At 54.8% G+C, this 55,778-nt stretch carries 58 protein-coding genes and 5 pseudogenes (1 of these 63 running past the window's edge); 24 read left to right on the top strand and 39 right to left on the bottom strand.

The features are described 5' to 3' along the window. Positions 1-441 precede the first annotated feature (441 nt). Entirely contained in the window at positions 442-570 is a 129-nt protein-coding gene (locus tag LIX00_RS26005; protein ID WP_255679358.1) for a hypothetical protein, read from the bottom strand. A gap of 197 nt (positions 571-767) precedes the next feature. On the opposite strand from LIX00_RS26005, the gene LIX00_RS17920 reads away from it, so the two are divergent. Then, positions 768-1,193 carry a hypothetical protein gene (locus LIX00_RS17920; RefSeq protein ID WP_227355901.1) on the top strand — a complete coding sequence of 142 codons (426 nt, stop codon included), beginning with the start codon at positions 768-770 and terminating at the stop codon, positions 1,191-1,193. Between the two features lie 461 nt (positions 1,194-1,654). After that, a complete protein-coding gene (locus LIX00_RS17915; protein ID WP_227356175.1) occupies positions 1,655-2,899 on the top strand; it encodes an inorganic phosphate transporter in 1,245 nt (414 codons plus the stop codon). 221 nt (positions 2,900-3,120) lie between these two features. Here LIX00_RS17915 and LIX00_RS17910 read toward each other — a convergent pair. Together LIX00_RS17910 and LIX00_RS17905 are read right to left on the bottom strand one after the other, a co-directional pair. Further along, positions 3,121-3,522 (bottom strand): annotated as a pseudogene (locus tag LIX00_RS17910) (RNA-guided endonuclease InsQ/TnpB family protein); the annotation flags it as partial. A gap of 49 nt (positions 3,523-3,571) precedes the next feature. Then, positions 3,572-4,819: a magnesium transporter gene (locus LIX00_RS17905; protein ID WP_227355900.1), complete on the bottom strand. Its 1,248-nt coding sequence runs from the start codon at positions 4,817-4,819 to the stop codon at positions 3,572-3,574. A gap of 316 nt (positions 4,820-5,135) precedes the next feature. Here LIX00_RS17905 and LIX00_RS17900 point away from each other — a divergent pair, with 316 nt between their 5' ends. After that, the gene (locus LIX00_RS17900) at positions 5,136-5,525 is read left to right on the top strand and encodes an SWIM zinc finger family protein (protein WP_227355899.1); all 390 of its coding nucleotides are present in this window, start codon (positions 5,136-5,138) and stop codon (positions 5,523-5,525) included. Between the two features lie 539 nt (positions 5,526-6,064). Here the strand turns inward: LIX00_RS17900 and LIX00_RS17895 are convergent. From LIX00_RS17895 to LIX00_RS17880, 4 genes are all read right to left on the bottom strand, one after another. Beyond that, the gene (locus tag LIX00_RS17895; RefSeq protein WP_227355898.1) at positions 6,065-6,769 is read right to left on the bottom strand and encodes a helix-turn-helix domain-containing protein; all 705 of its coding nucleotides are present in this window, start codon (positions 6,767-6,769) and stop codon (positions 6,065-6,067) included. Then, positions 6,766-7,089, bottom strand: a complete 324-nt coding sequence (locus tag LIX00_RS17890; RefSeq protein ID WP_227355897.1) for a DUF7344 domain-containing protein — start codon at positions 7,087-7,089, stop codon at positions 6,766-6,768. The genes LIX00_RS17895 and LIX00_RS17890 overlap by 4 nt, the downstream gene beginning before the upstream one ends. 78 nt (positions 7,090-7,167) lie before the next feature. Then, entirely contained in the window at positions 7,168-7,818 is a 651-nt protein-coding gene (locus tag LIX00_RS17885; RefSeq protein ID WP_227355896.1) for a helix-turn-helix domain-containing protein, read from the bottom strand. An 863-nt stretch (positions 7,819-8,681) separates the two neighbouring features. Continuing rightward, on the bottom strand, positions 8,682-9,044 hold the full coding sequence (locus LIX00_RS17880; RefSeq protein ID WP_227355895.1) for a hypothetical protein: 363 nt from the start codon (positions 9,042-9,044) through the stop codon (positions 8,682-8,684). A 159-nt stretch (positions 9,045-9,203) separates the two neighbouring features. Here LIX00_RS17880 and LIX00_RS17875 point away from each other — a divergent pair, with 159 nt between their 5' ends. Then, on the top strand, positions 9,204-9,689 hold the full coding sequence (locus LIX00_RS17875) for a hypothetical protein (RefSeq protein WP_227355894.1): 486 nt from the start codon (positions 9,204-9,206) through the stop codon (positions 9,687-9,689). 178 nt (positions 9,690-9,867) lie between these two features. Here the strand turns inward: LIX00_RS17875 and LIX00_RS17870 are convergent, their stop codons facing one another. Continuing rightward, positions 9,868-10,407: a DUF4367 domain-containing protein gene (locus LIX00_RS17870; RefSeq protein ID WP_227355893.1), complete on the bottom strand. Its 540-nt coding sequence runs from the start codon at positions 10,405-10,407 to the stop codon at positions 9,868-9,870. 408 nt (positions 10,408-10,815) lie between these two features. Here LIX00_RS17870 and LIX00_RS17865 point away from each other — a divergent pair, with 408 nt between their 5' ends. From LIX00_RS17865 to LIX00_RS17850, 5 genes are all read left to right on the top strand, one after another. Continuing rightward, on the top strand, positions 10,816-11,475 hold the full coding sequence (locus LIX00_RS17865) for a helix-turn-helix domain-containing protein (protein WP_227355892.1): 660 nt from the start codon (positions 10,816-10,818) through the stop codon (positions 11,473-11,475). A gap of 95 nt (positions 11,476-11,570) precedes the next feature. Beyond that, a complete protein-coding gene (locus LIX00_RS26355; protein WP_438267083.1) occupies positions 11,571-11,954 on the top strand; it encodes a DUF7344 domain-containing protein in 384 nt (127 codons plus the stop codon). A gap of 237 nt (positions 11,955-12,191) precedes the next feature. Further along, on the top strand, positions 12,192-12,467 hold the full coding sequence (locus LIX00_RS17860; RefSeq protein WP_227355891.1) for a hypothetical protein: 276 nt from the start codon (positions 12,192-12,194) through the stop codon (positions 12,465-12,467). Between the two features lie 520 nt (positions 12,468-12,987). After that, positions 12,988-13,374, top strand: a complete 387-nt coding sequence (locus LIX00_RS17855) for a hypothetical protein (protein WP_227355890.1) — start codon at positions 12,988-12,990, stop codon at positions 13,372-13,374. A gap of 15 nt (positions 13,375-13,389) precedes the next feature. Further along, positions 13,390-13,611 carry a helix-turn-helix transcriptional regulator gene (locus LIX00_RS17850; RefSeq protein WP_227356174.1) on the top strand — a complete coding sequence of 74 codons (222 nt, stop codon included), beginning with the start codon at positions 13,390-13,392 and terminating at the stop codon, positions 13,609-13,611. Between the two features lie 340 nt (positions 13,612-13,951). Here LIX00_RS17850 and LIX00_RS17845 read toward each other — a convergent pair whose 3' ends face one another. The 3 genes from LIX00_RS17845 to LIX00_RS17835 are packed head-to-tail and all read right to left on the bottom strand — an operon-like array spanning position 13,952 to position 14,853. After that, positions 13,952-14,161, bottom strand: a complete 210-nt coding sequence (locus tag LIX00_RS17845; RefSeq protein ID WP_255679357.1) for a hypothetical protein — start codon at positions 14,159-14,161, stop codon at positions 13,952-13,954. Positions 14,162-14,221: 60 nt separating this feature from the next. After that, positions 14,222-14,557, bottom strand: a complete 336-nt coding sequence (locus LIX00_RS17840) for a DUF5615 family PIN-like protein (RefSeq protein WP_227355889.1) — start codon at positions 14,555-14,557, stop codon at positions 14,222-14,224. Beyond that, on the bottom strand, positions 14,554-14,853 hold the full coding sequence (locus LIX00_RS17835; RefSeq protein ID WP_227355888.1) for a DUF433 domain-containing protein: 300 nt from the start codon (positions 14,851-14,853) through the stop codon (positions 14,554-14,556). Before LIX00_RS17835 ends, LIX00_RS17840 begins: the two co-directional genes overlap by 4 nt. A gap of 190 nt (positions 14,854-15,043) precedes the next feature. Between LIX00_RS17835 and LIX00_RS17830 the strand changes: the two genes are divergently transcribed. Then, complete coding sequence (locus tag LIX00_RS17830; RefSeq protein WP_227355887.1) at positions 15,044-15,733, top strand: SOS response-associated peptidase; 690 nt, start codon at positions 15,044-15,046, stop codon at positions 15,731-15,733. A 44-nt stretch (positions 15,734-15,777) separates the two neighbouring features. Here LIX00_RS17830 and LIX00_RS17825 read toward each other — a convergent pair whose 3' ends face one another. The 4 genes from LIX00_RS17825 to LIX00_RS17810 form a co-directional block, all read right to left on the bottom strand. Then, positions 15,778-16,356 carry a hypothetical protein gene (locus LIX00_RS17825; RefSeq protein ID WP_227355886.1) on the bottom strand — a complete coding sequence of 193 codons (579 nt, stop codon included), beginning with the start codon at positions 16,354-16,356 and terminating at the stop codon, positions 15,778-15,780. Between the two features lie 380 nt (positions 16,357-16,736). Further along, a complete protein-coding gene (locus LIX00_RS17820) occupies positions 16,737-16,904 on the bottom strand; it encodes a DUF1931 domain-containing protein (RefSeq protein WP_227355885.1) in 168 nt (55 codons plus the stop codon). Between the two features lie 160 nt (positions 16,905-17,064). Beyond that, positions 17,065-17,439 (bottom strand): DUF7344 domain-containing protein, encoded by a 375-nt coding sequence (locus LIX00_RS17815; protein WP_227355884.1) that lies wholly within the window; start codon positions 17,437-17,439, stop codon positions 17,065-17,067. Positions 17,440-17,606: 167 nt separating this feature from the next. Beyond that, on the bottom strand, positions 17,607-18,101 hold the full coding sequence (locus tag LIX00_RS17810; RefSeq protein ID WP_227355883.1) for an Lrp/AsnC family transcriptional regulator: 495 nt from the start codon (positions 18,099-18,101) through the stop codon (positions 17,607-17,609). A 156-nt stretch (positions 18,102-18,257) separates the two neighbouring features. Here LIX00_RS17810 and LIX00_RS26350 point away from each other — a divergent pair, with 156 nt between their 5' ends. The 3 genes from LIX00_RS26350 (at position 18,258) to LIX00_RS17800 (ending at position 21,699) form a co-directional block, all read left to right on the top strand. Continuing rightward, on the top strand, positions 18,258-18,572 hold the full coding sequence (locus LIX00_RS26350) for a DUF7344 domain-containing protein (protein ID WP_438267082.1): 315 nt from the start codon (positions 18,258-18,260) through the stop codon (positions 18,570-18,572). 349 nt (positions 18,573-18,921) lie between these two features. Next, positions 18,922-19,278 carry a DdfA family disk-determining factor gene (gene ddfA / locus LIX00_RS17805; protein WP_227355882.1) on the top strand — a complete coding sequence of 119 codons (357 nt, stop codon included), beginning with the start codon at positions 18,922-18,924 and terminating at the stop codon, positions 19,276-19,278. Positions 19,279-20,865: 1,587 nt separating this feature from the next. After that, complete coding sequence (locus tag LIX00_RS17800) at positions 20,866-21,699, top strand: TrmB family transcriptional regulator (protein WP_227355881.1); 834 nt, start codon at positions 20,866-20,868, stop codon at positions 21,697-21,699. Between the two features lie 18 nt (positions 21,700-21,717). Here LIX00_RS17800 and ddfA (LIX00_RS17795) read toward each other — a convergent pair whose 3' ends face one another. Further along, complete coding sequence (gene ddfA / locus LIX00_RS17795) at positions 21,718-22,026, bottom strand: DdfA family disk-determining factor (RefSeq protein WP_227355880.1); 309 nt, start codon at positions 22,024-22,026, stop codon at positions 21,718-21,720. 266 nt (positions 22,027-22,292) lie between these two features. Between ddfA (LIX00_RS17795) and ddfA (LIX00_RS17790) the strand changes: the two are divergent. Next, positions 22,293-22,532 (top strand): annotated as a pseudogene (ddfA, locus tag LIX00_RS17790) (DdfA family disk-determining factor); the annotation flags it as partial. Between the two features lie 65 nt (positions 22,533-22,597). On the opposite strand, the gene LIX00_RS26000 reads toward ddfA (LIX00_RS17790), so the two are convergent. From LIX00_RS26000 to LIX00_RS17770, 5 genes are all read right to left on the bottom strand, one after another. Continuing rightward, on the bottom strand, positions 22,598-22,729 hold the full coding sequence (locus LIX00_RS26000) for a hypothetical protein (RefSeq protein ID WP_255679363.1): 132 nt from the start codon (positions 22,727-22,729) through the stop codon (positions 22,598-22,600). A 148-nt stretch (positions 22,730-22,877) separates the two neighbouring features. Then, positions 22,878-23,306, bottom strand: coding sequence for a DUF7539 family protein (locus LIX00_RS17785; protein ID WP_227355879.1), 429 nt, complete (start codon positions 23,304-23,306; stop codon positions 22,878-22,880). Between the two features lie 181 nt (positions 23,307-23,487). Continuing rightward, entirely contained in the window at positions 23,488-23,673 is a 186-nt protein-coding gene (locus LIX00_RS17780) for a hypothetical protein (protein ID WP_227355878.1), read from the bottom strand. Further along, complete coding sequence (locus tag LIX00_RS17775; protein ID WP_227355877.1) at positions 23,670-24,020, bottom strand: HalOD1 output domain-containing protein; 351 nt, start codon at positions 24,018-24,020, stop codon at positions 23,670-23,672. Before LIX00_RS17775 ends, LIX00_RS17780 begins: the two co-directional genes overlap by 4 nt. Positions 24,021-24,104: 84 nt before the next feature. Further along, positions 24,105-24,749: a helix-turn-helix domain-containing protein gene (locus LIX00_RS17770; protein ID WP_227355876.1), complete on the bottom strand. Its 645-nt coding sequence runs from the start codon at positions 24,747-24,749 to the stop codon at positions 24,105-24,107. A 191-nt stretch (positions 24,750-24,940) separates the two neighbouring features. Between LIX00_RS17770 and LIX00_RS17765 the strand changes: the two genes are divergently transcribed. The 3 genes and pseudogenes from LIX00_RS17765 to LIX00_RS17755 all read left to right on the top strand — a co-directional run. Next, positions 24,941-25,606, top strand: a complete 666-nt coding sequence (locus LIX00_RS17765) for a helix-turn-helix domain-containing protein (protein ID WP_227356171.1) — start codon at positions 24,941-24,943, stop codon at positions 25,604-25,606. A gap of 58 nt (positions 25,607-25,664) precedes the next feature. Continuing rightward, a complete protein-coding gene (locus LIX00_RS26345; protein WP_438267081.1) occupies positions 25,665-26,072 on the top strand; it encodes a DUF7344 domain-containing protein in 408 nt (135 codons plus the stop codon). Between the two features lie 502 nt (positions 26,073-26,574). Further along, positions 26,575-27,204, top strand: a pseudogene (locus LIX00_RS17755) (AI-2E family transporter); the annotation flags it as partial. 47 nt (positions 27,205-27,251) lie between these two features. Here the strand turns inward: LIX00_RS17755 and LIX00_RS17750 are convergent. The 4 genes and pseudogenes from LIX00_RS17750 to LIX00_RS17735 all read right to left on the bottom strand — a co-directional run. After that, positions 27,252-27,383: pseudogene (locus tag LIX00_RS17750) on the bottom strand (AI-2E family transporter); the annotation flags it as partial. A 210-nt stretch (positions 27,384-27,593) separates the two neighbouring features. After that, positions 27,594-27,746 carry a DUF7539 family protein gene (locus tag LIX00_RS26340; protein WP_497007351.1) on the bottom strand — a complete coding sequence of 51 codons (153 nt, stop codon included), beginning with the start codon at positions 27,744-27,746 and terminating at the stop codon, positions 27,594-27,596. A 79-nt stretch (positions 27,747-27,825) separates the two neighbouring features. Continuing rightward, positions 27,826-28,348: pseudogene (locus LIX00_RS17740) on the bottom strand (mechanosensitive ion channel family protein); the annotation flags it as partial. Positions 28,349-28,433: 85 nt separating this feature from the next. Further along, entirely contained in the window at positions 28,434-29,777 is a 1,344-nt protein-coding gene (locus tag LIX00_RS17735; RefSeq protein WP_227355874.1) for a hemolysin family protein, read from the bottom strand. Between the two features lie 255 nt (positions 29,778-30,032). On the opposite strand from LIX00_RS17735, the gene LIX00_RS17730 reads away from it, so the two are divergent. Then, positions 30,033-31,241 (top strand): CBS domain-containing protein, encoded by a 1,209-nt coding sequence (locus tag LIX00_RS17730; RefSeq protein WP_227355873.1) that lies wholly within the window; start codon positions 30,033-30,035, stop codon positions 31,239-31,241. Positions 31,242-32,021: 780 nt separating this feature from the next. Here LIX00_RS17730 and LIX00_RS17725 read toward each other — a convergent pair. Further along, positions 32,022-32,354, bottom strand: coding sequence for a DUF5789 family protein (locus tag LIX00_RS17725; RefSeq protein ID WP_227355872.1), 333 nt, complete (start codon positions 32,352-32,354; stop codon positions 32,022-32,024). Positions 32,355-32,700: 346 nt separating this feature from the next. Between LIX00_RS17725 and LIX00_RS17720 the strand changes: the two genes are divergently transcribed. Both LIX00_RS17720 and LIX00_RS17715 read left to right on the top strand, forming a co-directional pair. After that, positions 32,701-33,972 (top strand): AI-2E family transporter, encoded by a 1,272-nt coding sequence (locus LIX00_RS17720; RefSeq protein WP_227355871.1) that lies wholly within the window; start codon positions 32,701-32,703, stop codon positions 33,970-33,972. 939 nt (positions 33,973-34,911) lie between these two features. Next, positions 34,912-35,316 carry a hypothetical protein gene (locus LIX00_RS17715; RefSeq protein WP_227355870.1) on the top strand — a complete coding sequence of 135 codons (405 nt, stop codon included), beginning with the start codon at positions 34,912-34,914 and terminating at the stop codon, positions 35,314-35,316. A 54-nt stretch (positions 35,317-35,370) separates the two neighbouring features. Here the strand turns inward: LIX00_RS17715 and LIX00_RS17710 are convergent, their stop codons facing one another. Next, the gene (locus LIX00_RS17710) at positions 35,371-37,308 is read right to left on the bottom strand and encodes an aconitate hydratase (RefSeq protein ID WP_227355869.1); all 1,938 of its coding nucleotides are present in this window, start codon (positions 37,306-37,308) and stop codon (positions 35,371-35,373) included. Positions 37,309-37,865: 557 nt separating this feature from the next. After that, a complete protein-coding gene (locus LIX00_RS17705) occupies positions 37,866-38,627 on the bottom strand; it encodes a hypothetical protein (RefSeq protein WP_227355868.1) in 762 nt (253 codons plus the stop codon). Between the two features lie 1,026 nt (positions 38,628-39,653). Between LIX00_RS17705 and gfo6 the strand changes: the two genes are divergently transcribed. Beyond that, positions 39,654-40,730, top strand: a complete 1,077-nt coding sequence (gene gfo6 / locus LIX00_RS17700; RefSeq protein WP_227355867.1) for a D-xylose 1-dehydrogenase Gfo6 — start codon at positions 39,654-39,656, stop codon at positions 40,728-40,730. Between the two features lie 271 nt (positions 40,731-41,001). Continuing rightward, complete coding sequence (locus LIX00_RS17695; protein WP_227355866.1) at positions 41,002-42,102, top strand: Gfo/Idh/MocA family protein; 1,101 nt, start codon at positions 41,002-41,004, stop codon at positions 42,100-42,102. Between the two features lie 131 nt (positions 42,103-42,233). Here LIX00_RS17695 and LIX00_RS17690 read toward each other — a convergent pair whose 3' ends face one another. The 3 genes from LIX00_RS17690 to LIX00_RS17680 all read right to left on the bottom strand — a co-directional run bounded on the left by LIX00_RS17690 (position 42,234) and on the right by LIX00_RS17680 (position 44,442). Continuing rightward, entirely contained in the window at positions 42,234-42,920 is a 687-nt protein-coding gene (locus LIX00_RS17690) for a ThuA domain-containing protein (RefSeq protein ID WP_227355865.1), read from the bottom strand. A gap of 120 nt (positions 42,921-43,040) precedes the next feature. Then, complete coding sequence (locus tag LIX00_RS17685) at positions 43,041-43,706, bottom strand: aspartate/glutamate racemase family protein (RefSeq protein ID WP_227355864.1); 666 nt, start codon at positions 43,704-43,706, stop codon at positions 43,041-43,043. An 82-nt stretch (positions 43,707-43,788) separates the two neighbouring features. Beyond that, positions 43,789-44,442: a class II aldolase/adducin family protein gene (locus LIX00_RS17680; protein ID WP_227355863.1), complete on the bottom strand. Its 654-nt coding sequence runs from the start codon at positions 44,440-44,442 to the stop codon at positions 43,789-43,791. Positions 44,443-44,634: 192 nt separating this feature from the next. Between LIX00_RS17680 and LIX00_RS17675 the strand changes: the two genes are divergently transcribed. After that, positions 44,635-46,014, top strand: coding sequence for a four-carbon acid sugar kinase family protein (locus tag LIX00_RS17675; RefSeq protein ID WP_227355862.1), 1,380 nt, complete (start codon positions 44,635-44,637; stop codon positions 46,012-46,014). Positions 46,015-46,047: 33 nt separating this feature from the next. Here LIX00_RS17675 and LIX00_RS17670 read toward each other — a convergent pair whose 3' ends face one another. Beyond that, positions 46,048-47,013, bottom strand: a complete 966-nt coding sequence (locus LIX00_RS17670; protein ID WP_368410759.1) for a glycoside hydrolase family 20 protein — start codon at positions 47,011-47,013, stop codon at positions 46,048-46,050. Positions 47,014-47,328: 315 nt separating this feature from the next. Between LIX00_RS17670 and LIX00_RS17665 the strand changes: the two genes are divergently transcribed. Beyond that, complete coding sequence (locus LIX00_RS17665) at positions 47,329-47,532, top strand: hypothetical protein (protein ID WP_227355860.1); 204 nt, start codon at positions 47,329-47,331, stop codon at positions 47,530-47,532. An 18-nt stretch (positions 47,533-47,550) separates the two neighbouring features. Here LIX00_RS17665 and LIX00_RS17660 read toward each other — a convergent pair whose 3' ends face one another. The 7 genes from LIX00_RS17660 to LIX00_RS17630 form a co-directional block, all read right to left on the bottom strand. Further along, a complete protein-coding gene (locus LIX00_RS17660; protein ID WP_227355859.1) occupies positions 47,551-48,690 on the bottom strand; it encodes an oligopeptide/dipeptide ABC transporter ATP-binding protein in 1,140 nt (379 codons plus the stop codon). Then, positions 48,687-49,772, bottom strand: a complete 1,086-nt coding sequence (locus LIX00_RS17655; protein WP_227355858.1) for an ABC transporter ATP-binding protein — start codon at positions 49,770-49,772, stop codon at positions 48,687-48,689. Before LIX00_RS17655 ends, LIX00_RS17660 begins: the two co-directional genes overlap by 4 nt. After that, positions 49,769-50,884, bottom strand: a complete 1,116-nt coding sequence (locus LIX00_RS17650; protein ID WP_227355857.1) for an ABC transporter permease — start codon at positions 50,882-50,884, stop codon at positions 49,769-49,771. Before LIX00_RS17650 ends, LIX00_RS17655 begins: the two co-directional genes overlap by 4 nt. A gap of 19 nt (positions 50,885-50,903) precedes the next feature. After that, the gene (locus tag LIX00_RS17645; protein WP_227355856.1) at positions 50,904-51,905 is read right to left on the bottom strand and encodes an ABC transporter permease; all 1,002 of its coding nucleotides are present in this window, start codon (positions 51,903-51,905) and stop codon (positions 50,904-50,906) included. A 164-nt stretch (positions 51,906-52,069) separates the two neighbouring features. Next, positions 52,070-53,911 carry an ABC transporter substrate-binding protein gene (locus LIX00_RS17640; RefSeq protein ID WP_227355855.1) on the bottom strand — a complete coding sequence of 614 codons (1,842 nt, stop codon included), beginning with the start codon at positions 53,909-53,911 and terminating at the stop codon, positions 52,070-52,072. Positions 53,912-54,226: 315 nt separating this feature from the next. Then, positions 54,227-55,759, bottom strand: a complete 1,533-nt coding sequence (locus LIX00_RS17635) for a sulfatase (RefSeq protein ID WP_227355854.1) — start codon at positions 55,757-55,759, stop codon at positions 54,227-54,229. Beyond that, a protein-coding gene (locus LIX00_RS17630) for a DUF1450 domain-containing protein (RefSeq protein WP_227355853.1) crosses the window boundary here: on the bottom strand, positions 55,756-55,778 show its end. 187 nt of this gene lie beyond the right edge of the window; only the last 23 of its 210 coding nucleotides appear in the window; the start codon falls outside the window, past its right edge; the stop codon is at positions 55,756-55,758. Before LIX00_RS17630 ends, LIX00_RS17635 begins: the two co-directional genes overlap by 4 nt.

The following is a 55,778-nucleotide window of genomic DNA, read 5'->3' as shown; positions in this document are numbered from 1 at the left end:
GGCCTCCCACGCCGATCAGAAACCCACAAAACCCATCCCGATTCTGATGTCCTGCGAGCCCCGTCGTGACGCGGAGACGTCCTGGGAGACGTCCTGCCACGACTTCACGGGTTAACACGCTCACTGTCCGTATTTCGTAGCTGGCCTCACTGCGGAGACACTCAATCTTGCCTGCATGTAACCGCCAGTCCTGCAGCCGATTACTCCAAAATTGGGGACCGATCCAGGGGCGCGTGACGTCGTCGGGCAGCGTCGTAACCGGCTGTAAGTGTGCTTCCTGAACCCTATTCCACGGCAATTGCTTCTCGGATGGAGTAGCACAACCGGCGGGAAGCGACACCCCAGCGCCTGTCACGATCGCTTTTTTAAGAAGTTCCCGTCGACGAGGCGTCGCTCGCGATGGTGAGTCACCGTTTGTTCTTTCCCCCATTCTCAAATGCACTATTTGGCGAGAATCAATAAATGACTGGGCCATTCGGAGGCGGAGATGGTACCGTCGATGCCGAGAAGGTTGGCGAGAGCATCACATTCGTTCGAATTGTCGGCGATGACCACCGAGTGCTGCGGCATTTTATCCCCACCAACGCGTCCACTTCACATTCGATTCGTCATACTATTTCCTTGTGAAGGCTTCTGCACCACTGCCTCTACATGACTATGCTGGAAGAGCATCAATTAGGCAAGCAGTGGCCATGATGGTTTCGGTAGAGTGGGAATCGTGCGCTGGCAACAGAACCTCTATAGTGAGAGGGATGGTAACACTATACATGGCGGGGAAGGAGCAACACCAGATCAAGGAGATGAGTGAAACTGAACGAGAGGCACTCCACGAAGTCGAATTGGGCATTGAACGGCTTCATCGAGCACACGGACACCTCGTAGCGTTTCATCACAATACAGGAAGGGCAATGAATCACTTAGCAGCGGCAGAGGACCTCCTTCATGAGTGCGACCACCACAATCTCGCGGATGCGCTTCGCGATGAGTACCTCCCACGAGGTGTCGTCGCCCCGAACGATTCTGATGACGTGACCGCTGGGCGGTGGTCCTACGAAATTCTTGAGAATTTCCAGGAGACATTTATGACTGATCTCGTGGCCTTTGGAGAAACGGTCCAAGCAACAGTCGGTGAGAACTGCCGACATGCCTTTGAACGTCACCAAGAGCGTGAATGGAAGCAGCGAGCACGTTGAGACTAACACGAACCAAAAAAATAGATTCGGAAACTAGAAATTCTCACAGCCGACGTTGAATTCTTGGTTTCTCAGGCGCAGAGAGCCTATACTGACTCAGAGGCAGTTTCGTACTTCCCAGAGGGCAACGACCTGATGGCCTGTACGTGTCCGCATCACGTCCACTGCAAACACAATGGGTGCTGTCGTGAACCCACCTGACTATATCACTCTTGGCATCTTCTGACAAATTCGATAATTTGTACGAAATGAATCACTCTGAAACTTATTTTTATAATTCTTCGAGGAGATATTGTGTATCCGCATCGAATTTGTGGCTACTATCTTGTGGAAGCCATTCATTGAACTACTTCCCCCGTAATTTGAGCGCGAAGAAATTCGAATATTCAAGATACCGATACCTCAGAACTGGCTTCATTGATTTTATATGGGTGCCAGCAATGTTGATTAGAAAGGATACAATGGTATCAGTGCTAACCCTCGCTGGTGTTGTCGTCGCCGTATTCGTTGGGTTCAATATTGGTGGCTCATCGACGGGTGTAGCGTTCGGTCCGGCAGTCGGCTCACGTCTCCTTCGGAAGGCGACCGCAGCAGCCCTGTTCGTCGGCTTCGGCTTTCTCGGAGCATGGACCGTCGGTCGGAACGTCATCGCGACGATGAGCAGCAGTATTGTACCGGCAACCCAATTCACGCCTGCCGCGAGCGTCGCCGTCTTGTTCTTCACCGGCGCGTCACTCCTTATTTCGAATCTCTACGGTGTTCCAGCCTCGACTTCAATGACGGCCGTTGGCGCCATCGTTGGACTGGGCCTCGCGTCGAACACACTCAATCAGGCACTGATGTTTACTATCGTCTCAGCATGGATCATCGCGCCGCTGATCAGCCTCTGCATCGGAATCGTGGTCGGGCGTTACATCTACCCGTATCTGGATCGCTATGTCGCGTTCACAAGGTTTGATCTCCATTTCATCCAACTCGACCGTTCTGGGACGATTCCCCGACTCTACCTAAATCCTAACGCGACACGGCAGGACATCATCGGATCACTCTCGGTGGTCGTCATTGCGTGCTACATGGCGTTTTCGGCGGGGGCGTCGAACGCGGCGAACGCTGTGGCCCCCCTCGTCGGCGAAGGGGGGTCGCTCACCGTCAACCAGGGCGTCCTGCTCGCGGTGGTGGCCTTCGGTCTAGGCAGTTTCACCATTGCCCGTCGCACGCTGGAGACGGTAGGAGATGATATTACGGAGCTACCAATTCTCGCTTCACTGATTGTCTCCATAGTCGGTGGCACTATCATCACGATTCTGTCCTACTTCGGAATCCCGGCGAGTCTCGCAGTAAGTACGACATCGACGATTATTGGACTTGGATGGGGTCGGGCAAGCCGAGCAGCGACACTCGTAGAGTTTGCGACGCCGAAACGTGAACATCCGGATTTAGAAGTCGCGACAGGAGCGCTGGTCACCTCCCCCGCTGAGGATATGCCTGCAAGTCCAACGATCGGCGATATTGCCCGTTACGAGGAACCGGCAGAGAAGCCGGAAGAATTGCCAGACGTGCCTGACGTTGGTGCGGAGGAGCCGGCGGATCTCGATCAGCGGAGCCTCTTCGACCCAGCAGCGGCCAAGCGTATCGTTACGATGTGGGTGTTGACGCCCTCGCTGGCGGTTGTCGGCTCCTACCCGGTATTCGCATTCTTGTTGTGAACGTCCCTTAAACGATATCGCGTAAACGATATTACGGAATCCCGATGTACCGGTGCCGATAGAACAGATAGAGGCATGCAATCGGGACATTGAGCAGCGGAATGACCATGAGATAATAGAGAATGGTTGGCTTCCACGCAGAGTGATTCCGAACATACTGACGATCAGAATACACGGCAGGTAGTGACAGAAGTGCAGCTGCGTAAGTGAACTACCCCGCCCTACGCGCTTCGCGCGGTGAGGACGGGGCTTCCTGCTTCCACGACGGGCTTTGCAGGAACCGTAGTGGTTCCCGTCGGGAGCGCAGTCTCCACAGGCGTTGATTCGGAGCATCCCGCTCCTATATCCGCTTTCTTCAATCCTCGAACGAGGATATTGTAGGCCGCGTTCCAGTCCCTATCCGCCGTGAATCCGAACGACGGACAGGAGTGTTCACGGATCCAGAGCGGCTTATCAGACGACACACTGCACGCCGCGCATTCTTTGGTCGTCCCTCGCGGGTTCACTGGAACGTAGTGCGTTCCTTCGCGTTCACACTTGTATTCGAGCATCCGCAGAAACGTCCGCCACGCAGCGGATGCTCGGTTGTGTGAATTCGAAGCGAACTGCATCATTCCAGTGACTTTCGGTTTGAGAAGCATGGCCTACGATACGGACGGAGACAGATTGACCTCAAAGAACTGCTTGCGCCAGCCCGAGAAAGATGAAGAACCCTAGGACGTCTGTCGCCGTCGTGATGAAAATCGTCGCCGACGTTGCCGGATCCTTGCCGATCCGGTCGAGTACCAGCGGAATGGTCGTCCCAAAAAACCCGGCGATAACGAGGTTCAGCACCATCGAAACGCCGAGTATGAAGCCCAAAAGCGGACTCTGATTGAACACCGACGCGATGATCGCGACAAGTACACCCGTGATGAGTCCGTTCGCGCCGCCCGCAATGATTTCGTTGACCACGGCACGACTCCCGGTCGACAAGGAGATCTGTTCCAGGGCGATTCCCCGGACAGTTACGGCCATCGACTGCGTACCGGCGTTCCCCCCCATCCCGGCGACGACCGGCATGTACACCGCCAGTAGCGTGAACGCCGCAATCGTATCCTCGAATACGCCGACTGCCGCGGCTGCCAAAAACGCCGTTCCGAGGTTAATTATCAACCACTTGTATCGATTTTGCACCTTCGAGAGCGGGCCGTCAAGGATACTCTCTTCTTCCTGGACACCCGTGAATTCATAGAGCGTCTCGGCTGCTTCCTCCTCGATGACGCGGAGGAGGTCTTCGGCAGGGATGACCCCCAAGATGGTTCCGTCGTCATTTAGTACGGCCACCGAGCTTTCGGGATTCTCTCGGAACACGTCGACGACGGCCGTGTCGGGCGTGTCATACGTGACCACAGGCGTCTCATGGATATGGTCGTGGAGATCTACTGATTCCCGGTCGATCATTGCCAGAACCTGTCCGGGGAGCTCGCCCACGAGTTTCTCGTCCTCAGTAACGAAAATGACCGGAATCTGGCCAGTTTGAGCTTCGTACCGTTGAACTCGTTGTGCGATGGCATCGAGGTCTCGATGTATTCCAACGGTGACATAGTCGAGGTGCATTAGGCCGGCAGCACTCTCGGGACTGAATCCGAGCAAGAATTCGACTTTTTCTTGACGATCTTCATCGAGTCGTCGGAGCACGTCCGCCCGTGTGTTTTCGTCCGCCAGTCCTAGTATGTCTGCTACTTCGTCGGGGTCTAGCCTGCGGACGAATTGCTGTAATTGCTCACGATCCATATCCTCGACAAGCGACTGCTGGATCGTCTGCGGTAGGAAAAAGAACACCTCTCGTTGTCGGCTCTGCGATAGTTGGCCGAATTCCGCAGCCGGGGTCGGCGAAGCTGCAATCGCCTGCTGGATATCTGCTAGCTCTCCCTCCATACGTCGAAGGGTTGTGCGTTCATCTAAATGGTTACGTTGCCGGACGGTCACTTGTCGTCGCGCATTTTCTCACTATTGCAGCCCGAATATCTGATAGTCATTAAATGCTCAACGGGTCATTTCACTAAGTACCGAAGTTTGCTCCGTCAATTATTGCGTCTGCGTTGCGTTTAACCGCCTGTACGTGGATATCCGGAGAAACAGATAGAAATGGCTTTGTCTGACTTAGATTCTCAATTCTCACATTCATCTCTGAAGGAAGGTTCGTAGTTACTTACCATTGGAGTAGAACTCTCCCTAATGAAACCCAAGGAGCATGAGTACAAACCCATCCGCAGCCCGTGACGCTGACGAGACGGCACAGAACCGCGCCCAGTGGGAACAACTCTCCTTCGACGTCGATGCCCCCGGACTGATCGACGTCACCAATGAGAGCCACGAGAACCCCGCTGAACACCACTACGTGGTCTCCATCGACGACGTTACCGGTGAATTGATGGCCTGCACGTGTCCCCACCACGTCCACCGGAACACCTTCTGTAAGCACATGGCCGCCGTCGAAAACGCAACTGACGACGGAACGCTTGAGGCGTTCCCATCCGAGGACGAAGACGAGACCGAACCCGAAGACTGCGATTGTGACGGTCTCGGTGGTTTCCCGTGCTGGCCGTGCGTGCAAACGGGACGGAAAGAGCTACCGACCTAACCACCGCTTCAGTTTGTTTTATCCATGGCACGCCAAGTGACGTTCTCGGAGAGTACCGACCAGCGAACGCTCACGGAGAGTATCCATGCAGCAATCGACGATCACCCTCGAGACACTAGCTCTGTCGAGCGAAGCGATCGACTGGGATGTTGCAGCATGTATCCCGCTGGTTCGTTGATTAGTTCTATCTACTTACGGTTCACAACTGGCACTCGGCGTTCTGATCACTCGTAATCGAATGGTGGGTCGTACGGTAATGCTCGATTGCAAGCTCATCGACCTTGTGCTGAGAATAAGTCGTTGAACTGGCGCTCCATGAGCAGTCAACGCACTTGAGAACTTTCACGTTCTCTATACAGACGAATATCCGCGAAAGTAAATAAACCGTGATCTTTTTCACTAACTTTAATCGTTTGAGAAAGTGGGTAACAGTGAACAGTGAACTACCAAATATAGATTATTTCAATCCCGAATCCGTGGGGATGAGCCTATAATATTGCCAGTGCGTACAGCAATGCATTTTTCTTCACTCTCATCTTCTAACTCGTCTCCTCTTCGCGCTCAGTCTGTCTTAGTTCCGTGAGTTCGGGTGTCCCGCTTCCATTACTGAGTAGATGATCTACTAGACTTCCATGGCCGCGCCGCAGTCGCTCAGAGAGGGCTTGATGAGTAATACCAAGTTCTGCGGCCAAGTCTTCTGCCATGACATCGCGAGGAACCGAGTAATAGCCACGGGCGGCGGCAAGTCGAAGCGCCGTTTGTTGAGAATCCGTGAGGCCGAATCGTTTGCATTGTTGTCCGCTGAGTTCATGAATATTTTTGACGTCGAAGTCGATGCCATGCTCCTTGCAAGACGTATTTGTTCGGCTAATTGCGTTGTGGTCGGCAAATAACAGCCGAAGGTCCCATGTATCATCTTGTCCCGTTGCGGTCAGGACAGTTGCATTGTGATCAACGAGAACCCGAATCCGGTTATCAATGCACTCACTCCATTCAAGTTGATATAGACAGTTAGTATCGAAGTCGGCGATTCGCTCGAAGTCAGCAACACTGTCGTCAGTGGCAAATGCCGATTCAAGCCTGGCGCAATCGGTTGTTTCGATCCGCATGAACGGCATCAAGCTGTCCTGAGTCGTGGCGACCATCTGCTTCACCTCAAACGTCACTGTCTCGAATTCACCGAGGGTGTGTTCGAGTGTAAACTGCTTGGTTGGGACGGTTACATCAACGATTGTGCCAGTCATTTGTCGAAGAGCGTTTCTTGATTTATAGTCTCGGTATCCTCGTGGAGTGCAACGAGTTTCCGGTTCATATCGAAGGAGATGAGGTTTGCATCGGCCAACTTCGGGAGATGACAGTGATACAGCGAACTCTTGATCTGTGTGAGTTCCTCGTCAGAAGCCTCTGAAAGTGGCATGTGATGATTGCGTTTGACGATCATCTTCGTGAGTTCGCTCAGCGTTATTGACCGCTGTTGATCTGCGAGTACGGCAAGAACAATGCGCCGGTGTTGGTCTCCACATGCTTCGAACACCGCTCCGACTTCAATACTATCCCCACTCATTACGATAAACTCAGATGATTTGTGATAATCAGAGTGACTTTTGACTATACAAATCGTTTTTAAAGCTGTCTATCGGAGTCACCCCTCTGTTTCAGAAAGCGTCCGTCCGAGGATGTGATTGATACCACGTCGGAGTCGAGACGCAACTGCCTGCTGTGTAATCCCAAGTTCCTCCCCGAGTTCTGCCATTGTCACCTCACGTGGTGAGTTGAAATATCCGCGATCGTAGGCAAGCACCAGCGCCTCCTGTTGCGTCTCGGTTAGCGCCGCCTCTGTCTCCGACTCTATCGGAGTGAGCGCGTGAAGTTTTGTCAGTGTAATTGGGATATTTAATTCTCGACAGCGTTGCTGGAAGTCCGCAATATCGCTTCGATCGTCGCCACGAATGTCGAACGTCCACTGGTGTTGAGTGCCGACTGCTTTAATGAGCGGAACTTCTGTCTCGATCAGCGTGCTCAGAACGCCGTTATACCCCAGCGCCCACTCGACACGCAATAAATATTCATCCTCGACGGAATCGACGAGGTGGATGCTCTTCACTCCCGGATGGTTAGTAAACGCATCCTCGATGTCATCAACTTTTGTCCCTCGAACCCAGAAGTAGGGAATCACCACGTCTTGCGCCGGGATAAGGCGCTCCAGTTCGACTGTCACTTCCGGTAGCTGGTTGAATACGCTCCCCAAGGGGAATTGGTCAGAAGGGATCGTAAACGACGCTTCAGTAGCCATTGTCCAAACTGATGCACGCCGATGTACATACCGATCACGGATGTCACTGACACTGAAAGCGAGATGAGAACTGAAAGTAATATGAAGAATATTGAAGGTGAGCACGTCCAGCTTCCTCTGGTTCTTTCACCGTGACTGAGACATAGACCCTCCATATTGAACGATTAGTATCCTATGAGAAGCAATACGCTGGCTGTTAAATATGCGCCCTGTATTCAGTCCAACCGCTAGAACCGATCACCTCTTGAAGGTTTCAACACGGCCATGTTTGTAGACTATACTACCCCTGGCGTATCCACTTTTACTCTAGCTGGCGGCTGTTTACACTGATTCGGAGCACAACCTCCGTGTCTGCTCCGTGAGACGGCCCTGTTCGATACGCTCCATAGCAAGCTTGCGATCGTCCTGGAGGAGACACGGGACGACGTGATCGATGCTGAGCCGCTTGCCACGCGAGTGCTCGACAATGACGGGGATACATGGCTGCTGATCGACCTCACTGAGGGTGCACCAGCGGTGCTCACGTATGACTGATTGATGAACTCGATCAATCGAATATCGATCGAGACTGATGGGTTAGATGGAAAATGGGTGCCTACGTACGGTTGAATAGCGCATCACTAAAAGTGAGCGCACACCCAATCCCAATCGCACCCACACCGATTCCTAAGACATATATTAACTGCCCTATCGCGATACCTGTCGTTTTTGTACAGTGTCGTTCAGGAGGGGTGTCTGGACCCGTGTATGTTTCCGAACAGCCCATTGCTGTTACTTTTGGTGGGCTAAGCAGACTCATGACTACCAGTAGAATGCCAACCAACAGGAACGCTGCTGCAATGGTGTATCGGATGGTCATGGAGTTACCCTCCTTTGTTGCTTGACGTTTGATGATTCGGCTTCTGGCTGAGGGTCTCAAGCCGTCGTCCAAGCCATGTTGCACTCACCGCAAAGAGATAATACGTAATGATCTGCCCGCTTTCCCACAAATACGGTTGCTTCCCTGGAATCTGTGCATCAAGGGCATAGATGATGTGTTCGAGTCCAAGCCCCTCGTAGACGAGAACTGAAACAAGATACGCCGGAATGAAGAGCAGTCGAAAGACCACAGTGCTGTAGATATCAACGACAGCAGGGAGCTGTGACGTTAGTGCGAGAAAGCCAAAGAGTACGAGCGTCGACCGGGTTGTCCATGCGGATCGGGTTATGGATGTGTGGTTGTTCATAGTTTCTAAGAGGTGTGTCGATGGCTTTACGTTATGCCTTGGCACACACGACAGTGAGTGACGGTGCTGTGACTGCCGATTCGATGACAACTGCGAGTAATGTCAAAGAGTTATTTCACTCACCACGAAGCTTATTCTTGACTACACGGATATCAGGCTATGAAACGCCGTGTATTTCTCTCTACGACTGCCCTCACGCTCAGTAATGGCTGTCTGTCCCTTTTGGCCTCTGATTGTCCAAATCCAACTCTGGAAGACGAACTTTCATACGAAAAACGAGATGCAACTTCACTCTTTATCGGGGAAGGAGCCGTCCTCGTTACTGACCGTGATGAAACGAATCGATTCAACTCGCGGGTCTTTGGTGGCGCAGCTAAACAGTGGGTGAAAGATACAGAGCTTGACAACAAGGTAGTACTCGGCATCCAAGTTGGCACATCAGGTGAGTCAAGCCCACTCCAGATACTCGGCGTTGAGCGAAAAAACGCGACTACCTTCAATGCGTATACCTGCATTGCTCACCCCGGTCAAACCAATGACTGGGTACCGTATGCGAAACTTCTTCGGGTGCCTCACGATGAGCAGGTGCCAACAACAGCCATCCTCACCCATTGGGAAGGAGGCACCAAACAGACGTATCCATAAATTTCGTTTTAAGTAGTTCTCGCGATAACGGAGAGATATGAGGAAAATTTTTGCAGGCTACTGCTTCCTGATTGAGTTCTAACCATCGCTATTGGCTTAGATGCAAAGTACATACTCTGGTTAGTGGATCATACTAACATCGAATCCCCCTCACATCAACAACCCTCTCATTTGGCCATTAGTCAATTGACTCTGCAATGCGAACCAACTCGTCGCGATCAAACGGGCCTATTAGATAATAATACGTCCCACTCTCGTCAATGAATTCGAGAACTCCCTTTTGCCTCTCTGGTGGTGCAACAGATGCTCCAGGTGGTAGAGAATCTACTTCAACAAATTCGTCTTCAGGTGGGGCTGGACTCACCTCCAAATGGTCTGTCATTGCATATGTGCCAGGACACCCATTCACCATGACTTCTTCATCAACGCCATATGGATGGCCAGGAACACTTGGATCATCAGCTGCACGAGCAGTAACAGCAAGATGTTCGCTCGGATCGCCGCTTTCACTCTCAAATACCATCCAGGCACTCATTCCAAAGTGACCGAGCTCGCTGGCTTCTTGGACATGGAGTTGAATCCGTCGATACCCCCTCGGAAGCGCAGTTGGCCTCCCGAGTGTGAAGGGAACATCACGATCCGCCGCTTCGATCGAAGTATATCCCTCATGATCGGGGCTTTGGTCATCAGACGGCATCGTACCGTATACGCGTTCCATATCCCTAAATCAATAGTATGGCAGGAGAAAGAGGCAAATCCCGGTATCTAGTAAGGGTTCTCCAGTTGATATCGACGAGACGGTGACACAGAACTATAGTTGGATGACTGGATTTTTGAGATGCCGTCCAATCCACGGGAAAGTGGTCCGATTGGTGAGATTTCGTCCGGTTTCGAGATGACTGATTGATTCTATAACCGAAGTAGAACGTGAGCCAGCGGTGAGGTGATTTTCGTGATTTGCTTGATTTGAGGCGATTGACTGCCGGTTGAGAGTATAAGCGGCAGTAGGTTAATTTGGAGTCTCCAACAGTTGGAATGGACTACTCGTTGATGCCTCCCCTCAAAAAACGGCACAGACTCCCGTCTCCCACCAAATTACTAAGATGCTATACAGAGTAGTCGATATATGGCGGTCACTGTTGAGCTGTCGCTTCCTCCAGAGAACTTCCCGTTAGGGATGATGCTCACCGCCGGAACCAACCTCCATATCGAATTCGAACGAGTCGTCCCTGTCGGTGCAGATGTGGTTCCCATCTTCTGGGCCTGGAACGGCGACTTGGAGACCTTCGAACAGCGCGTTCGAAACGATAACAATGTCCAGCAACTTGTTGCGATCGACCAGGTGGATGACCGTCGCTTGTACCTCCTTCATTGGGATATTCCAGCTGGTGCCTTTTTCGGAGCACTCACGACCGCAGAAGGGATTATTCGGAGTGCACACGGATATGGCAACGACGATTGGGAGTTTGAATTGTTGTTCCCCTCGCACGACCATCTGACGCGATTTCACAACGTGAGCCGGGACAACGAGATTGAGTACACACTCGGCAAGATGCAGTCGCTAAATAATGCTGGTGTATCGAAACTCGCAACCGTCATCACCGAGAAGCAACGTGAAGCACTCGTGCTTGCGTTCCAACGTGGGTATTTCACGACGCCGCGGCAGGTGACACTCTCGGAATTGGCGACAGAACTCGATATCACCCAGCAGTCGTTGTCCAATCGAATTCGAAACGGCATCGAAGCGATCGTGGAGTATGTGTTGTTCAGTGCATCCGACCGCTGAACTGTAGACTCGCTCTCATTTCCCCCGGTTGGTTTAAATAACTTTGTTAGAACAGACCGAGGGCTTATAGAACACTCCCTAATAGTATCCACAAGATGGGCTCTTCTTCGGACGATGACGACCCGCGGCCGTCGCTCGACGAGTTATTGAAGCTCCTCGCTGATACACAACGACGACAAATTCTCCGCTATCTCATCGCGAATGCTGACCAGCCTGTTCCGCTTGCAGCACTTCTAGAGCATCTATACACATCTGCTTCCGATAATGCGACAACTAAGACAATGCAATCTACCGAGCGAGACCGTCTCTTGATGCAGCTACATCATTTCCAGCTTCCGAAACTAGCGGACTATGGCCTCATTGAGTACAACTCCTCACTCCAACTTATTTCGTATATTGAAGAACCACGTGTTGAGGCATTGCTACAGTCAGAATCAATCGCTGGTAATGGGGACAAGAAGGACAATGGGGACGATTAGAATTCGTAGCTCTCTACCTGGCGTATTTCACTTGAGACCAGGTGTGTCCACGCCTGCTTTGTGCAACAGGGAGTAGTAGATGTTCTTGTTCCCTGTCGGACTTTCAGCACTCGTGTAGGTATCGTAAGCCGTGAGTGTCATGGGAATCTCATACTCATTGGGTGCGAGTCCATTCTAAATTAGATCTGTTGTGTCGCAGAAATTATTATCGTCTTGGCGAACGTACTAGCCTTGCTTATGTCCGTCCGCACCACAACACGAGGGCCAATTAGCAAATCGTTCGTAAGAGATATCGCCGTCATTTTTGTCGGTCTCCTCGTTCTATCGTGGGTCTTCAGCGGCGGGACAGTCTTGACGTATCTTGCAGTCCTCTTTGCATCTGCGCTCCGAAACATCTACTTCGGTTGGATTGGAAGTGGGCTGCTCTTCTATGTGATAGCGGGTATTGGACTCCTCGCTGAGGCAATCGTCCTCGCAGTCCTCTATCGGCTTGCTCGACGAGTACTTGCATGAGAACAAATGGGATAAGATAAAGAATGTGTACGACCCACATATCCTATTCTCTCGATAACCGCATCCGCCCACGCCTACCACCAACCCACTAGTCCATCACCACTCACAAATCATCCCACTCAGTGGACAGTCAGCCGGCAGAAACAGTGCCCAACCCAGCGTGAACCACCCCGTCTTTCAAGTGAAATCCAACAGCACAGTCAACTAGCACCAGCCAGCCTGACAGTCCACTTGTACCACACCACAGTTCCGGAGTAAATCAGCTGTCCACTATTGGGAGACGCTCTCTCCTTCCACAATCACTCTTGCTCTCCCGGACAGTCCTATTGACTCACCTCCAATGACAGTCCTGCTGCTGATTCATGGAAGATAGTCTGTTGGCCTCAACCAGTCCACTTCCAATTCGTCGCAGCACGCTGGACAATCCCTCGGCATTCATATCGAGTGGTTGTGCCCGAACGGGTTAAATCGGTGGGCGATAGTGGTTTTTTAATACTTTTGGAGAGTATAATTCTATATCATGTACTCTATCCAACGGATTGGTGCGATTGCGGTCCTCGGAATCGGCTTCGTCCTGATTACGTTCGTTCCGGCAGGCCTCGAGTCGCGAGCAACCAGGGGCCTCATCGTGGGGCTCGCCATCGCTGGCGGCGTTCTCCTGAGCATCGGCAGACTCTGGTTCGAGAGAATACGCTATAGTGAGGGTGAGTACGACGAACGGCAGATGGCAATCCAATATCAATCGGGCTGGGTTGTCTTCTGGATTCTTATTTCGTCGATCTTCGTGATTTGGAGTATCGGGTTCTTCACCGATATGAGACTGCCGCCGGGAGCGTTTGCGTTGCTCGGCGCTGGGGGGATTTTGCTTCAGAGCGCGAGTCACGTCCTGCTCAAACGACGGATGTGACTTGGGGTCAAACCCCTGGATAATACACTGAAGGTCTGGCGAGCAAAGCGGGCCCTCACCCAGCAGGAACTGGCGACTGAAGTCGACGTCTCGCGACAGACAATCAATGTAATTGAAGAGGGGCGATATGAGCCGTCACTCGAACTTGCCTTCAAACTTGAGCAGTCGTATGTGACTGAAAACGAGAGTGAGGAATGGTTTTTCAGCGCAATTCATCGTGTATTCGACATTCGATGAGGGGGAAATTCCAGATGTATCACAGCTTGGTGTGAGTGGCGAAGAGAGAGTCTTAGCACGGTGGGTTGATACGCCGCCTGATGATCTCCATGACGGTGATCTTCTCCCGCTGTATCTTTGATTCAATATAGAAATTGAGGAGTCGATAGCGATTTCAACGCACTAGATGTGTAGACGATCTCCCGGGAAAATAATCCGGGCAATGAGTGCGACATTTTCGCTCACATCTATCGGTTGTGCCCGTACGGGTTAAATCGGTGGGCGATAGTTGTTAGTAGCTCATACTAACCAAAGAGCGACTAATTGCAGGTGCGCACTCTTGATCTCCTCGCTCACCATTTCAAACGGAGAGAGCACAATTATGTCTCGTACTGCGCATCCGTTGCTCCGCGAACGGTTTCCTCGATCGCCTTGATCCGGGCGCAGGGAGTACATAGTCGACAATGATTGTATCTGCAACACTCGCCATCTCATAGACTGAATTGTAATCGTGAATCCCGCCATCATAGAAGAGCTGCGCTGACGAGAGCGCATCTCGTGCGGCAGCCACAACTGCTGGATCACCAAAGATGTCAGAATACTCGAGATAGATTATCTTGGTGGTTTGAACTCACACCCAGTGACTTGGAATAAAAATGACGGTGTCAGTAAGATCACTGCTCATCGCATCTAGTTGTCGAACAGCAGCTGCAATATCGCCGGGTGGGGCGTTGACATTGCAGGCGAGGACTCCTGGGTGATCAGTAAGATCAAGTGTCGGGTCAGCACCCCAAAAGTCAGTATCCGCACTGAGGACAACACGATTTTCCTCTCGTGCATACGCAAGGATCGACTCATCATCTGATCCGAGATCAAGCACATCCCCAACCGTGGTCACGTCGTAGCCTTCACCACGCAATGCAGTAACGAAGGCAGGAGGAATGTGTTCGTCAGCGATGAATTTCACGCTTCTTTCGGTGATGTGTCGCGCTGTTCAAAGTCCTCTGGACTCTGGAACACCCGCACGTCGTCTGGCGGGCTAGGGTGCCGTTCCTGGAGTTTACGGATTTCCTCCGGATGATCATAGTAGTAAGTGAGTGCACGGTAGACATCAGCGAGCTCAAGGTCGTACTCGGCAGCGACCTGCTCGGGTGGGACATCGCCGTCAAAGACGCGGGTCGTGATGTGATGGACACCAATGCGTCGGCCCTTGATACGGGGCGCGCCGCCAAGTGTGTCATCCGTTGAAACGATTTCGGTCATTGTGCGTGTCTATGCGCTCGTCGTTTATAGTCTTACACGGTGTCCTCGCTCACAGTTGGTGACATCCTCACCCTCACGGAGCTCTATTCAAATGGATATCCGAATCAACTATATGAAGCTTATGTCGGCATGACCAGGCTTCGAATCTTTCCTTCCATACGTTGATGGGTCTGTAGAGCGTATCTGAGCTATGTGTGGGCGAACTGCACTCTTCATCCAACAACAAGACCTCGAAGACCGCTTCGACGCACGAGTTGTCACCGATGGCGGGTATACACCACGATACAACATCGCTCCCGGAGAACTCTTAGAAGTCATTACGAATGAGGTGACCGATGAGATCGACCAGTACCACTGGGGGCTAATTCCCTTCTGGGCTGACGAGCCCGAAGAAGGAATCATCAACGCCCGCTCCGAAACGGCCGGCGAAAAACGCGTCTTCCAAGATGCATGGGAGTCACGGCCATGTCTCGTTCTGTCGTCCGGGTTCTACGAGTGGCAGAAACAGAATGGTGGACCAAAGCAGCCCTATCGCGTGTATCGCGAGGACACTCCGGCATTCGCGATGGCCGGGCTTTGGGAGATGTGGGAAGGTGACGACCAAGCGATTCCGTGTGTGACGATCCTGACGACTGAACCCAACGAGGTGATGAAGCCAATCCACAATCGCATGCCCGTCGTGCTCGCAAGTGATGACGAAAAGCGGTGGCTTTCGGCTAGCCCAGACGAGCGCGAAGCGTTGTGTCAACCGTATCCGGAGGATGACTTGGCCGCGTATGAGATCTCGACGCGCGTCAACAATCCAAGTCACAACGATCCATCAGTCATTGAACCGTTGGAGCACGAACAATCGGGACTTGGTGAATTCACCTCGAAGTGAATACCGAGCTTCCGACGTTTGAACCAAAATGATGACTGGCTCGCTTAGAGAAAGCGATTGACAATCGTCTCTACCCGTCCCTTGATCCCGCTCTCGCCCTGGACTGTTCCGTCAGGGTCGATGGTATGCTCGACGCCGAACTTTTCGACGTGAAGCTCCTGTGCGTCTGCATCATACGCAACAGAGAAGTCATTCTGCTCAAGCCGTTCGATAATCGGTTCGAATTGCTCCGGTGGTTCTGCTTGCTGCTCGGTCGGCTCCGTATCCTCTCGTGTTTCGCTTTCACTCTCGCTGACGAGTGCGAGTCGTGGTTCGGGAAAGCCGTAATGATGGACGTCATTCTCACGAACACCCTGGTATAGCTCATCTGGATCGGCTTCGTACCAGTCCGACCAATACCCATTGAGCGCGTTCTTGAACGCGATGACGACTAATTGGGTCTCTGCCGGATATTCTGGATTTGTGTCTGCTGTCGTCTTCGTGCCGTCGTCAGTCGAAAATTCCCACTCGGCGATTGTCTGCTCCGGTGGCCGTGCCACCACAACCCCCACGCTTGGATCGTCGTCTTCGGTGTCGATCACACGATCCCCGACCGACAGTCGTTTCATATCAGATTCGCTCATAGTGCCGAGTTGCGACTGAGGGGCGATAAATCGATGGGGCGTGTCGGTTAGTATAGAATACTAACCTGCGAACAACCGACTGCTAGCAGTCCATCTCGATCTGTTCACTCAAAACGAGGGGTGAGATCGGAGATTCTCCGATTTAGAAGCGATGAGGGGTACAACCGGATGAAATATGCTTCCCCGAGGGCGGGGACCTGGCCAATTCCACTGCCGCTTATGGTCTAAGCGACAATGTGTCTCACTCAATTGAGATTCCATCCGTCATTATCAGTCGTTTTCTTGACCCACTTTTACGATGGCACTCACTGCCTATCCTTACTCTTTCCTCGTTTTTCGAGTGAGTGATCAGTATGCTAAACCCAGCGGGCTATGAGTTACTATAGATCGCGTGGTTGGACGGTTTTGCGGTCGTTTTCCTCGGCTCGCCGGGCGGCATTGTCGAGAACGGTCGCGACTTCGTCGTCGAGTGCATCATAGAAGTCACTCGCAACGTTTTTGTCTTCGATCTGCTCTTTCACTGCGGCTTTGACAATTAAATCGGCCATACAGGCGTCCAGACGGTATAATACTACAAAAATCTACGGTAACAATCGGTCGCAGACAGTTCGAATACAGCCAACTTAACAGGAGAGGTACTCCAAAAGCCCACCTCTCTGCGGAAATCATTGCTCCTCATATCACTACATGACTTTCAATCAACTTCGTTCATTCATCCTCACCCGGAAAGAGTTCGGGGAAACGATCAACCAGTGCATTAACCTGCGGATGATCAGTATGCGCCACGTTTTCAGCAGTCCGATCGTATTCGATGAGTCCTGCATCGGCAAGCTTCGGGAGATGGCAGTGCTGGAGTGAGACGGTGACTTCGTCCACTCTGTCCGTCAGAGGGGTCTCAGGGGGTGGTGTCTCTTCCCAGGCACTGATGTCGGCCACTAACTCCTCGAGGGAGATCGGTTGGTTCGCCGTTTGGAGGCGTTGCAATATATATCGTCGCCGTCGATCCGCAAGAAGATTGAAAAGGCGATTCGTCTGCTCGGCGGTGGTATCTTGAAGTGGTATCTTCTCGAACTGGTCTTCCATAGCTATGCTTTGATCCCCGAACCAGTAACAATTGATTATAAGTATTCCTAGATATTGTGGAAAGCGCAGCTAAACGTGGTAGAATTGTGTATAGTTGAGGGGCACGGTGTGAGATGCCTAATTCATGCAGTTAAAACTGTGGTTTCCACAATGGAATCGAGTGGTGGTTAATCGTCACCCTCGACGTCGTCGTCAAGCGCACCCATGAAAAAGAAGTGATTGAACGGTTGAACGCGCCGCTGACGCATGATCTCGGAACTCTCAATCGTAACGCCTGAGTCGTGCAGCGTGTCCGTGATGCGGGTGATATCTTGGCTACTCGTCCCAATCGCTTCCACGTAGATATTCCGTTTGCCGACAAGCATCTCGCGCACATCGACCACGCCCTGCACAGCAAGCATCTTCTGGACAAATTCGGCTTGTTCGGTTGCTGGCGCGGTACACACGAACAGTACGCGGAGCGGAAGGTTGGCGGCTTCATAGTCGATCTCGGGATGATAGCCCTTGATAATGCCGTCTTCTTCAAGTTGCGCAATCCGGTTCCGGACTGTGCTCGCGGAGACACCGACTGTTTCGGCAATCTCTTCCGTGGTTGTATTCCGTGCGTCTCGCTGGAGATGATACAGGATGCCTTGATCAACGTTGTCAAGTCCTCGACCCATACGCAAGAATAGGGAGATGGGCGTAAATAGTCTGTGAGAAACTGAGTGAACTTCACCACCCCTCGATTAAGTGATTCACTCACTTCCTCAAACACCGGCGAATCCAGAAAATGAAGGTTGCTTAACCTTGTTCAGTGCGTTGGGATTGAAGTACCTATGACGCTCGATGAGCAGCTTGCAGTCCTCTCGAATCGCTACAGACGACGGCTCCTTGTCGCTTTAACACAACGGGCTCACCAGCCTGATCGTCTCGCTCCATCCCGAGGGTTAGCGACGGACGGAGGAGACGAAGATCAAGCGATCGCAATGCAGCACGTCCATCTCCCGACGTTGGCGGATCACGGGTTCATCGACTGGGATCGAGAAACACACCGTGTGACGAAGGGGACTCGGTTCAACGAGATCGAGCCATTGCTTACCGTTCTGAGTGAGAATCACGATGTGCTTCCTGATGGTGGTGCCACTGACTAATGTCGTATATTTTGTCGATATTAACGGTGATTGGAACGATCGACTGCTGGAAACCAGGCAAGGTGCCAGCAGCTATTCATCTTCTGACTCCAGAGGTTCTATGCGAGTTCTCGCGTTCACTGTCTGGCGTGAGTCGGATCGATACCACTTCGGTCGAATTTCATAAATTTCAGAATCGGTTCTTAACCAGAGCTTTATGTGGCTGGCATGAAACTTTCCAGGACGAAGAAGCAAAGATGCAGTGTGTGTCTATTTCCATTTGTGGCGGAAGCGAACCTTTCAGATCCGGTCTGGCTGTTTCACATCACGTGGGGGGCGCATCACAGAATGTTCACGTCTCTTTGACACCATGACGAATCACACGCCCTCCAACGACGAGAATCACGACCAGTCGGACCATGACACCCACCGGACAGAGTTTGATCCCTCAACCGACAGCGCCAGCGAAGAACTCATCACGGCTATCGCAACACTCAATGACGCCGACCCCGCTGAGCTGGCGCTTCTCGCGGAGTTCGTTGATCCCGAGGCACTCGATGCACTGTTTGGGCCACAGATGGATGGCACACCGCGTGATACCACCGGCCATGTTGTGTTCAATTATGACGCGTATCACGTCAGAATCGACAGCAACGGAAAGATCAGTCTCCGCCGCACCGAGGTCGAGACAGGCAGCGAACGCTCACTGAGTGACGACGACGAGTAAAACTCGATCCTCACGCTATTCATCAGTGAGTGCAAAGTGGATCTCGGTTGGCGTCAGTGTTGTATCAGCCAAGTCAGTGAGGAGATTCTTTCAGATAATTAGGGATGGTGACTCTTCAATTCGAGAGTAGTGTGGTGATCAAGACTGACCTGTGAAACCCCAGACTCAATATAGAAGTGAATCACTGCGTCTCGGGATGGAAATTGAAGGAGACACAGCCACTCAGAGGGTGTAACACGCCCGAACAGCACAGTTGCCTCCTGCTCGTGGAGTGTAGTCGCAAGCCTGGCAAGCGGCGTGACTGTATCGGCGCTCAGATCCCATTCAACGCGGTAGGACACTCGGTCAGAACATCGAGCGCGTTGGGAGAGGTCAGTCACTGCTCGGTCGTTAGCGAGGCGACTTGCGAGCAGTTCGCGCTCAGGGCCATATGCCCAGAAGTGAGGAAAGAGGTTCTCATCAGGGTCGCCAAGAGTGGCGAATTCGAGAAAGGAACTCGACTCACGAAGATATGGACTAACGAGATTGATGTGCTCGGCGGGAAACGTGAGTCGATACACCAGACGCATCTGCTAAGTATTGACGGTGCCAGTTAGAAAAATCGACTGGCCACATTCCTTCGGTTTCAGAGTCCTGGTGATACGTTTCAGGACATGAGAGTCACAAGCCCTCTTTGAAATGGCGATACACCTTCACAAATGGTGAGTCACCCGGCATTCCCTCGTTTTCCTAGAAACCATGCTCAGCGTTAGTATACTAATACTACCCTCGGCACTACTACTAAATCCGTCGCAACAATAGCCAAGCATAATCTACATGAGCGTGCAAGCGTGTTAGAAATCGGCATAGAAGATCGTGTTACTGTTGTCGGGAGGTAGTGCGCCCGTCACGCTACCAGGAGAACCACTTCATGGTTTTCTCTTCCAATTTTTGAAATACCATGTGCACTTGCCGCGATTAGAAGATCATGGTCTCATCACCTGAAATCAAGAGACAGGCAATGTGAGAAAAGGCCCACTAGTCGACCAGATCGAACCGTTGCTCGAAGCACTCATAGAGACGTACGATACACAGGCAGCTGGTGATCCGCCCGACTAATGCTTGTCCTCAAAAACTGCCACCTTTGTGGCAGTTGTGGTACGGAGTGGTGATTGGTTGGGACCCAGTCGAACTCCGTACCACGTTGTCCTTTGCGCTAGTCCTGTATAACCCTACTGTGATTATCTGGGTTACTAGATATTTATCTGATGTATGGCCGGAGGAATACACATTGCCACCGACTGATTCCGTTGAAAGCATACTAATCAGGAAGCCATCCACTTGCTGTGAAATCAGCAAAAATATCGCACTAAATTGCGTTTTCAGGATCAATCTTCTGTGATTATCTGAGTAAATCTCGCGTTAACTGGCGAATCAGCAAAATGACGGCGGAGGGATGAGTGTCTTTGATACGTCTTGAGAAACAAGAGAAATCGATGGTGAATTGGTCTGTCGACCACGCTCGGTGGGTGAGACAACAACTGACGTACGGGCGACGACAGAACGGTATGGACGACTCCGATACTATCAGACCAATGGTTGGGACCCATGAAGGACTTATCTAATCAACAACAATCGATCGAATTGCTCCAACAACTCGGGTTAAAAGAATACGAAGCAGGGTGTTTCGTGGCGTTAGCACGCCTCCCGAAAGGGACAGCCAAGGAAATCAGCGAGACCTCCGAGGTGCCCCGAACACGCGTCTATGATGCGATTCGAGTGCTAGAATCCAAAGGACTCGTCGAAATCCAGCACTCGAACCCCCAGCAATTCCGCGCCGTGCCGATCGAGGAGGCCGCCAAGACACTGCGCCAAGAATACGAATCGCGAACGGACACGCTTGTTGAGGCACTGGAGAACATTGATCCAACAGTGCCGGACAGTGATGAGGAGATCACCCACGAAGTGTGGGCGCTCTCGGGCGTCACGCCGATACGCAATCGGACACAGCAACTTATTGATGCCGCCGGCCAGGAGATCGTGCTCATCGTCGGGCGGGAGGAGGCCGTCACAGAGGAGTTACTCGAGCAACTCCACGAAGCGCAGGAGACAGGCCTCAGCGTCCTCATTGGCACCGCGACTAACCAGTTACGCGAGCACATTGCAGCGGCACTGCCTGAGGCCGAGGTCTTCGTCTCAGGATTGGAGTGGCTGAACGGGTCACCAAGCGCTCACGCTGACGAGACAACAATTAGTCGACTGCTGCTGATTGATCAGAATACAATTCTGGTCAGTTCGGTACACGAGACGGCCACTGGCGAAATCGACACTGAGAAAGCAGTGTTTGGTCGAGGCTTCGACAATGGGATCGTGGTGATTGCCCGGCGCTTGATGGCGTCCGGACTGCAACCAGCTGACGATCCCGCGATGGCCGACGAGTAACGTGTGTAAAACTGCCACCTACTCTCGGTGTTCGTCGAGCGGATCAATCTCGATGCTGACGCCAGAGCGATCGCTGGTGACTGTCACAGCATAGCCAGCATACGTGAACGTGACCTGGCCACCGGTTCGGTCACTCCCATTAGGGCGCGGTGCAAACAGTGCATCGAGTGCATCGGGATCGATTGCCGCATAGAGTGGCTCGAGATCGTCGCTGGAGACCTCCGCCCGAGCAGCAATCCTTTCTACGATTGTCGTCGACGGTGGTGGTTCAGTGTGCCACGCGGGGTGTGATTCGCTATCGTCGCGTGTGAAGTCCCCTGATTCCATATGAATCGTCTTCTCCTACAGTCGCTCTCAGCTACTGTGCTACCGATAATAGTTCCTCTGGTCGATTATTTCATTATAGAAGTCAGCAATTTATTATTATTCAGTATAAATACCAATTACTGAGAGCTATGCTGTCGCCCATTTCCTCACATATGAGTTAAAAGCGGCAAAGTACTAGTTAAGATACTGGTGTACTCGCCATGACTTCGTCCACCACCACACCTGCGAGCACTCGTCGCCACGCCGCATCATAGCAGTCAGTAACTCAGCAGATTGTCGCGGCGGTCGCCGATGCAGCCGATATCTCGTATCGTGAACTTCCGCCGCTCTACGAGGTCATCGATCCTGATACGTTGGATCGCCTCTTCACACCAACCTATGACGGAGACACGCGATCAGACGGTCGAGTGAGATTTGCGTATGCCGGCTACGAGGTTGTCGTTCACAGTACAAGCGGCGTAGAGGTGAGTCCGGTCGACACATTCGGTGAGCAGCACCACGAGTAAACCATCGGTCAGTCGGATATCCGCCCCCCTGGGGTGCGGCTGGTATGATGAACTCATGGACGTATTCAGTGAGACAACGCTGCGACCGGTGGCTCTGTTTCGTCTCCACGCTCCAGTTCCTCGGCGATGCTGCGCTCTCGCTGGCATCTCTCGGCGTCGTCCGCTTGCTTGTCTCGCCCCGATTTGTTGTCTGCCATCTCGTACTTTTGGTGCTCTAGTCGGATAGTCCTATGGCCGGTGACGGGTGTCCTGAATGCAATAGACAGACCTCGACACGTGAGTTCGGCGACGAAGTCGCCGATCACCCGGTCCAATCCACGGTTGACGAACCACGAGAATGCGCGGCTAGCCCTGCGTCCGGCGGACGAACTCGTCGAGTTTTGCTTCGATGAGCGTTGCGACACGTTCGCTGTATTGCCAGAGTGCGGCGTTGAGCCGTTCTTCGGTCTCGTCGTCGAGTTCGTCTGCTCCACGAAGGACGGAGTCTGTGGTGATCTGTGGGTGATAGACGCAGACCACTCCGAGTGAAGTATCCGAACTTGAAGTCCCCGCCGTATGGATCCCGTATTGGTCGGTCCCCCAGACACCATCGCCGCCCTGTCGTTCCAGTTCAGAATCGAGGGCATCGAGGAGCCGGAGTTCGTCCGCGGTGAGGATCGGCTCGTCACCGTCGAACAGTTCAGCGTATGCCGTCGTCCGGGCACTATTCGTCCATTGTTCCAAGCGGGATCGCGCTCGTAGTACGAGCTGTCGCTCGTCTGGAAACTCGGCCATGCGCCTAGTAGGATGGCAAGGCCAATCAACGTTCGTACTACGCACAGAGTTCAGCATCAACAGCTTATGGCATGCATTTGCTCCAGTTGACGATACAGGGTCACGGTACCACGACCCTCGGAAGGGTTATCCGTGAGTGAGGGATGTCAACTGCTACCAATCCAGCCACCCTTGTAGTCGGTCACTCTGATTGCTCGTTCTTTTCGACTTCTGTGACGATCACGTCCCAGTCAGGATGTTCGACCCCGTTTCGGCATTCGAATCCACCTTCCACATCAATTCCACTTTCGTAGGCCCTGCGAAGGAGTGCTTTCAGCTCCGCGTTCAATCCCTCCTTCGACGTGAGTGGTGTCTCCTCAGACGTCATTTTCCCTCGCCCCTTTCGTATTTTTGCGCTGTGAGTTCGTGTTCTGGTGTGATGACGACCACACCATAGCTGTGTACGGTTATCGCGTGGCCCTCGTGCGTGAATGCAACGTGGATATCTCCGTTCGTCCCGTTGCGAACCCGGACGAGCGCATCTAACGCGTCGGGGTCAACAGTGAAATAAAGCGGGTCCAGTTCACCCGGATTAGTGTCCATTACATCCGCCAGCGTTGCGATAACAGCGATGCTCGCAGGTGCCTTCTCTTGATCGAACTGGGTGCGAACAGTCCTAGAGTCCTGAGCGTACTCGACCGCTTCGACTCCAACCCCAGATATCTTCGTGTCCATTTCTACGGATTCTAGCCGTCTGAGTCGGTTCAACAAGGGAGCTGATTATACAGAGGGTTTAAGACAGGGTGTCTATCCGAACGATCACGACGAACTGATGAGCGTCGCTCCAATGAGCCGTCGATGCCCACGTCGAAGGCGTGACGACAGTGACTGCTGGGTGATGCCGAGCTCGTCAGCGATCTCTTCGAGCGACGCCTCGCGTGGGGTGTCGAAGTAGCCCCGTTCGTAGGCTAACACGAGTGCCTCGCGTTGGGTCTCGGTCAATTCGTAGCCCTCTCCCTGAATCGGAAGCATGGCGTGGAGGGCTGTGATCGCTATTGGGATGTCGTTTTCCTGGCAGTAATCTCGAAACTCGGCGATTGCCTCTTGACTCTCGGCGCGCACCTCGAATCGCCACTCATCTTTCGTACCGATTCCGGAGAGCACGACGACGTTGGCCTTGGCAAGCGCACTCAGGATACCGAAGTACTCTGACTCCCACTCGGCACACATGAGATACTCGTCTTCGACGCTATCGACTAGTCGGATGTTGCTCACGCCGGAATGTGACTCGAACGACGCTTCGATGTCATCCGCTTCTGCACCGCGGACCCAGAAATACGGAATAATCAGCGTCTCGTGTGGAATCAGTCGCTCCAGTTCGACCGTCACACTCGGCAAGTTCTCGAACACACTTCCAAGCGGAAACTCCGCTGCCGGACTCGTAAACTCCATCACAGTCGCCATACGGAAGCCTTCGTCTAGTAGACGAATAACCGTCATGGGTGGTGTACCATGGCTTCGAGACGAGCCAACGCACCGTTGATGGCCGGGATAATGTGCGCTGTGAGCGAGGAGTACGTTTGGTATCCAGGCAACCATGGCACACCATGTCGTCTCCTTTTGTACGACCGAGCAATCTAGTCTCACAAGCGAGCATGAGTGTGATTACGGAGATTCGCATCCCATCCGACAATTTCGAACTCGGACAAATCCTCAGTTTAGAGCAAGCGTCGGCCATCGAACTCGAAACGCTCGTTCCAAGTGGGAACGTGACCGTCCCGCTCTTCTGGGTCTACGAACCGGTCGAAAACGGCTTTCTCGAGACTGTCGAACGCTATCCAACTGTCAACAGCGTCACGGAGGTGGACGTGTTCGAAGATCGGACGCTGTTCAAGATCGACTGGGATGCGAGCCAGGACCACCTTTTTCAGTGCATCTTGGAACACGACGGGCAAATACTGAGTGCTACTGGATCACCGGAAGGGTGGAATTTCGAGATGCGATTCCCTGACCGCGAGGCATTGAGTCAGTGCCAGGACTGTTGTGAGGACGCGCACATCTCCCTGGAGCTAACCCGTGTATTCAATCCGACGAACCCCGAGGCCGGTCCGTGGTACGGCTTGAGTGAGCCTCAACGAGAAGCGCTCACGCTCGCCGTTCGAATGGGATACTACGACATTCCACGCGGCTGTACGACCGCGGAGTTAGCCGACGAGCTCGGGATTTCCGACCAGGCAGTGACGGAGCGACTGCGTCGTGCCATCAGTGCGTTCGGGAGGCACGCGCTTCTCACGCCCGAGTCAGCGGCGAAAGTGGATTGACTGTTTCCATGATACACCATGGGACAAAACCAGGCAGTTGGGCCTACGCTATGTGAGTATGGATGAGAGTCGAGAGCTGGGGACACGTGATATCCAGTCAATTGATGAGGATTCCAATTCTTCGGGGCGTGAGAGACCGATCTCCCCCGATACGATTCTGTCGGTAGTAGCGAACGAACATCGACGCGCCATCCTCAACGCAGTGAACAATGCATCCGACAAAACACTGGCATACGATGCGCTCGTAGATCGCGTTGCAGACCGGGTTCGAGACGAAGATGCGGAACGGGTGTCCGACGAACAACGACAACGCGTCCGGATCGCACTTCACCATACCCATCTCCCAAAACTGGAGGAGACTCGAATAATCGACTACGAGGCTGAAACGGGTCACGTCCAGTTCGTTGGCGGTGAACTGGAACGAGATCTCCTGACGCTGGTCGAACTGTATGACGTCCACGAGTGAGAGACGGGTGTGATTGAGGATAATTAGCTCTAGTTCCAAACCCATTCCCTATCAAATATGATTATATTTTCAACAAGTGAAGAGGTTCACCGAACCGTATAGGTATTCACAGATCGATCAAATGGCTTGAAACAATCGAAGCCAAAACACTGAATCCATGCTCTCTATTCACTACGTCGTTCGCATCATTTACTTAGCAATTCGAATCTGGGCATGTCCATCCGGAAATCTCAGATCCGTCATCGAGAAATCGGCCTAGCCCCCTCACGTGCAGAAACAGCGGGGACACGGGTATGAGAATCATAAGAAATGCTCTTTAAAGGGAGTATATGACTAAGAAGAGCGGGCCGCCATAGCAGTCTTCGGACAGGAATGCACTGACGATCTTTGCAGTGGTAAGCACGATGCTCGCCGTACTGCTCGTCTTCACATACTTGCAATACGTCTTGCTCGCGATCGTGCTCGCATACGTTCTCGCACTCGTACAACGGAGACTCGAGTAATGGCTGAGCTCGGCGACGGCAGCGGTCGCCACTATCGCGATGTCGATAGTCTTTTTTTCATTCCGGTCGCATACGTCCTCGCTATCGCATTTCAGCAGGACCTAGCGCTCCTCACCGCAATCCAGGAGGGAGCATTCAGCCCGGACCGTATCCAGGACCGACTCGAAACCATCGGATTCGTCGTCGACCTCGACCTGTTGTACGCGACCTATCAAGAGCCGATAGCGCAGACCGTGCAGCGACTCGCCACTGGCATACTCGCCGTCATCGGCGGCCTCCCGGGCGTGCTGATTGGGCTCACCGTGACAGGCTTCGTCCTCTTCGCACTGTTACGCGACGGCGAACGGTTCGTCGCGTGGCTGGAATCGGTCGTCCCCGTCGGCGATCGTGTACAGCGAGAACTGTTCGTAGAACTCGACCACCTCATGTGGGCCTCCGTCGTGGGTAACGTCGCTGTCGCGGTCATCCAAGCCGTGCTGTTGGGAATCGGACTAGCACTCGTTGGTATGTCCAGGATCGTCTTCCTGACCGTCGCGACCTTCATCCTCACGCTGCTCCCGCTAATCGGCGCGTTCGGTGTCTGGGTGCCAGTTTCGGTCTATCTCCTTCTGGTCGGACGGCCCGTGGCAGCGAGCGCGATACTGGTGTATGGTTCGATAATTAGCGTCTTCGACATCTACCTCGCTCCCCCGAGGACTACGGGGCCGATGAACAGGCCAATCGCTCCAAACACGACAAGTCCTCCGAAAATGCCCACCACAATGGTCGCCGCATTGATTGCCCCGCTCCGACCGATGATTACTGGCCGAAAAATCATACTCGACCTGTTCGCCCAGGAGAACACGCAACCGATCGCCGACTAATTGCAACCGTCTCCGTCATCCATTTTTACCCCTTGAATAATGAGCTGCGTCCAAATGTACGACGACTTCTACTCATTCCCCGTAGTCCACGACTGGCATTGTGAATATAATATGAGGCTGATGATAACCCAGAAATTATCCTTGTCGGTGGCGGACTACTCGTTGGGTTTGTCTTCAATTAGAGTGACCACGCGCTTGCAATATCTCCAGAGCGCTGCGTTGAGTCGCTCTTCGGTTTCGTCGTCGCGATCGGCTCCTCCAAGGGGGACGGAGTCCGTGGTAATCCGCGGATGATATACGCAGCCGATTCTGACTGAACGTTCCGAACTCGTGGTACCTTCGGTTTGAATCCATACTGGTCAGCGTCAGCGTGGGCAAGCAGGCTGGCGACGGTGTCCCGGCGGACGCGCGCCCCATCCAGCGGTCGATATTTTCCTGAACGGAGGTGTGGCCGTCCCAGCTCACGGCGATGCCGACGCCGATCGCGACAGCCGCAGCGAGTCCCCACGCGACCACCTCGAAGAAGACGAACAGGATGCCGACGTCAACACCCATCGTGTCCGGTCCGATGACAATCACCGTGAAGTAGATGAATATCCATGACCCAGCGATGAACCAAGACGTATACGCCGTTTGGGTGGACGCCTGGGTCCGCATGATCGCATCACCGATGAAGTCCGCGACGACGAAACCGAGAACAATCACAACAGTCCGGCGACGAACGCCAGTAGATAGGATACGGCCATCGAGATCCACTCTGACAACAACGGGATCACGAGGAGATTTGCCGCGGCTAGGATCGCTAGCGATAGACGAACCACTTCGCCACGATTCCAACCCCTTCCGAGACTGCGCGTTCAGTTCCTCCGAGAATGCGTCCAAACGCGGTTTCGAGCACCATCCGGTCGATTATCTCGAGACTCATTGGTGAGTACGCCTAGCGTGAGTTGGGCCACTCTCTTCTGCCCGATATAGTCACACCGCTTGAGGACGAGTTATTCGTCAGTGGTTTTCTTTTGAGACTGTTCTCCCGGGTGGATTACGAGCCGTTCAATTCGCGCGTTGTCGATAGCGTCGACGCGAAGGATGTATCCATTCTGTTCGATCTGATCGGCGACTTCAGGTTCGCGCCCGAGTTGGCTAAAGACGAATCCGCCGATCGTTTCGACCGCGTCTGTCTCGAACTCGGTGCCGAGCCGTTCGTTCACTTCTTGAACTGGAACGCCGCCGTCGACGACGTACGTTCCGTCGTCCCGTTGCTCGATAGTGGGATCCTGCGGTGCCGTGTCAAATTCGTCTCGAATGTCGCCGACGATTTCCTCGAGGATGTCCTCGATGGTTACGATACCCTCGAAGACGCCCCATTCGTCGATGACGACGGCGATCTGTCCACCACCGTGCGTCTGAAACTCGGCGAGAATAGTGTCGATCCGTCGCGTCTCCGGGACGACAATGACATCTCGTGCGAGGTCACGAGCAGTGATGGGGTTGTCGTGATCACTCTTGTTTTCACTCGCCTGCAGAATGTCCTTTGCGTGGACGAATCCAATCGGCTGTTCCCCGTCCTCGTCGAGCACGATGTAACGAGTGTAGGTTCCGCTGGCAGTGACTGATCGGAGTTCCGGGAGTGCCATCGAGGCGGATACGGTTTCCACGTCGGGACGGGGAACCATTATTTCGCGGGCGATCGTGTCGCCGAGTTCGAAGACACTCTCGATCATCTCGACCTCGTCGAGATCGATGTGTCCGGACTCTTCTGAGCGGCTGAGGATCATCAGAATCTCTTCCTCGGTGTGGGTCTCTTCGCCTTCTGACGCTGGCGAGACGCCGACGAGGCGGGTGAAGTAGTTGGCAGTTCCGTTGAAGACGATGATACCCGGCATAAACGCATAGTAGAAGAATTTCATGAGCGGCGCAACGAGGAGCGCCACCCGTTCGGCCTCCTGAATAGCGAACGTCTTCGGGGCGAGTTCGCCGAAGACGACGTGGAGGAACGTGACGAAGCCGAAGCCCAGCGCGAACGCGACGAGATGGATCGTGCCCGCGGGAAGCACCTCACCGAGTACGGGTTCGATGAGCGTTGCCACAGCGGGTTCGCCGATCCACCCGAGGCCGAGCGAGGAGAGCGTTATCCCGAGCTGACTGACGGCGAGATAGCCGTCGAGGTTCTCAATGACATCTTGTACCAGGCTCGCTCCAGGTTTCCCTCGGTCGACGAGTGCGTTCACTCGGGTTGGTCGGACTTTGACGAATGCGAATTCCGCCGCCACGAACACCCCGTTCATGATGACCAAGAAGAAAGCGAGAAGCAATCCACCCACGGAAATCAGATCTACCATATCCGTTCATTATTCGGTCGGGGACTTGTAGGGATGGGGACTGAGCAAGCGAGACAATCGAGGATCGGTCGCACTCGTCACGTGCTAACGAACACGGCTGTGGATCGTCGATAGAGCCGGTGAACTCCACCTCTATTTCGTCGATTTGGCGGTCATAATCACGTCGACGTTTCCTCACTCGATATCTCTCCGGCTGCAAGAACAGGGGTAGGACAGATATAACCGTCCAGCACCCCTCCCACTAGAGAGTTACCCATGGACATCTCTAAAATTCTCTCGACGGAGTTCACCGAGTTCGACATCGGCACACCGCTCTCGAAGGTCGCCGGGGCGTTCGAGAACCAGAAACTCGATGCGGTAGTTGTGACGGACGGCGACGAGTACCGCGGCGTCGTCAGCCGTCGACAGATGGCTTCCTCGTCCAATCAGCCGTCTGCGAAGGTCGGCTCACAGGTACAGCACGTCCCGACGGTCGACCGCACCGAGGACGTCCGCGAGGTCGCGCGGCTCATGATCGGCAGTGACGCCAAAACGCTCCCCGTACTAGACGATGACCGTGTCATCGGCGTGGTGACCGGCGATATGATCCTCGAGGCCATCCGTCCGTTTCTCGACGCAGTGACTGTCGACGACGCCTACACGGCGAAGTTGGTCAGTGCGACTCCTGAAACTACGATCGGGAAAGCGCTCAATACGCTTCGAGAAGCCGGTATAGCCCACCTCCCGGTCGTCGACGAGGACGATCTCGTGGGAATGCTGAGTCTGTATGACGTTATCGAATTCACGACGCGGAGTGGCAGTAAGAGCCAGGGCGGTTCGTCGAGCGGCTTCGGTGGCCGCAGTGGCGGTGGGCAGAACCGTGGTGGGTTCGGTGCGCGCGAGGGCGATGCCGATCGAATGCTCGACCTGCCGATCCGGAACCTGATGTCCGACGCAGTCGTAACGGTTGAGCGGAGCGCACCGCTCGACGAGGTCGTCAAGATGATGTTCGAGCGGGGGATCTCCTCACTCGTCGTCACGGCCGACGAAGCCGACGAGCCGATCGGTATCATCACGAAAACGGACGTCATCGAAGCGCTCACCTGGGAGCGCGACGACCGGAACGCCGTTCAGGTGTTCGGGCTCGACCTGCTGGAGGGGATGGACTACGACGACGTCTCTGCGCTGATCGAGAGCATGACCGCGAAGTACGGTGAGATGAGCGTAATCAAGGCCAGCATCGAACTGCAGGAGCACAAGGAACAAAGCCGGGGTGTACCGCTGGTGCAGGCACGGATTCGACTAGTCACCGACCGCGGCTACTTCACGGCCGATGGGGAGGGCTACGGTGCCTCTCACGCCCTTCGACTCGCCGCGAACGCGGTCGAACGTCAGCTGCTCAAGGGGAAGACCTACGGCCACTCGAAGAAGCATCCGGACACTGACGAGCAGGCACAGCTCTATGGCTGGTGGCTTGGCGGGTGACATCCTCTCCGCCCTAAAGGGCGGGGCTTTCTCCTTGAATCTCCGTAATCGGATCGATATCTACAAACAGACGAGTAACCGTTGCTGGCTGGCACACTCATCAACTATCAAAAAGAGCCCAGATCTTGTGGTATGTACTGTTGAGGAACTAACGGGTGGAATATGCTGATATGTGAGCTTCCCGTACGGTCGACCAATGCCAATCCACCGTCTTGGAACGCAGTCATTCATCGACTTCATGCAGACGTACCTCCAAGATCATCCCAAACGCTGCCCAGAATGTGGAAACGTCGCCCGCGCCCGGTCAGAGTGGCGCATAGAAAAACGTGATGAGGACGGCCTCCACTTCGTGCATACCTGTCCGGAGTGTGGTGCGGAGGACGACGTGTTTCTTAACTTAGAACCGAAACACGAGCGGACCCGTCGGTAGGACATCTTGCGGCTAGGTAGAGTTAATATCTAATTGATGAGTGTAGCTTCTATCGCCGACTGACGGTCTATCCAATCCATTCCCAATCCACTGAACAGCACTCTACTGGCTGTGTCGGAGACAAAGTACATTTCAAACGTTTCGGGATATCGAAACCGTGTACAGGAATTCACTATCGACGTTCAACGAGAGAGATCGCCGTCTTAGGGATCGTGGGCGTGGTAATCCAAGTGTTTCCGTAGGCACGGCAATGTTTGGGGACGATCACAGGGCAGATGGCAAGTGTCTGTATGAGTGCTCCCAGCGCAATAGCCACCAGACTGAGATTCGCATACCCGAGAGCTAATTTGTCACCGATGTATCAGCCCCAGTATCCGGCCTTGAACATCATCGGCGGAGTCGTACGTTTGGTTATCAGTAGAAGCGAGCACTTCCTCGAGGGATTCCGTCCCGCCCTGAGTTTCGATCTCATAGTCGCCATAGGCTGCGACCAATTCATCCGTCGTGGTTGGATAGTCGTGGGTTTCGAGTGCTCCATCAAGGTCACCAAGCTGCGCACTAGGGTCGCCGTGCTTCTGTTGGTCTTCACCGGCACGGTTACGTACCTCCTCTACCTCTCGCTCTGACTGGTGTCGCTCTTCGTCATCCGCTTGCTTGTCTCGGGCTCGTTTGTCATCTGCCATAATTTACAGTAGGAGTCCGATTCGGTCGCTCACCGAAATGACCACCTCAAGGATAACAACCACCTCCACATACCCACCTGAAATCGATACATACGCGCCACGAACTCCGCACAGATCGAAACGAAGGTACCGAGGGTGGTTCACTTCTGTTTGCGATTTTAGGCGGCAGAAGATCAATGACTATTAAGTTAAAATTTGCAAATAATATCATCTGTGCTCTCTTCGAGACGGCTGTGGTGTCACGGTATGCCTCGTTTCACTCTGGTGAACGACCGCTTGTCTACTGACCTCATCACGCAACGTGCCAGTCGTTGTGCTTACGATGTTGTCTCGCTAAGTTTGATGCGTGAAACACGACATCACTCAAAACCGGGAAAGGATCGCCTGGTGGTTGATCTTTAGCATCCTCGGCGTACTTTTCGTCTACATCCTCTACTCGTACGTGGGTACGATCATTCTCGGATTATTTATTTACTATGCAACGCGGCCCGTGTACCGGCAGCTAACCCATCGTGTGGGATCTCCAACGTTCGTAGCCGGGCTTTCTCTCGGTATGCTGGCGTTCCCAGGATTACTTCTGATTGCGTATACAGTACTCATGAGTATTCATCAAGTGAATGAACTCTTTGGGTCAAATTTGGATCAATATCAATTACTTCTTGGGCCATATCTGCAGCGTGTTATTGGGACACAGGATCCACAGGTAGTATTGCAGCAGTTGCTTTCAAATCCCCAGCAACTTACGCAGTATCTCAGTCCAAAGACAATGAGTAAGATACTCACATCAGCAGGTGGATATCTGAGTGCAATTGTCGTCGGTTTTTTGCACATCTTCATTGCGCTCGCGATTGCGTTCTATCTTCTTCGAGACGATCAGAAGCTTGCGAATTGGTTCACATCACAAATTAGCAATTCGGACAGTGCGACACACGCCTTCTTAGAGGCAGTTGATACTGATCTTCAGACGATCTACTTCGGCAATATTTTGAATGCCTTCGTGGTAGCTATCATTGCTTCGATCACGTATATGGCCCTCAATGCGATTGCTCCTCCTGGGCTTGCTATTCCAGCAGCTGTTTTGTTCGGACTATTGACAGGGCTTGCAAGTTTAGTTCCAGTGGTTGGAATGAAACTCGTCTACGTTCCAGTCGGCCTCTATCTAGCTGGCACTGCATTGGTATCAGAACCACTCTATATTTGGTTCCCCGTGGCTTTTCTACTCATTACAGCCACGATCGTTGATGGGCTCACCGAAATACTATTGCGGCCGTACATCTCCGGTCGGAATCTCCACGTTGGCCTCGTCCTATTCGCATATATCTTTGGCCCGTTACTGTTCGGTTGGTATGGACTGTTCCTTGGACCGCTTCTACTCGTACTGTTCGTCCATAGTACCCGTATAATCTTGTCGGAATTGATACACGGGCACGAATTGACGCCACAAGCAACTGCAACCGATCCAATTCCAAATCCAAATGACAACCGGTATGCAACGACGAACGGAGATGGATCTGATCAGCGAGACTTAAAATCTCCTACAGAAACGTCAGCAGCTGACCAAGCGTCTCCCGCTGAAAATGCAAAACAACAAGACGAAAGCATAGACGACTCGCAATAAATATCCATAGATCAACCCGACTGCGTTGGTACTAAGTCATACACTGCTGAAATTTCAAATTGAGTATTCTAAGCACGCAACTCGCCAGTTCGGGAAGTGATATCCTGAGCAAGATGTTTGACCACGGTTTTCAGTAAAACCGATTAATTCCGTCGAGCTCAAGATAAAAGGGGTTACGCTCGAAATATGGGAGGATGAAGGGCTCTACGCCTGTGTCCGCGAGGATAAATGCTGGTGAGAAAGTGACACTACACACCAGGCGATGAGTGAAAAACCGCAAGACTGTGCAGTGGCAGGCGTCGTGAATATATATGAGAAACCATGTGATGCTTTTTGAATTTCGCAAGAGGGTGGGGGTGGGGGTGGGAGAGTATAGACGGAACACCTGCGCGTTAGTACACTCGCTCGCATCCAGAACGGGTGAATCATGCCCCATCTCGTACGTTTCGCGTATCCATCCGCATGCGGATGGATACGGATCTTAACCAACACTGGTGGATTAACTACCGGCTACGATGCTCTGTTACATGTAGGAGATAAAGAACACGTTCACCATGAGAGCACTAAGGTTGTTTCTGTCGACGCGAATTGTCCTCGATGACGCCATGGTCGATAGATTTTTTGTATGTGTCAGCATCGTCAGTGTCGATAACACAGAGGGTGAACACCTACTATGCCGACCATCTGGGAGTAGATTGTGCTAGTCTTAACCGCTCTGTGGACAGTCTTCTTTCTGGCGAGGGTCTATCGCATCGGCTTTGACAACGACCGCAGGGTAGTCGCTGTACTCTTCACGGTCACGATGGGCATTCTCACCGTCGTCTTTCTCGTGATCCCGCACTGGCTAACAGCCAACTATACTGAGACCATGACTGGTGTGGTATTCGCGGTATTAGTCGGGAAGATAATTCGTTTCTGTCAACCCGAGTACGGATTCTCGTGCCTGTTAAGGAATGCTCCACGCATTCCGATTGCCTTCGCTCCCACGAGATCGAAGACGATAAACACGTCGGCAAGGCGTACGACCTCGGCGGCCCGGAGGTCCTGACCTTCGATGAGGTCACGGGAATGCTCTACCAAGCGGAGGGAAAGCCAGTCAAAATCCTCTCAGTGCCGATGCAACTTGCTAAGGTTGGCTTGTATGGGTCGATCCGCTTCCATCGATACCCTTCGGTATCAATCAAGCCAGAGCGCTTGAAATGTCAAATACCACTGAGAAAAAGATATCGCTGCCTTTGGATTGGACGGATCGGATTTGCGATCCCAGTCGGCATATCTGCAAACGAGCAAGGGACGCTCGATATGAGAGATGGCCATGGTTCGAGGTGGGCCTTCACGAAGTGAGACCCTGAGGCCGAGTGAATGAGATAGGGACATCGTTCCCTCGACTGTTCTCGGTTAACTCGGCTTGTAATCCTCGATCAACCCACCTTGGAGTACAATTTCGACCTGGCGCGGGCTCAGGCTGTGCTCGGCCGTGAACGTCGTGTCCTGCGTGGCGTTGCGCACCGTGACCTTGGAGTCTTCTTGCATTTCCTCACGAATATCGGGCAGTTCGAGGGTATCGCCCTGGTCAATGCTGTCGTAGTCACTTCGATCAGTGAACTCGAGCGGCACGATGCCGAAGTTCACAAGATTCTGCCAGTGGATGCGCGCATAGCTGACGGCCAGTGCGGCCCGCATCCCCAGATAGTAGGGGGCCAAAGCCGCGTGCTCGCGCGAACTCCCCTGCCCGTAGTTCGACCCACCGACGACCAGCCACGGCGCCCCTTCGTCCTGTGCTCGCTTGTAGAAGCCCTGCTCAACCTGGTCGAACACCCACTCGCTGATCCTTGGGATATTCGACCGATAGGGGAGGACGTCCGAGCCAGCTGGCATAATCTCATCTGTCGAGATGTCGTCGCCGACTTTCATCAACACAGGTCCGGTGATGGCGTCCGGAACACGTTCGAACTCCGGCAGTGATTTCACGTTAGGTCCCTTCTCCAGTTCGCCACCCGGGTTCTCCGGCGGCGGACTTAGCGCCGATTCGTCCACGATAATCTCCTTGGGCTCGGTCCATTCTGGATACTCGATGCCGTGTGTTTCTTCGAGGGTGCGCGGGTCGGTGATCTCACCAGTGAGCGCACTTGCAGCCGCAGTCTCGGGGCTGCACAGGAACACACTATCCTCGCGGGTGCCGGTACGCCCTGGGAAGTTTCGTGGAACCGTTCGGAGGCTGTTGCGGCCGGACGCGGGTGCCTGGCCCATCCCGATACAGCCATTACATCCTGCTTGGTGGACGCGAGCGCCGCTCGCGTATAACTTGCCGAGATATCCCATCTCCGTCAAGTTCTCCAGCATCTGCCGAGAGGTAGGGTTCACGTCGAAACTGACCGCCGACGGAACTCGCTCCCCGTCCATGATCATCGCCGGCACTGCGAAGTCACGAAGCCCTGGGTTCGCGCTGGACCCGATGTACGCCTGATAGAGGTCCTCACCCGCCACGTCCGCCACCGGAACGACGTTGCCGGGGCTGGACGGCTTGGCGATCAACGGCTCGATCTCGTCGAGGTGAATCGTCTCTGTCACGTGGTACTCGGCATCGTCGTCGGCGCGCAACTCCCGGAACGCGTCCTCGCGCTGCTGTTGGGCGAGAAACCGTCTCACAGCATCGTCGGCCGGGAACACCGTACTGGTGGCACCCAGTTCAGTCCCCATGTTGGCGATCACATGGCGATCCATCGCGGTCAGGGTGTCCAGCCCAGCCCCGTGATACTCGATGACGCGGCCGACGCCGCCGTCGACATCGTGGCGGCGCAACATCTCCAGAATCACGTCCTTGGCGCTACACCAGTCGGGCAGTTCGCCGCGCAACTCCACGCCCCAGACCTCCGGAGCGTTCACGTGGTAGGGCTCGCCGGCCATCGCCATGGCGATGTCAAGGCCACCGGAGCCGATCGCGAGCATGCCCATCGCACCGGCGGCGGGCGTGTGCGAGTCCGACCCCAGCAGCGTCTTGCCCGGCACGCCAAACCGCTCTTGGTGGACGGGGTGGGAGACGCCGTTTCCGGCAGGCGAGTACCAGACACCCCACTTCTCGCAGGCACTGTTCAAGAACAGGTGGTCGTCGGGGTTCTTGTTGTCTTCCTGAATCAGGTTGTGGTCGACGTACTGTGCGGAGAGCTCGCTTTCGAGGTGCTCGACATTCATCGCCTCGAGTTCGAGCATCACCATCGTCCCGGTGGCGTCTTGCGTGAGCGTCTGATCAATCTCTATAGCGATCTCCTCGCCCGGCTCCATCTGGCCGTCGACGAGATGGTCCTCGATGAGCTTCTCGGTTACTGTTCCAGGCATGGGTAGAGAAACGGCCAGTGTCCCCTTTGTTCTTGTGACACACTCCCACGCCACAATGTGAATGCCAACAGCCACCCGCACGGGAGAAAACGATAGCAGTATCGAATGAGGACGCTGAGATGCTTTAAGCTCGCTTCACAAACTCACCTATCAGATGTCTCACGTCGTCTACTATCATCCCCAAGCCGAGAACTTCTCGCTGAAGTATAGCCTGGTCTCTCTAGCAGATCTACCTCCCGGCAAACAGATTCAGACGGCACAACGAGACTCATGGGTTATCCGTTTGAAACCCCCGTCTACGTCCTGTATAAGAGAGACACGGAAATCGGAGACACGAACGAGATCGACTTCGCTAGGGAGTAACTTCACTTAAAACCAGGGTGAATAATCAGAGCAATATCTGATTTGGAGGCAGTGAGCAGTGCGAGCGGACGATATCTGCTTCCCCAAAGACGGCGACTCGACGGATCTCACTTCCGCTTACGGATTTATGAGGCAGAAAATCGGCTTCATGTAGAATAGAGAGCGTGCATTCAGCAGAAACTCTTTCCTTGGTACTAGTTCGAAAAAATATCACCCATTGTACTTGTCGGTAGATTTGTACGAATCGACTTATAGAGGGCCGGTTCTAACCCGCTGTCCCGGTACCCTGCGGCAAGATTGACGTCTACGGCCCAGAACCGGTTCTCGTTATCTTTGACGAAATCGACTCCGACGCCCCGAAGATTGAGTCGGGTGACGAGGCGGCGAAGACGTCGCGTAAGCGTCGGTCTGGGACGTATTTGATTCAGGAATCGTTTGGGGCCGTGGAGCTTTGATGTAACGCGCTTGGCCGCCGTCTGGACTCGCGTTCCATCGTTGACAGCGTAGTACTTGTAATCGATGGGCTCCGTGTGGATTCGCTCTTGATAGAACCCTCCCTCACCGTTCAGTTCGGGGTCGCCGTGCCAGATGTAGCAGGGCTTTGCGACGTACTCAAACTCGGGTTTCTCGAAGGTTATTCGAGGAGTACGAAACCCGACCGTCTCAAGCGCTTGGAGCCCGATTAGCCGTGAACTCAACGCAATCGTCGCGACGAGGTTGTTCCACAGGGGTGTCCCTGTTCGCCGCGCATATCTGAGAGCGGGGAGATTGAGTGGGAACACCTGCTTGTTGACGAGCAGAGCGAGATCGTCGATGTGGGTCGGAGAGAGTTCGGATCGCGGATCGAAGAATCGAACTGTGTGTCCTGCGTCCCGAAGTCGGCTGGCGACGGCAGTGAACACCGGCTGATCATCAGCACAGAGAATCCCGATCTGCTCCACGTCGGCTGTCTTCATAGATAACAGATGTCTGTGTGGGAAGGAAGATAATCCTTTGATTCATTCTTGCACCAACGGATTCGAACGCCGATACGACCGATTTCAGGAGTGGCAAAGCAGTACAACGAGCAAAATATGCGCTCTCTATTCAACACGCCATTCCTATCACCCTCTGAGGATTTCAACAGAGCCGTTACAGAGTAACCCACCACATTCGAAGAGGAAAGGAAGCTAGGGCGAGACGATCACACGGTCCGTAACGCTTCCTTCTTTCCCGACGGGAATGATGATCTCAGATGGAGATTCGTTTTGTTCACTCGATTCGGATAAGTGAAGTCGAACATTCCGAACCCGTTATCGTCTGTTCCAGTGGTATTGCCACTGAGTCCCGATAAATCGGGGCTACATTGGCTAGTAGAAGCTTCTAACCGATGAGCAACTTGGTTGCGGGCTCGCACTCTCGATCTACTCACTCAGAATCAGAGAGCAGACCGGGAAAGTATTGGTTTGAAGCCGATGAGTGGTGCGAACGGACGAAATATGCTTTGCCGAAGGCGGCGACTTGGTCATTTCCACTTCCGCTTACTGCAATATGCGGAAGTGTCAGGCCAAATCGTCTATTTGCCGAATTCGGACGAGAGATGTCTTGAATCCCGCATCGACGATAATATAAATCACATACCGCTATATGAAATTTCGTGATCGGGGATTGAACCTACCTTCGGAGGGAGAAGCCATCGACAGTGGCTGAAATCGATATCTTACCACCATACTATCCCCTAAGCGATTAGAGCGCGATATCGAAAATCCGCGAGCAGCCCGAGAACTAACATACCGGGAATTATCAAACCTACTGGCTCCCAAGGCACTCCGCAAACTCCATTGGAGTGCCGTAACCCTTTCCGTTGATCGGTCTGGAACGAACCTAGCCGAGTTATCGTTAAAATACTTCAAAATCTTAAATTATGCCAAGGAGGAAAACTCTAGTTCGAAGGAACCGCGTTAGTGCTTGGATTTAAACCAACGACGGCCCTACGAACGAACATGGATGTCACGGAATGGATAGATAGCGTTACTCGCCGAGATTGGCAGAAAACCACCGATCAGACGGTCAGGTTCGCACTAATCGGGCTGGGCTGGTGGACCGTCGACGCCGTAATTCCGGCTGTGAAGAATTCGGAACTCTGTGTCACGACGACCGTCGTTAGCAGTTCGAAAGAGAAGGCCGAACAGATAGCCGGGCACGCGGACACGATCGATCACGCGATAACCTATGAGGAGTTCCACGGTGGCGCAGCCGAGGAAGCGTACGACGCTGTCTATATCGCAACCCCGAACGCGCTACATCTCGAATACGCCGAGACGGCCGCAGAACTCGGAAAAGGAGTTCTTTGTGAGAAACCGATGGAAGCGACCGTCGAACGTGCTGAACGACTCGTTGACGTTTGTAACTCGAAAGACGTTCCGCTCATGGTTGCCTACAGAATGCAGACGCAACCGGCGATTCGTCAAGCTCGGGCGTTAATCGACGACGGCTTTATCGGCGATGCTGTTCAGGCGTACGGTGCCAACTCTCAGATACTTCTCGATATGTTCTCGGACCCTAACCAATGGCGGCTCGAATCCGAACTTACCGGGTACGGTACCTCCGTCATGGATTTGGGAATATACCCGATCAATACGCTCCGGTTCCTTCTGAGGAGCGATCCAGTCACCGTGACCGCTCAAGTCGGATCGTTTCACGAGGCGTTCGACGACGTCCCTGACGAGCGCTCCGCCTACACCATAGTGTTCGAAAACGGGACTCACGCCGTCTGCACCGCGAGTCAGAACGCCCACGTGGACTCACAGCTCAAAATAACCGGAACGGAAGGTCAGATCAACCTCGATCCGGTATTCGCCGGTAAGTGTTCACTAGAACTCACCCGCTCGGAAACTACCGTACAGCTCTCCCTCGAGCAGGTTGACGAAATGCGCGAAGAGTTCGATTATTTCGCCGATCGATTCACCCGATCCGAACCGCTGATTCCTGATGGGCAGCACGGGCTTACGGATATGCGTACGATGGAAGCCATCTACCGGGCGGGACGCAGACGAGAAACCGTGCACGTAGAGAAGTAACCTCGAGACAGACTCACGGGGTGGAAGCCGACGGTCGTTTCGACGGGACTTCGAGCGCGTACCTGTGGATGCGACCCCGGAGCAGATCGCGCAAGTCTCTCGCATGGATTCTAATCGAGCTTGTTGAATCCGCCCCTGCGAATCCGTTCCTCGCGAATGTTGGCCCGACGTCGATACTACACCCGCCCGGAGAGTTGGGAGAGTGCCGGAGCGAAGCCTGAATGGCTCGCCGTACCAGTATTTTCATTACCCTTCTTCGAGATGGTTTCGTATGGAGAGTGTTAACGTAGGCCTCCTCGGTTGTGGCACCATCAGCGACGAATACTTTTCTACCGGTGATACATTCGACGCGTTCGACGTAACCGCGTGCGCAGATATCGATACGGAGCGGGCGAAGATGAAAGCCGACGAGTACGACGTTACCGCGTACGACGTACAGGAGTTACTCGACGATCCGGCCGTCGAACTCATCGTCAATCTGACTCCACCCGGCGCTCACGCCAAAACCTGCCGACAGATACTCGACGCAGGCAAACACGTCTACGTCGAGAAACCACTGGCTACGACCGTCGGAGAGGTCGAGGAGATACTCCGAATGGCCACCGCAGAGGACCTACTCGTCGGATCAGCACCGGATACGTTCCTCGGAGCAGGCCTGCAAACCTGCCGGTCGATCATTGACAATGGTCGTATCGGTGAGCCGATCGGAGCAACAGCCGTTTGGACATCCCCTGGCCACGAACGCTGGCATCCGAATCCCGACTTCTTTTACCAGCGTGGTGGCGGCCCCCTGTTCGATATCGGACCGTACTACGTAACGGCCCTCGTATCTCTCCTCGGTCCTGTGAGCAGGATCACCGGATCCGTAGCTCGGGGATTTGAGGAGCGTACGATCACGAGTAAATCTCGACGCGGCGAGCGTATCGACGTCGAGGTTCCGACTCACGAGGCCGGCGTTGTCGACTTCGAGAGTGGTGCCGTGGCCAACCTCTTATTCAGCTTCGACGTACATGGTTCGACGTTCCCATCACCAGCCTTCGAGATTCACGGGACAGAAGGAACTCTGAGTCTCCCCGATCCGAACCACTTCGAGGGGCCCGTTAGCGTACGAGAGGGGAACAGTGATGAATTCGAAACAGTTCCGCTCACCCACAGTTATACGGGTGGGCGAGGTGCCGGCGTGGCCGACATGGCGTATGCGCTTCGAACCGACTGGACCCAACGAACCAGCGGCGAACTTGCCCGCCATGTTTTCGACGTTCTGTCCGGTATCCGGGAATCCTCCGATCAGAGTCAACACATTACTCTTGACTCCGACTGCGAGCGGCCGGTACCCCTCCCGCGGACATTCCCGGAAGGAGTTGTGGAGTAATAACGTCCCGATTTTGGTCTCTCCACTCGCGGTAGTCGGATTCCTCATTGCCATCGGTCGCGGTGGTCAAGGACCGTCCTTGACAGACATCGGTAATCGCCGTACTTTGTCAAGCGAACGGCAAAGGGTGCTCACGGAGTGTCGATGTTCTGGCCGTTTTGGGCATCGGCGATCCACCGAACGGCATTCCGGAGGAGACGACCATGCTGCTCGTGTTCGAACGCATCGACGGTGTGGCCGAGCGAGGAGTAGCAAACGCGGCCGTCGCCGTATTCACGCACCCAGACGACAGGATTCCGGTCTAAGTCAGGGTGATCCATCCAGGCGAGGACATGAACCTCCTCATTGTCGAAGTCCACCTGGTACGGTTCATCGAACACTTCGAAGTCAGCGACGTTCGCAGTAACGGGATGATCACCGTTCCTGAGATCGACGCCGAACATCGATTGTTCGGGATGATCCACGAAGTGTCCGCGGAGAAGTTCGCGCAACTCCGGAATTGGTTCTTCCCGCGTCTTGATACCGCCGTTACCGTCGGACGTACTCGTGAGATCTGCTGCGCAATGGATACCGAGATAGCCGCCGCCGTCTGCGACGAACGACTGAAGACTCGCGTACTGCTCGTCGGTGAGCGTGCTGTCCGTGAGGTAGTCGACGACGATGTCGTAGCCTGAGAGGTCTTCGAGACGCGTTCGGTCTGTAGTTAGCTCCGCATCAGCGACATCGCTGAGGACGGCATTGATGTGCGGTGCCATTTCGTCGAGCGCATGAAACGGAAAGGTGTTTTCCCCTATCACGAGCGCGTTGATTCTCGTCATGACTCTCGAATTCGTGAGGATGAGGGAGAATCTTGCGATTCGAGCTGAAATGCTCGATTTATTCGCTTGCTCTAGGGAGTTGAAGGATAGTTCCGTCGACCGCAGATGGTGCGACGTGACTTATGAGGAATTTCCAACTTCTTCGGCGACGGTTTCCATGGCCCTGTCCGGGCTAGAAAGTACTGGAACGGAAACACGATTAGAGAGACTAGGTGCTAGGTGGCTCATCGACGCTTGTGCGAGTACGATGACGTCCGTCGCGTCGGCCAATTCGACCGCGCAGTCGGTTACCAGCCGGTCGTGGCGATCTTTCTCACCGCTCTGGAGAGCGTCGAGAGCTTCATCAACGAGTTTCGTCCAGAGGTTGATCTCTGTTGCCCGTTGGTCGGCTTTCCGCTGGACGAGTTCCGCGCTCGGTCCTATCGTCGACTCCGCTGTCGCGAGGATCGCGATGTCTTCGCCGTGTTCTACCGCCGCCTCGGTCATCGGGTCATCGATTTTGAGAATCGGTACGTCGACCATCTCACGGGCGATGTCCACGGCCGGAGACGTACTTGAGCACGTATCAAGGATCAAATCCGCCCCGGCATCTTCGGCGAGTGAGAGCTGCGAGCAGATGCGCCTGTTGACGGCGGGAGTGAGTTCGCCCGCTTCCAACGCATCATTTAGAACGCTCTCGTCAACGACGTGGAAGTGATCGACGTCGGGAACGTACTCCGCCGCCAAATCGTCGAATCGCTCGGAGAGACTTGCGACTGTATGGAAGAAACAGACTTTCGTGCACATACTGAGTGACTCGGTATAGTATATCGTGGCCCATCACTAAGGGTTTGTCATCGTCGCCGGCGTTTTCAACCGTCGGGGCTCCCTACTGCTGGCCGTAGTCGGTCTTGAACATCTTCCGGAGGTCTTCTACCGCCTCGTCAGGGAGTATCGCAGGCTCGCCGACGTTGATCGCCTGATAGTGAATTCGAGCGCAATACTCGACCATGAGCGCGACGTCGAGTGCGTCCGCCCCCGTCTTACCGACGGTTATGACGCCGTGATTCTTCAACAAGACGGCGTCGTGATTGTCGCCCATCGTATTCATTGCGAGGTCGCCGAGCGCCGTCGTTCCCGGCGGCTCGTAGCCCGCGACCGGAATCTCGGTTCCGGCGTAGGCGATCAGATAGTGGGAGGCTGGAATCGGTTCGTTCAGGCTAGCGAACGTACTCGCGTAGGGCGAGTGAGTGTGGATGATTGCTCCGACGTCGTCTCGTTCCCGATAGATGACCGCGTGCATCGGCGTCTCGTTCGACGGTTTCAGGTCACCTTCGAGTCGCTCGCCGTCGAGGTCGACGACCGGAACCGACTCGGCCGTGACGTCCTCGTACGGCACGCCCGACGGACTGATGGCGAAACGGTCGTCCGATCTGACGCTCACGTTCCCGCCGGTGCCCTTGGTCAATTCCTGCGCGAGCATCTCCCGCCCGAGTTCTCCCACCTTCGCTCGCTCGTCTCCGAGTGACGTTGAATCGGTCATAGGTTCACGTACTCCGTTTGCGTTCGTTAGCGGTATAAGTATTTTTGGCCTCAGCCGAGCTTTTTAATATCCCGTGGCAAAATGAGGAATCCGATGCGCGTAGTTTCAAACTTCTGTGGTCGGCGGAGCATGGGGCTCACTCCGGCGACCGTGTTCGAAGATCGACCGTTTACCCTGTGGGGACGGTGACCGATGGACGATCTGCTTCTCGCGTTCTACGGCGACGACGTGACTGGATCGACCGACGCTATGGACGCGCTCGCCCGGTCGGGGATCGAGACCGTCCTCTTCCTCGATCCGCCGAACTCGGAGGCGATCGAGCGGGAGTTTCCCGACGCAGACGCCGTCGGCGTCGCCGGCACCAGTCGGTCGATGACGCCCGCGACGATGAACGATGCGCTACCGCCCGTCTTCGAATCGCTCGCCGCCCTCGATGCACCGCTCGTCCACTACAAGATCTGCTCGACGTTCGACTCCGCGCCCGATATCGGTAACATCGGTCGGGCTATCGGCATTGCGACCGATATCTTCGAAAACGACGCGGTGCCCGTTCATGCGGCGGCTCCGCCGCTCGGACGGTACGTCATCTTCGGCAACATGTTCGCGGAGGATATCGACGACGTGTACCGCCTCGATCGCCACCCGACGATGCGCGATCACCCGATGACGCCGATGGACGAGAGCGACCTGCGCCGCCACCTCTCGAAGCAGACGGATCGGTCGATGGGTCTCGTCGACGTGCTCACCGTCGACGAAGGACTGGAGGAAACGAGACACGAACTCGTAGAGACGGTCCGCGAGGGCGCGGAGATCGTGTTCCTCGACGGCCTCGACGACGACCATCTGAGAACGACCGGTGGCGTGATCTGGGAGACGTACGGGGACAACCGCGACGAACCCTCGTTCGTCGTAGGCTCTTCTGGATTCCAGTACGCCCTCGCCGATTACTGGCGGGCGGCGGGCATCGTCGACCGAACGCCCGAGTTCGATTCCCTGGCCCCTGTCGACCAACTAATCGTGATGTCCGGCAGCGCATCACCGCTCACGGCGGCCCAAATCGACGCGGCGCTCGATGCGGGATTCACTGGCGTTCGCATCGACACCGCAAATCTGATCGATCCGGAAACCGCTGACGCGGCGCGCGAGCGAGCGTTCGAGGATGCTCTGAACGCGCTCGACCGCGGCGATAGCGTTGTCCTGTACACGGCGCACGGTTCTGATGACGAGGCGATCGAGGAGACGAAACGCCGCGCGCGGGAAGCCATCAATCCCCCAGATAATGTCGGCGAATTCATCGGGGACGAGCAAGGCGCTCTCCTGCGTCGGTTGCTCGACCGAACCGAGATCGACCGCGTCTGCGTCGCCGGTGGAGATACCTGCGGACATGTGACGCCGGCACTCGACGTGTACGCCCTACAGACGCGGTTTCCGCTCGCACCCGGGAGTCCGCTCTGCACTGCCCACTCGCGGACCGGACGGTTCGACGGCATCGAAATCGCGCTGAAGGGTGGCCAACTTGGCGGTACCGACTATTTCGTTCGTGTTCGGGACGGGACCGACGCGTGGGAGTGACCGAAACCCGGCCGTCGACCATCACCCCGGCGCCTACAACGCATCTAGGTACGTCTGCCAAACCGCGTCGGGGTTCTCGGAGGCGATGGATGAGATGGAACGACAGCCGTCGTACCCCCACATGAACACGCTGTCCACACCGCCCTCGACCGAACCCTGAGTCGCCGTCCGGATGTGTTCGTACGTTTCCTCCTCATCGTCGAGGCCGAATCCTTGGATCCAGATCTGACTGCGGAGGTCGTTCGCGTTCGCCAGGTCGGTTACGCGTTCGACGGATTCGCGGACGAACCCCTCGACGTCGTCGTCGGCGAACAGCCCCCAATACGGATCGGTCGAGATGAGGTCGATGTGGTCGTTTGCCGTGAGGCGCTCCCAATCCGTGATACCGTGGTCTGCATCGGAGACGGGGACGAGACATACCGCGTTATCCACCCCTGCTTCGTCGACGATCGCCATCTGTTCGTCGAGGAAGTCGAGTAGCGAGTCTTCACGAAACTGGCGGACGGTGTCGTCCTCCGAGACGGGCATCGGCCTGTCGTGCTCTCGGCGGTAGCGCTCTCGACAGTGGGCACACCGGCAGACCCACGCGTCGTCCGGTTGGTCGTCGTCGAACCACTCCGGGAGGATCCAGTGCGGTTCGTCCCAGAAGATAACATCCGGATTTAGCCCGACGGCGGATTCGGTCCATTCGCGTACGAACGCCCGGAATCCGGGGTTATTGAAGCACGCGGCGTGTTCCTTGGAACCGCCGACGATACGCTGGCGGGTCTCCGGATGTTTTGCGATGAACTGGGAGAACGCTTCGCCGCCGAACACTTTTCCGACGCCCCACGGATTGACGTACGTCGTGAACCCGCGGTCGTTGCTCGCGGCGACGATGTCCGCCATCGTCTCCTCGTAAAAAGTCTGGTCGCGTTCGCTGTACGTGTGCAGTATCGCGTTCAATCCCTCGTCCGCGAATCTATCGAGGTCGTTCTCGACGTGACGGAGGTCCCTCACACCGAAATAACTCGCTCCACGTTCCATGTTATCGTGGTTCCAACAATGCCATAAGTATCTATCTGAATGCGAACGCGAAGGCCCAGCCTCGAAGGGTCTGGCGGCCCGCTCGGACCGGACGAGGAGCGCGGAGGTGAGGAGACGGCGTTGTCGAAAATCGAGGGTCGTCTGACGACGATCGGATTTCCGGAATCCGGCGTTCCTCGTCGTCTCCCCCGATACGCCGATTTCGGTCCCACCCCGTTCGCCGCGGTTTCCACGGACGTGGTGCCGTCGTGTCGGCATGTTCTTTACCATCTAGCGTGATGGTGGCCTATGCGCCACCTCTTCCGCGTCATCTTCGGTGTGGAAATGGTGTTTCTCGTGTTGTTGGCGATCGCGTTCACCGCGGTCGAACCCGGGACGGGTGCCTACGTCGTTTCGGTGTTGAGCCTCGGTATCATCCTGATGACACTTCTGATAGTCAGCGTACTGTTATACGTCGACTGGCGAGGACTGGATCCGCGAGAGCCCAGGTAGTAATGGCGTCGTTTGGTGTTATCCGTCGCTTCCTCGGTCGTCGCTCGGAAGCGAGTATTCGGCGTTCTCGACGCCTTCCAGTGGAGGACTGTTCCAGTACTCGTGTTCGTCCTCCGGGAACTGTCGGAAACAGGAGGCGACGTGGGCGTCCGCGTCGTCGGGATGGCTGACGAGATTCGGATCTTCGCGGACGCACGTCTCATGTGCCTTCGGACATCGAGTGTGAAACCGGCACCCGGATGGGGGGTTCGACGGGTCGGGGATGTCGACGGTTCGAACAGGGGGGTCGCCGACCTCCGCCTTGTCCGGGTCGAGTTCAGCCGTCGACCACCGCAGCACCTTTGTGTAGGGATGACGCGGGTTTTGGAGCAACTCTTCGGCCGATCCGATCTCGACTAGCCGTCCGAGGTACATCACGCCGATGCGCCCGCCGGATTTCTGGGCGAGGTACCGCGCGTTCGAGAGGTTGTGAGAGACGAAGATGAACGACGTGTCGAACTCGTCCTGTAGGTCGAGCAAGAGATCCATCGTCTCGACGCGCAGGGAGACGTCGAGTGCTGACACCGCCTCGTCGGCGAGGATGACGTCCGGGTTCATCAGTAAGGCCCGCACCAGCGCGGTTCGCTGTTTCTCGCCGCCGCTCAACTGGTGGGGGAATCGGTTCGCGTAGTCGTCGGGCGGCACCATACCGACGTGTTCGAGCATTCCGAGGACGCGTGCCCGTCGATCCTCGGAACTCAAACTCGGCTGCCATTTCTTCAACGGCGCCTGCAGACTCTTCATAATCGTTTTGTTCGGATTGAGCGAACTGCCGGGGTCCTGATGTATGATCTGTAGCGACCGGCGGATATCCTTGTACGGAATCTCGGCATTCTTGCGATCCTTTGCCTCCCAGATGTCCTGGCCCCGGTATTTCACCGAGCCGGCCGTCGGGCGCTGCAGGCCGATCGCGGTCTTGCCGAGGGTCGTTTTCCCGCAACCGGATTCGCCGACGAGGGCGACCACATCGTTCTCCTCGATATCGAGCGACACCCCGTCGACGGCCTTGACGGCGTTTTCGTCGCGCTTTCCGACGAACCGGTCGAGGATCCCTTGCTTTTGCTCGAAGTGTACCTCGACGTCCTCCAACCGGAGTAGTGGTGGGTTGGCTCCGCTCATTCCGACTCGACCTCCGCGTCTCCGTCAGTCGCGCTGCTCACCGAGTACGGAATCTCCTCGAACGACTTCTCCCAGTGGTGACAGGCGGCCTGATGGTCGACGGTAATGTCGTAGTAATCCGGGTCGTTCTGAACGCACTCGTTCGTAGCGAGGGGACATCGGGGGTGATACGTACAGCCGGTCGGCACGTTTACCGGGTCCGGCGCGGACCCCTCTATCGGACGCATCTCGTCCAGCGGCGCGTCGAGGTTCGGCACCGCCTTTAGGAGCGCCCTGGTATATGGGTGAGCTGCGTTCCGAACGATTTCGTCACTCGGGCCGATTTCGACGAACTCGAAGGCGTACATGACGGCGAGACGGTTAGCGAGGCCAGCTACGAGCGGTAGGTCGTGTGTGATGAACACCACCGTCAGGTCGTACTTCTCCTGTAGATTCTCCAATAAGGTGAGAATCGACCGCTGCATGAGGAGGTCGAGTGCGGCGGTCGGTTCATCCATCACCAGTACGCTTGGTTTGAGTACGAGCGAGAGGGCGATGAGTGCGCGCTGTTGCATTCCGCCGGATAGTTCGTGCGGATACGAATCGAGCACTCGCTCCGGTTCCAGGTACAAATCGGAGAGCAGCTCGCGGGCGTGGTCGAGTCCGGTTTCGCGATCCTGGCCGTGAGCGTCGAGCGTCTCCTCGAAGTGTTTCCGTATTTTCATCGTGGGATTGAACGAACTCATCGCCCCTTGGAATACCATCGAAATTTCTTCCCACCGGAGACGTTTGAGTTCGCGCTCGTTGAGGTCGAGAAGGTCGATCTTCTCCCCTTCTTCTGGATAATAAGTTATCTCGCCGGTGAGTTTCCCCGGTCGCACCACTGCATCGAGAAGTGCCGAGGCGAACATCGATTTTCCCGACCCCGACTCTCCCACGACACCCAGTATCTCATCGCGGTAGATGTCGAGAGAGACGTTGTCCATCACCCGAGACTCGCCCCGCTCCATGTCGAACGTGACGCTCGTGTTGCGCACCTCGAAAATCACGTCTCTGTCCGTCGATCGGTCGGTCGTGTCAGCCAGTGAATCGTGTGCCGTCATTTATCTTGTACCTCCGTCTGCGCGACGGTCGTCATCGGACTCGACGCTTCCCCGTCTTCGTCTGGTTCGGCGCTGGACACGGACTTCACGTGTCGTGCACGAACGCGGGGGTTAAAGATTCGATCCATCCCCTGTGAGAACAGGATCAACCCTACCGAAAGCACCGTGATGGTGAACATTGGAATGAAGATCCAGTGGGCGGACTTCCACGTGTACAACGCACCGGAAGTATTGTACGCGAGATTCATCATCACCCCCCAGTTCAACGTCGTGAACGGGAGGATACCGAGATAGTACAGCGCGACGGATTCGAAGACGATTCCGCGCGCCGCCCGCACGAAATGGATCGAGATGTACGACATGAGATCGGGAATGATATCGTCTGCGAGAATTCGCGGTGTCGATAGCCCCATCGCACGGGAGGCCTCAACGAAGTTCCGTTCTCGAACGCTAAGCACCTGCGAACGAACGGCGCGGCACAGTCCGGCCCAGTTGTTGATGCCGAGGATCAGGCCTATCAGATACGGATCCTTTGGCTGGAGAGCAGCGGCGATGATAATCACCAGTGGGAGCCCGGGTATCGTCATCGTGATATCGGACAGCGTCATGATGGATCGGTCGGTGAGGCCGCCTTTGTAGCCCGCGAGCGTGCCGAAAATGGTTGCGACAACCGTGGAGAACACGGCGCCCGCGAGGATCATCTCTATCATCGCCGGGGTTGCGTGGACGACCTGCGACCATATCCCTTGTCCGAGCGCGTCAGTCCCTAACACGAGATGAAACTGCGGATCGAGCGGAAGCGTTACGCCGCCAATCGATACGGATTGGAGCGTGAACCAGCCGTCGTGAAACGGTTGAAGATAGCGATCACCCATCCCCGTATACGGGGTGGGGTTTACCATTACTCCGAGAGTTCCCATCAAAACGTAGAACATGACGATAACGAAACCGACCCTGGCGCGCCAATCGCTCCACAAAACGCGGAATGGGGCAACCAGCGTCATGTCTATGGTTCGCCGGAGTTCCTCCTGGCGCGATATCGTCGTATCTGCGGTTGTGTTGAACGGAAGTTCGTCCACCATCCTTTCGCCGTCCGATTGTTGTGATGCCATGGTATTATTCTTAAGAGATTTAGTAGGACTCGCGTTCTCCCTCACTCGACGCACGCGGGTCGATCTTGCTGTACGTGAGATCGGCGACCAGAACACCGATTACCACTGCCGTCGAGATCATGATGAGCCCGCCCATCATGAGCGGATAATCAGACGAAACCACCGCCTTGAACAGGTATAAACCGATACCGGGATACGCAAAGATCTGCTCTAGGATCACCGACCCGCCGAGCATGAACGCGATCGACAATAGGATGCCGGTGTACATCGGCAACATTGCGTTTCGTGCGACGTACCGAAGTGCAATCCGTCGTCGAGAGAGACCACGCAGTCGGGCAACACGGATGTAGTCCTCGCCGAGGATACTGATGCTGTTGCCGCGCATCGAGAGCGCCACACCACCCCAACCGACGAGCGTTGTCGACAGGAGCGGAAGCACGGCGTGATACAATACGCTTTTGACGTATGGCCAGTTGAATCCCGCTACAAGGCTGGGGTCGACTTGCCCCCCCGTCGGGAACATCTGCCAGCGGTAACCGAACAGATAGACGAGTGTGATGGCCAGTATGTAGTACGGAATGCCGCCCGCCACGGTCGAAAAGAGGGTCACACCCGAGTCAAATTTGCTCCCTTCTGTGTACGCCATGAACCCGCCGAAGGCGATACCGACCACCGTCGTCACGAACGTCGCGATAGCCGCGAGGAAGATAGTCCACGGTAATGCCTGCGCGAGGATGTCGAACACCATTCCATCTTGGAAGTAAGCCTGGCCAAGGTCCCCTTGTAAGACGGAACTCACGTAGTCGATGTACTGCACCCAAAGGGGTTGATCCGGCTGGAAACTGATGTAATTCTCGACGTAATTATCGATTATCGACTCTGGTATCTTTTTTTTCTTTAGCTGCACAACTAGGTAGTCGATTGGTCCCCCGGGCAGAAAGCGGATGAGTACGAACGAAATCGTCACTATCGCCCAGAGGGTAAAAATCGCCTGCCCGATTCTTTTGGCAAGCCATCGCATACCATCTTAGTTGCAACCCGAGGTTGTAAAACCTACGGTAATCGCCTCTTTAGGCAACTGGGATATCGTTTTCGACGCAGTCGAAATTAAACACTAGGAATTGGATCGTTCATCCGAACCGACGAACGATGATTGGTAGAGACAAGCTAGCGACAAAGAATTCACTACTTCGTCTTCGCGGTGAACTTGCCCGTCTTCAGTATGTAATGGAACGGCGTATAGAACCTTCGTTGCATGATATCGCTATCAAGCGACGGGTAGTTCCAATCGTCGTTCGAGAACCATGTTTGGTCGCGCGACTCGTATATCTGGAGCTGAGGTACCAGGAAGTCATACGCCCAGGCGAGTTCGCGAGTTTGCTTTTTGAGCTTCTCGCCGTTGAATTTAGTCAGGTTGTTGACGGCAGTGTCAAGGTTCATCGTCAGACTGCCCTGTGGTCCGTTGGGTTCGCCGACCGGAGGAGTCGATATCTCGCTTGGCATACCTGTCTTATCGCGATTCTCGACGAACGTATTGTTGTACCAAGCATACGGCTGCGGATAATCCGCGCCCCATCCAGCGGAGGCGATGCGGAAGTCACCTTGATTCCAGATGTTCTCCTCGAACGATGTTGCTTCCATTGTTCGGAGCTGCGTGTCAATACCGAACTGTTTGAGCTGACTGGTGACGGTCTGAAGGGCAAGTAGGTCAGGCCCTCCGGTTGTCCCGGTTTTAATGTCGGGACCGAATTCCTTCCCACTGGGGGTCATCCACTGCTTTCCGTTCTTCGTAAAGCCAGCGTCTTTGAGGAGTCGAGTGGCCTTCTGATGATTTTTGTCGTATTTGATGTACTTGCTCGAATCGAGATAATCGTCGTTGTACTTCGTTGCCAATCCGGTGTTGAGGGTGACGGGCTGGTGAGTATCTGCACCCGCATTCTCCGCGACGGTCTGCCTGTCGATGACGTACCCGATAGCCTGACGGACGCGTGGATCGCTGACCACGTCGTCTTTCCATGTGAACGCAAGCGATAGACCACCCAGGCTAGAAACCGTCGTGCGTTCGACGTGACTCGGGAAGCCAGATCGTACGTCCTTCGGAACGTTCATCCGTACGTGGCCGTCGAGTTGACCGTTCGAAAGTGACTGCCATAACTTCTGTTCACTTCCGACGTAGCGGAATACGAGTTTTGGGAAGTTGATTTTGTCAGCAGCCGGGTGGCCAGGATTTTTGACGCATGTGAGATTTTGTCGTGAGGCATCCTTTGCGGCGAATGGACCGTATGAATACATCTCCTCAGTCGGGATGCTGACCTCGCTAAGTTTCTGCGAAAACTTGTCTTTCGCCTTCTGACTTCCTGCCTTGTCGAATTTTTGAACCCACTCGCGGTATTGTGGGAGACCGTGGGACAGTACATTTGTCAGAAGGTTGAATCTAATGAAATCCTTGTTCTCGTATCCTCCTTTCAGTATAAATTCGACAGTGTGTTTGTCGACTTCCTTGATTTCCTTCGTATACTCGGACGAAGACCACCCCATGTGTTGCTCCATCTGGAAGTGGGTATATACGTCCTTGGCAGTGACCGGGCGGACGGTTTTCTTTCCGTCGTGCCACTTATAGTCCTTGTTGAGTTTGACCTGGAGTTTTTGGTTTTTCGTATCGACCGTCCAGTCTTTCGCGAGTAATCCCACAAATTCACTGTTGGCAGGATCCCAGACCGCGAACGGATCCATGATATGCGCCTGCACCATCCACTTATAGTTCGAGAAGTTGAACTCGTTCCACTGGACGTCGCTCGCAGGCACTCCGAGCGAATCCAGCGTGAGCTTCGGGTCGACAGGTTGGCCGGACGACTGTCCGTTCCCCGATGCTGTGGTACTTCCACCGTTCTTCCCCGAGTCACTTGTATCGCCTTGGCAGCCGGCGAGTCCGGTGATGCCGGCCGCACCGCCGGCGGCTTGGATGAATCGCCGACGGGACGCCCAGCTACCCTTGAACTGCCCACTTTGTTGACTATCGTCTCGCATTCTCTCCCACAATAGAAATACTGTGTGAAAAAGTTATTGTATGTTCATCAACATTGAGCTCCCACCGATACTTAGAATAACGGTGACCTCCTCCCCGCCTTTTAGGGCGAGGATTCCCACGAGCGTCGATCGCATCGTCGAACGTCCTCGGTCGGTTTCGAATATTCAGCTTACGAGCGGTTCCCCCGTACTCGTCGGAACGACTGCTTCTATCGGTCTCGTCGACGAAAACACTGCCCGAACGGCCATCTCGCCGCCATCGTACAGGGTATCGAAGTAAATCGACCGTTCGAGGACGAGGTCGACTTTGCTCCCTTACCCCGCACTGTCGACGGGCAAGCCGAGGCGATCGTACTGGCGGCGGGGCGCGTTTAACTCTTCGAAAGCCGTTACCAGCAACTTTCGCATCCGTCGGGCGTCGTCCGACTCGGCGGCGATATCGTTCTTCTGCCGCGGATCTGCGGTCGTGTCGAACAGGAGCGGGTCGTCGTGGCGCGAGTACGAGGGGGCGTCGTAGCGCCAGACGAGCGTCTCCGCGTACGGAAGAAACTTGCCTGACTCGGCGTCGTGACGGGGTTTTGACGGTGTGAACCAGGAGTGTGGATTCATCATCCTGGTCGAGTGGCATCGGCTGTCCACCTCGTCGTCGCAGGGATGGAGATACGTGTACCGACCATCGGTGACGTTGACGCTGGATCCCCAGTAACCGTAGATAGCCCAATCGCGATGCGCATCGCGCTCGCCTCGGAGGAGCGGCATGAAACTCCGACCGTGTGGGCCGGCGGCATCGACGACGCCGAACGCATCGAGGAGCGTCGCGTTGAGATCGACTGCGGCTGTCAGCGCCTTGATTCGGTCACCGGTTCGTTCCGCGTCGGGGTGCCAAACGAATAGGGGCGTGTGCGCGAGCACGTCGTACAGCGGAGCTTCGAACGGTTTCCCGCTCCAACCGTGGTCACCGAGATAGTAGCCGTGGTCCGACGTCACGACGACCATCGTCTCGTCCCACAAATCGCCATCGTCAAGGGCGTCCAAGACTCGCCCGAACCAGCGGTCGGTCATCGTGAGCTTGCCGGCGAACTGCGATCGGACGAACGCCAGTTCGGATTCGGAGAGTTCGCTTTCACCGCGGTCGATCCGGCCGTAAGGGGGCCAGAAAGTGAGCTCCTGGTTGCGGGCGTCTTCGTCGGTGTACATCGAAGCGTACGGCTCCGGAACGTGAAACGGCTCGTGGACGTCGAAGCTGTCGACGTAGCAGAACCACTCGTCCCACTCCTCGTTACGGGCTAGCCATTCTTCCGTCTGTGAGAACACTTTCGGCGCGAAGAAGTCTTCTTCTCTCTCGAAACCGTCGACGTTCCGGGGATACTGCACCGGATTTAGGTAGCCGAACCCGAGCGGGTCGTCCGGAACCGAAAAGCCGAGTTGATTATGGACGTGATTCTGGGGGATTTTCGGCGCTGTCTTCCAAGCGTCGTACTCGTGACCGCGAACGAACTCGAATCCGTTGAAGTCCTCGTAGTAGCCGTCGCTACCGTGCTGGAAGTAGTGGTAGTGATCCGTGATCAGTTCCGTGATTACCCCCTCGTCTCGGAGTGCCCGCGGAATCGTTGCGTCGAACGGCTCGATAGGCCCCCACGGACGCCAGAGGAACTCCTGTGTGCCCGTCAGCCACTCGCGCCGCGCGGGCATGCACGGAAGACTTCCAGCATAGTGATTCTCGAAAACTGCCGCGCGCTCCGCGAATCGGTCGAGGTTCGGCGTCTTCACGTCCACGTGGGCGGTCGTGTCGTACGTGTCGAGGAAATCCCAACGGAGACTATCGACGGAGATGAACAGGAGCTTCATTCGCTCTCCTCCGGTAGGT

Origin of the sequence: Haladaptatus salinisoli, from assembly GCF_020614375.1 — an archaeon.
Lineage (GTDB): Archaea > Halobacteriota > Halobacteria > Halobacteriales > Haladaptataceae > Haladaptatus > Haladaptatus salinisoli.
Note: the sequence above shows the minus strand (reverse complement) of the source record. Positions and strands in the feature narration are given on the sequence as shown.

Excerpts from the sequence above, each read along its gene's own strand:
- LIX00_RS26005 (WP_255679358.1), bottom strand. The coding sequence starts at position 570 with ATGCCGCAGCACTCGGTGGTCATCGCCGACAATTCGAACGAATGTGAT.
- LIX00_RS17920 (WP_227355901.1), top strand. The coding sequence starts at position 768 with ATGGCGGGGAAGGAGCAACACCAGATCAAGGAGATGAGTGAAACTGAA.
- LIX00_RS17915 (WP_227356175.1), top strand. The coding sequence starts at position 1,655 with ATGGTATCAGTGCTAACCCTCGCTGGTGTTGTCGTCGCCGTATTCGTT.
- LIX00_RS17905 (WP_227355900.1), bottom strand. The coding sequence starts at position 4,819 with ATGGAGGGAGAGCTAGCAGATATCCAGCAGGCGATTGCAGCTTCGCCG.
- LIX00_RS17900 (WP_227355899.1), top strand. The coding sequence starts at position 5,136 with ATGAGTACAAACCCATCCGCAGCCCGTGACGCTGACGAGACGGCACAG.
- LIX00_RS17895 (WP_227355898.1), bottom strand. The coding sequence starts at position 6,769 with ATGACTGGCACAATCGTTGATGTAACCGTCCCAACCAAGCAGTTTACA.
- LIX00_RS17890 (WP_227355897.1), bottom strand. The coding sequence starts at position 7,089 with ATGAGTGGGGATAGTATTGAAGTCGGAGCGGTGTTCGAAGCATGTGGA.
- LIX00_RS17885 (WP_227355896.1), bottom strand. The coding sequence starts at position 7,818 with ATGGCTACTGAAGCGTCGTTTACGATCCCTTCTGACCAATTCCCCTTG.
- LIX00_RS17880 (WP_227355895.1), bottom strand. The coding sequence starts at position 9,044 with ATGAACAACCACACATCCATAACCCGATCCGCATGGACAACCCGGTCG.
- LIX00_RS17875 (WP_227355894.1), top strand. The coding sequence starts at position 9,204 with ATGAAACGCCGTGTATTTCTCTCTACGACTGCCCTCACGCTCAGTAAT.
- LIX00_RS17870 (WP_227355893.1), bottom strand. The coding sequence starts at position 10,407 with ATGGAACGCGTATACGGTACGATGCCGTCTGATGACCAAAGCCCCGAT.
- LIX00_RS17865 (WP_227355892.1), top strand. The coding sequence starts at position 10,816 with ATGGCGGTCACTGTTGAGCTGTCGCTTCCTCCAGAGAACTTCCCGTTA.
- LIX00_RS26355 (WP_438267083.1), top strand. The coding sequence starts at position 11,571 with ATGGGCTCTTCTTCGGACGATGACGACCCGCGGCCGTCGCTCGACGAG.
- LIX00_RS17860 (WP_227355891.1), top strand. The coding sequence starts at position 12,192 with ATGTCCGTCCGCACCACAACACGAGGGCCAATTAGCAAATCGTTCGTA.
- LIX00_RS17855 (WP_227355890.1), top strand. The coding sequence starts at position 12,988 with ATGTACTCTATCCAACGGATTGGTGCGATTGCGGTCCTCGGAATCGGC.
- LIX00_RS17835 (WP_227355888.1), bottom strand. The coding sequence starts at position 14,853 with ATGACCGAAATCGTTTCAACGGATGACACACTTGGCGGCGCGCCCCGT.
- LIX00_RS17830 (WP_227355887.1), top strand. The coding sequence starts at position 15,044 with ATGTGTGGGCGAACTGCACTCTTCATCCAACAACAAGACCTCGAAGAC.
- LIX00_RS17825 (WP_227355886.1), bottom strand. The coding sequence starts at position 16,356 with ATGAGCGAATCTGATATGAAACGACTGTCGGTCGGGGATCGTGTGATC.
- LIX00_RS17820 (WP_227355885.1), bottom strand. The coding sequence starts at position 16,904 with ATGGCCGATTTAATTGTCAAAGCCGCAGTGAAAGAGCAGATCGAAGAC.
- LIX00_RS17815 (WP_227355884.1), bottom strand. The coding sequence starts at position 17,439 with ATGGAAGACCAGTTCGAGAAGATACCACTTCAAGATACCACCGCCGAG.
- LIX00_RS17810 (WP_227355883.1), bottom strand. The coding sequence starts at position 18,101 with ATGGGTCGAGGACTTGACAACGTTGATCAAGGCATCCTGTATCATCTC.
- LIX00_RS26350 (WP_438267082.1), top strand. The coding sequence starts at position 18,258 with ATGACGCTCGATGAGCAGCTTGCAGTCCTCTCGAATCGCTACAGACGA.
- ddfA (WP_227355882.1), top strand. The coding sequence starts at position 18,922 with ATGACGAATCACACGCCCTCCAACGACGAGAATCACGACCAGTCGGAC.
- LIX00_RS17800 (WP_227355881.1), top strand. The coding sequence starts at position 20,866 with ATGAAGGACTTATCTAATCAACAACAATCGATCGAATTGCTCCAACAA.
- ddfA (WP_227355880.1), bottom strand. The coding sequence starts at position 22,026 with ATGGAATCAGGGGACTTCACACGCGACGATAGCGAATCACACCCCGCG.
- LIX00_RS26000 (WP_255679363.1), bottom strand. The coding sequence starts at position 22,729 with ATGGCAGACAACAAATCGGGGCGAGACAAGCAAGCGGACGACGCCGAG.
- LIX00_RS17785 (WP_227355879.1), bottom strand. The coding sequence starts at position 23,306 with ATGGCCGAGTTTCCAGACGAGCGACAGCTCGTACTACGAGCGCGATCC.
- LIX00_RS17780 (WP_227355878.1), bottom strand. The coding sequence starts at position 23,673 with ATGACGTCTGAGGAGACACCACTCACGTCGAAGGAGGGATTGAACGCG.
- LIX00_RS17775 (WP_227355877.1), bottom strand. The coding sequence starts at position 24,020 with ATGGACACGAAGATATCTGGGGTTGGAGTCGAAGCGGTCGAGTACGCT.
- LIX00_RS17770 (WP_227355876.1), bottom strand. The coding sequence starts at position 24,749 with ATGGCGACTGTGATGGAGTTTACGAGTCCGGCAGCGGAGTTTCCGCTT.
- LIX00_RS17765 (WP_227356171.1), top strand. The coding sequence starts at position 24,941 with ATGAGTGTGATTACGGAGATTCGCATCCCATCCGACAATTTCGAACTC.
- LIX00_RS26345 (WP_438267081.1), top strand. The coding sequence starts at position 25,665 with ATGGATGAGAGTCGAGAGCTGGGGACACGTGATATCCAGTCAATTGAT.
- LIX00_RS17735 (WP_227355874.1), bottom strand. The coding sequence starts at position 29,777 with ATGGTAGATCTGATTTCCGTGGGTGGATTGCTTCTCGCTTTCTTCTTG.
- LIX00_RS17730 (WP_227355873.1), top strand. The coding sequence starts at position 30,033 with ATGGACATCTCTAAAATTCTCTCGACGGAGTTCACCGAGTTCGACATC.
- LIX00_RS17725 (WP_227355872.1), bottom strand. The coding sequence starts at position 32,354 with ATGGCAGATGACAAACGAGCCCGAGACAAGCAAGCGGATGACGAAGAG.
- LIX00_RS17710 (WP_227355869.1), bottom strand. The coding sequence starts at position 37,308 with ATGCCTGGAACAGTAACCGAGAAGCTCATCGAGGACCATCTCGTCGAC.
- LIX00_RS17705 (WP_227355868.1), bottom strand. The coding sequence starts at position 38,627 with ATGAAGACAGCCGACGTGGAGCAGATCGGGATTCTCTGTGCTGATGAT.
- gfo6 (WP_227355867.1), top strand. The coding sequence starts at position 39,654 with ATGGATGTCACGGAATGGATAGATAGCGTTACTCGCCGAGATTGGCAG.
- LIX00_RS17695 (WP_227355866.1), top strand. The coding sequence starts at position 41,002 with ATGGAGAGTGTTAACGTAGGCCTCCTCGGTTGTGGCACCATCAGCGAC.
- LIX00_RS17690 (WP_227355865.1), bottom strand. The coding sequence starts at position 42,920 with ATGACGAGAATCAACGCGCTCGTGATAGGGGAAAACACCTTTCCGTTT.
- LIX00_RS17685 (WP_227355864.1), bottom strand. The coding sequence starts at position 43,706 with ATGTGCACGAAAGTCTGTTTCTTCCATACAGTCGCAAGTCTCTCCGAG.
- LIX00_RS17680 (WP_227355863.1), bottom strand. The coding sequence starts at position 44,442 with ATGACCGATTCAACGTCACTCGGAGACGAGCGAGCGAAGGTGGGAGAA.
- LIX00_RS17675 (WP_227355862.1), top strand. The coding sequence starts at position 44,635 with ATGGACGATCTGCTTCTCGCGTTCTACGGCGACGACGTGACTGGATCG.
- LIX00_RS17665 (WP_227355860.1), top strand. The coding sequence starts at position 47,329 with ATGCGCCACCTCTTCCGCGTCATCTTCGGTGTGGAAATGGTGTTTCTC.
- LIX00_RS17660 (WP_227355859.1), bottom strand. The coding sequence starts at position 48,690 with ATGAGCGGAGCCAACCCACCACTACTCCGGTTGGAGGACGTCGAGGTA.
- LIX00_RS17655 (WP_227355858.1), bottom strand. The coding sequence starts at position 49,772 with ATGACGGCACACGATTCACTGGCTGACACGACCGACCGATCGACGGAC.
- LIX00_RS17650 (WP_227355857.1), bottom strand. The coding sequence starts at position 50,884 with ATGGCATCACAACAATCGGACGGCGAAAGGATGGTGGACGAACTTCCG.
- LIX00_RS17645 (WP_227355856.1), bottom strand. The coding sequence starts at position 51,905 with ATGCGATGGCTTGCCAAAAGAATCGGGCAGGCGATTTTTACCCTCTGG.
- LIX00_RS17640 (WP_227355855.1), bottom strand. The coding sequence starts at position 53,911 with ATGCGAGACGATAGTCAACAAAGTGGGCAGTTCAAGGGTAGCTGGGCG.
- LIX00_RS17635 (WP_227355854.1), bottom strand. The coding sequence starts at position 55,759 with ATGAAGCTCCTGTTCATCTCCGTCGATAGTCTCCGTTGGGATTTCCTC.